General features: G+C 43.9%; 50 protein-coding genes and 1 tRNA gene (2 of these 51 only partly in view). 12 read left to right on the top strand and 39 right to left on the bottom strand.

All coding sequences use genetic code 11. From position 1 onward, the window contains the following. The 10 genes from infB to rlmE form a co-directional block, all read right to left on the bottom strand. Nucleotides 1-2,356: the 5' portion of a translation initiation factor IF-2 gene (infB, locus tag ACYVGZ_RS06160; RefSeq protein ID WP_460752699.1), read on the bottom strand. It extends 197 nt beyond the left edge of the window; the window shows 2,356 of its 2,553 coding nt (coding positions 1-2,356); it begins with the start codon at nt 2,354-2,356; its stop codon lies beyond the left edge, outside the window. Between the two features lie 25 nt (nt 2,357-2,381). Beyond that, on the bottom strand, nt 2,382-3,872 hold the full coding sequence (nusA, locus tag ACYVGZ_RS06155) for a transcription termination factor NusA (RefSeq protein ID WP_460752697.1): 1,491 nt from the start codon (nt 3,870-3,872) through the stop codon (nt 2,382-2,384). Between the two features lie 28 nt (nt 3,873-3,900). Then, complete coding sequence (rimP, locus tag ACYVGZ_RS06150; RefSeq protein WP_460752694.1) at nt 3,901-4,362, bottom strand: ribosome maturation factor RimP; 462 nt, start codon at nt 4,360-4,362, stop codon at nt 3,901-3,903. Nucleotides 4,363-4,574: 212 nt separating this feature from the next. Then, nucleotides 4,575-4,660, bottom strand: a tRNA-Leu gene (locus ACYVGZ_RS06145). A 29-nt stretch (nt 4,661-4,689) separates the two neighbouring features. After that, entirely contained in the window at nt 4,690-5,034 is a 345-nt protein-coding gene (gene secG / locus ACYVGZ_RS06140; protein ID WP_460752691.1) for a preprotein translocase subunit SecG, read from the bottom strand. Nucleotides 5,035-5,037: 3 nt separating this feature from the next. Next, nucleotides 5,038-5,787 carry a triose-phosphate isomerase gene (gene tpiA, locus ACYVGZ_RS06135; RefSeq protein ID WP_460752688.1) on the bottom strand — a complete coding sequence of 250 codons (750 nt, stop codon included), beginning with the start codon at nt 5,785-5,787 and terminating at the stop codon, nt 5,038-5,040. Nucleotides 5,788-5,874: 87 nt separating this feature from the next. Then, nucleotides 5,875-7,209, bottom strand: coding sequence for a phosphoglucosamine mutase (gene glmM / locus ACYVGZ_RS06130; RefSeq protein ID WP_460752686.1), 1,335 nt, complete (start codon nt 7,207-7,209; stop codon nt 5,875-5,877). Further along, nucleotides 7,209-8,042: a dihydropteroate synthase gene (gene folP / locus ACYVGZ_RS06125; protein ID WP_460752683.1), complete on the bottom strand. Its 834-nt coding sequence runs from the start codon at nt 8,040-8,042 to the stop codon at nt 7,209-7,211. Before folP ends, glmM begins: the two co-directional genes overlap by 1 nt. Before the next feature lie 23 nt (nt 8,043-8,065). After that, complete coding sequence (ftsH, locus tag ACYVGZ_RS06120; protein ID WP_460753735.1) at nt 8,066-10,012, bottom strand: ATP-dependent zinc metalloprotease FtsH; 1,947 nt, start codon at nt 10,010-10,012, stop codon at nt 8,066-8,068. A gap of 68 nt (nt 10,013-10,080) precedes the next feature. Continuing rightward, entirely contained in the window at nt 10,081-10,701 is a 621-nt protein-coding gene (gene rlmE / locus ACYVGZ_RS06115) for a 23S rRNA (uridine(2552)-2'-O)-methyltransferase RlmE (protein WP_460752680.1), read from the bottom strand. 99 nt (nt 10,702-10,800) lie between these two features. On the opposite strand from rlmE, the gene ACYVGZ_RS06110 reads away from it, so the two are divergent. Beyond that, on the top strand, nt 10,801-11,103 hold the full coding sequence (locus ACYVGZ_RS06110; RefSeq protein ID WP_460752677.1) for a YhbY family RNA-binding protein: 303 nt from the start codon (nt 10,801-10,803) through the stop codon (nt 11,101-11,103). 101 nt (nt 11,104-11,204) lie between these two features. After that, nucleotides 11,205-12,044: a hypothetical protein gene (locus ACYVGZ_RS06105; protein ID WP_460752674.1), complete on the top strand. Its 840-nt coding sequence runs from the start codon at nt 11,205-11,207 to the stop codon at nt 12,042-12,044. 55 nt (nt 12,045-12,099) lie between these two features. On the opposite strand, the gene erpA is transcribed toward ACYVGZ_RS06105, so the two are convergent. The 7 genes from erpA to ACYVGZ_RS06070 all read right to left on the bottom strand — a co-directional run bounded on the left by erpA (nt 12,100) and on the right by ACYVGZ_RS06070 (nt 18,368). Then, nucleotides 12,100-12,441 carry an iron-sulfur cluster insertion protein ErpA gene (gene erpA / locus ACYVGZ_RS06100; RefSeq protein WP_460752671.1) on the bottom strand — a complete coding sequence of 114 codons (342 nt, stop codon included), beginning with the start codon at nt 12,439-12,441 and terminating at the stop codon, nt 12,100-12,102. 70 nt (nt 12,442-12,511) lie between these two features. Then, on the bottom strand, nt 12,512-14,101 hold the full coding sequence (gene prfC / locus ACYVGZ_RS06095; RefSeq protein WP_460753732.1) for a peptide chain release factor 3: 1,590 nt from the start codon (nt 14,099-14,101) through the stop codon (nt 12,512-12,514). 242 nt (nt 14,102-14,343) lie between these two features. After that, nucleotides 14,344-15,915, bottom strand: coding sequence for an ATP-binding cassette domain-containing protein (locus ACYVGZ_RS06090; protein ID WP_460752668.1), 1,572 nt, complete (start codon nt 15,913-15,915; stop codon nt 14,344-14,346). Nucleotides 15,916-16,249: 334 nt separating this feature from the next. Further along, nucleotides 16,250-17,449 carry a serine/threonine transporter SstT gene (gene sstT / locus ACYVGZ_RS06085; protein ID WP_460752665.1) on the bottom strand — a complete coding sequence of 400 codons (1,200 nt, stop codon included), beginning with the start codon at nt 17,447-17,449 and terminating at the stop codon, nt 16,250-16,252. A 182-nt stretch (nt 17,450-17,631) separates the two neighbouring features. After that, complete coding sequence (locus ACYVGZ_RS06080) at nt 17,632-17,883, bottom strand: LysR substrate-binding domain-containing protein (RefSeq protein WP_460752661.1); 252 nt, start codon at nt 17,881-17,883, stop codon at nt 17,632-17,634. Further along, nucleotides 17,792-18,271: a LysR substrate-binding domain-containing protein gene (locus ACYVGZ_RS06075; protein ID WP_460752659.1), complete on the bottom strand. Its 480-nt coding sequence runs from the start codon at nt 18,269-18,271 to the stop codon at nt 17,792-17,794. The genes ACYVGZ_RS06080 and ACYVGZ_RS06075 overlap by 92 nt, the downstream gene beginning before the upstream one ends. Continuing rightward, the gene (locus ACYVGZ_RS06070; RefSeq protein WP_460752656.1) at nt 18,213-18,368 is read right to left on the bottom strand and encodes a hypothetical protein; all 156 of its coding nucleotides are present in this window, start codon (nt 18,366-18,368) and stop codon (nt 18,213-18,215) included. Before ACYVGZ_RS06070 ends, ACYVGZ_RS06075 begins: the two co-directional genes overlap by 59 nt. A 25-nt stretch (nt 18,369-18,393) precedes the next feature. Here ACYVGZ_RS06070 and ACYVGZ_RS06065 point away from each other — a divergent pair, with 25 nt between their 5' ends. The 5 genes from ACYVGZ_RS06065 to aldA all read left to right on the top strand — a co-directional run bounded on the left by ACYVGZ_RS06065 (nt 18,394) and on the right by aldA (nt 24,096). Next, the gene (locus ACYVGZ_RS06065; RefSeq protein ID WP_460753730.1) at nt 18,394-18,951 is read left to right on the top strand and encodes an MFS transporter; all 558 of its coding nucleotides are present in this window, start codon (nt 18,394-18,396) and stop codon (nt 18,949-18,951) included. Nucleotides 18,952-19,118: 167 nt separating this feature from the next. After that, nucleotides 19,119-20,594, top strand: a complete 1,476-nt coding sequence (locus tag ACYVGZ_RS06060) for a mannitol dehydrogenase family protein (RefSeq protein ID WP_460752653.1) — start codon at nt 19,119-19,121, stop codon at nt 20,592-20,594. Continuing rightward, nucleotides 20,591-21,610 (top strand): zinc-binding alcohol dehydrogenase family protein, encoded by a 1,020-nt coding sequence (locus ACYVGZ_RS06055; protein ID WP_460752651.1) that lies wholly within the window; start codon nt 20,591-20,593, stop codon nt 21,608-21,610. Before ACYVGZ_RS06060 ends, ACYVGZ_RS06055 begins: the two co-directional genes overlap by 4 nt. A gap of 20 nt (nt 21,611-21,630) precedes the next feature. After that, nucleotides 21,631-22,638: an Ldh family oxidoreductase gene (locus ACYVGZ_RS06050; RefSeq protein ID WP_460752648.1), complete on the top strand. Its 1,008-nt coding sequence runs from the start codon at nt 21,631-21,633 to the stop codon at nt 22,636-22,638. 12 nt (nt 22,639-22,650) lie between these two features. After that, the gene (gene aldA / locus ACYVGZ_RS06045) at nt 22,651-24,096 is read left to right on the top strand and encodes an aldehyde dehydrogenase (protein WP_460752646.1); all 1,446 of its coding nucleotides are present in this window, start codon (nt 22,651-22,653) and stop codon (nt 24,094-24,096) included. Nucleotides 24,097-24,173: 77 nt separating this feature from the next. On the opposite strand, the gene ACYVGZ_RS06040 is transcribed toward aldA, so the two are convergent. The 8 genes from ACYVGZ_RS06040 to ACYVGZ_RS06005 all read right to left on the bottom strand — a co-directional run bounded on the left by ACYVGZ_RS06040 (nt 24,174) and on the right by ACYVGZ_RS06005 (nt 33,609). Then, nucleotides 24,174-25,802, bottom strand: coding sequence for a GMC family oxidoreductase (locus tag ACYVGZ_RS06040; protein ID WP_460752643.1), 1,629 nt, complete (start codon nt 25,800-25,802; stop codon nt 24,174-24,176). Between the two features lie 36 nt (nt 25,803-25,838). Further along, nucleotides 25,839-26,837 (bottom strand): ABC transporter permease, encoded by a 999-nt coding sequence (locus ACYVGZ_RS06035; protein ID WP_460752640.1) that lies wholly within the window; start codon nt 26,835-26,837, stop codon nt 25,839-25,841. Beyond that, nucleotides 26,834-27,841 (bottom strand): ABC transporter permease, encoded by a 1,008-nt coding sequence (locus ACYVGZ_RS06030; RefSeq protein WP_460752637.1) that lies wholly within the window; start codon nt 27,839-27,841, stop codon nt 26,834-26,836. Before ACYVGZ_RS06030 ends, ACYVGZ_RS06035 begins: the two co-directional genes overlap by 4 nt. 35 nt (nt 27,842-27,876) lie before the next feature. After that, entirely contained in the window at nt 27,877-29,415 is a 1,539-nt protein-coding gene (locus ACYVGZ_RS06025) for a sugar ABC transporter ATP-binding protein (RefSeq protein WP_460752633.1), read from the bottom strand. 69 nt (nt 29,416-29,484) lie between these two features. After that, a complete protein-coding gene (locus ACYVGZ_RS06020) occupies nt 29,485-30,447 on the bottom strand; it encodes an ABC transporter substrate-binding protein (RefSeq protein WP_460752630.1) in 963 nt (320 codons plus the stop codon). 90 nt (nt 30,448-30,537) lie between these two features. Continuing rightward, nucleotides 30,538-31,620, bottom strand: coding sequence for a mandelate racemase/muconate lactonizing enzyme family protein (locus tag ACYVGZ_RS06015; protein ID WP_460752627.1), 1,083 nt, complete (start codon nt 31,618-31,620; stop codon nt 30,538-30,540). Between the two features lie 138 nt (nt 31,621-31,758). Beyond that, entirely contained in the window at nt 31,759-32,784 is a 1,026-nt protein-coding gene (locus ACYVGZ_RS06010) for a LacI family DNA-binding transcriptional regulator (RefSeq protein WP_460752624.1), read from the bottom strand. A 60-nt stretch (nt 32,785-32,844) separates the two neighbouring features. Beyond that, nucleotides 32,845-33,609 carry an FCD domain-containing protein gene (locus tag ACYVGZ_RS06005; protein ID WP_460752621.1) on the bottom strand — a complete coding sequence of 255 codons (765 nt, stop codon included), beginning with the start codon at nt 33,607-33,609 and terminating at the stop codon, nt 32,845-32,847. 157 nt (nt 33,610-33,766) lie between these two features. Between ACYVGZ_RS06005 and ACYVGZ_RS06000 the strand changes: the two genes are divergently transcribed. Further along, entirely contained in the window at nt 33,767-35,638 is a 1,872-nt protein-coding gene (locus tag ACYVGZ_RS06000) for a methyl-accepting chemotaxis protein (RefSeq protein WP_460752618.1), read from the top strand. Between the two features lie 186 nt (nt 35,639-35,824). Here ACYVGZ_RS06000 and ACYVGZ_RS05995 read toward each other — a convergent pair whose 3' ends face one another. Further along, a complete protein-coding gene (locus tag ACYVGZ_RS05995) occupies nt 35,825-36,340 on the bottom strand; it encodes a hypothetical protein (protein WP_460752615.1) in 516 nt (171 codons plus the stop codon). A gap of 270 nt (nt 36,341-36,610) precedes the next feature. Here ACYVGZ_RS05995 and ACYVGZ_RS05990 point away from each other — a divergent pair, with 270 nt between their 5' ends. After that, entirely contained in the window at nt 36,611-37,162 is a 552-nt protein-coding gene (locus ACYVGZ_RS05990; protein WP_460752612.1) for a ricin-type beta-trefoil lectin domain protein, read from the top strand. Nucleotides 37,163-37,221: 59 nt separating this feature from the next. Here ACYVGZ_RS05990 and arsC read toward each other — a convergent pair whose 3' ends face one another. The 4 genes from arsC to ACYVGZ_RS05970 all read right to left on the bottom strand — a co-directional run bounded on the left by arsC (nt 37,222) and on the right by ACYVGZ_RS05970 (nt 40,676). Continuing rightward, a complete protein-coding gene (gene arsC / locus ACYVGZ_RS05985) occupies nt 37,222-37,641 on the bottom strand; it encodes an arsenate reductase (glutaredoxin) (protein WP_460752610.1) in 420 nt (139 codons plus the stop codon). 27 nt (nt 37,642-37,668) lie between these two features. Continuing rightward, complete coding sequence (arsB, locus tag ACYVGZ_RS05980) at nt 37,669-38,682, bottom strand: ACR3 family arsenite efflux transporter (RefSeq protein WP_460752607.1); 1,014 nt, start codon at nt 38,680-38,682, stop codon at nt 37,669-37,671. Between the two features lie 8 nt (nt 38,683-38,690). Beyond that, complete coding sequence (arsH, locus tag ACYVGZ_RS05975; RefSeq protein WP_460752604.1) at nt 38,691-39,419, bottom strand: arsenical resistance protein ArsH; 729 nt, start codon at nt 39,417-39,419, stop codon at nt 38,691-38,693. A gap of 84 nt (nt 39,420-39,503) precedes the next feature. Continuing rightward, on the bottom strand, nt 39,504-40,676 hold the full coding sequence (locus ACYVGZ_RS05970) for an MFS transporter (protein WP_460752601.1): 1,173 nt from the start codon (nt 40,674-40,676) through the stop codon (nt 39,504-39,506). A 199-nt stretch (nt 40,677-40,875) separates the two neighbouring features. Between ACYVGZ_RS05970 and ACYVGZ_RS05965 the strand changes: the two genes are divergently transcribed. Continuing rightward, the gene (locus ACYVGZ_RS05965; RefSeq protein WP_460752598.1) at nt 40,876-41,877 is read left to right on the top strand and encodes a substrate-binding domain-containing protein; all 1,002 of its coding nucleotides are present in this window, start codon (nt 40,876-40,878) and stop codon (nt 41,875-41,877) included. A 197-nt stretch (nt 41,878-42,074) separates the two neighbouring features. On the opposite strand, the gene galK is transcribed toward ACYVGZ_RS05965, so the two are convergent. From galK to ACYVGZ_RS05945, 4 genes are all read right to left on the bottom strand, one after another. Further along, nucleotides 42,075-43,241, bottom strand: coding sequence for a galactokinase (galK, locus tag ACYVGZ_RS05960; RefSeq protein ID WP_460752595.1), 1,167 nt, complete (start codon nt 43,239-43,241; stop codon nt 42,075-42,077). A gap of 54 nt (nt 43,242-43,295) precedes the next feature. Beyond that, nucleotides 43,296-44,366: a UDP-glucose--hexose-1-phosphate uridylyltransferase gene (locus ACYVGZ_RS05955; protein WP_460752591.1), complete on the bottom strand. Its 1,071-nt coding sequence runs from the start codon at nt 44,364-44,366 to the stop codon at nt 43,296-43,298. A gap of 22 nt (nt 44,367-44,388) precedes the next feature. After that, a complete protein-coding gene (galE, locus tag ACYVGZ_RS05950; protein WP_460752588.1) occupies nt 44,389-45,399 on the bottom strand; it encodes a UDP-glucose 4-epimerase GalE in 1,011 nt (336 codons plus the stop codon). A 174-nt stretch (nt 45,400-45,573) separates the two neighbouring features. Beyond that, on the bottom strand, nt 45,574-46,773 hold the full coding sequence (locus tag ACYVGZ_RS05945; RefSeq protein WP_460752585.1) for an MFS transporter: 1,200 nt from the start codon (nt 46,771-46,773) through the stop codon (nt 45,574-45,576). A 99-nt stretch (nt 46,774-46,872) separates the two neighbouring features. Here ACYVGZ_RS05945 and ACYVGZ_RS05940 point away from each other — a divergent pair, with 99 nt between their 5' ends. Further along, on the top strand, nt 46,873-47,817 hold the full coding sequence (locus ACYVGZ_RS05940; RefSeq protein ID WP_460752582.1) for an AraC family transcriptional regulator: 945 nt from the start codon (nt 46,873-46,875) through the stop codon (nt 47,815-47,817). On the opposite strand, the gene ACYVGZ_RS05935 is transcribed toward ACYVGZ_RS05940, so the two are convergent. Next, on the bottom strand, nt 47,780-48,115 hold the full coding sequence (locus tag ACYVGZ_RS05935; protein ID WP_460752579.1) for a metalloregulator ArsR/SmtB family transcription factor: 336 nt from the start codon (nt 48,113-48,115) through the stop codon (nt 47,780-47,782). The genes ACYVGZ_RS05940 and ACYVGZ_RS05935 overlap by 38 nt on opposite strands. A gap of 192 nt (nt 48,116-48,307) precedes the next feature. On the opposite strand from ACYVGZ_RS05935, the gene ACYVGZ_RS05930 reads away from it, so the two are divergent. Next, on the top strand, nt 48,308-50,242 hold the full coding sequence (locus tag ACYVGZ_RS05930) for an alkaline phosphatase D family protein (protein WP_460752576.1): 1,935 nt from the start codon (nt 48,308-48,310) through the stop codon (nt 50,240-50,242). A gap of 31 nt (nt 50,243-50,273) precedes the next feature. On the opposite strand, the gene ACYVGZ_RS05925 is transcribed toward ACYVGZ_RS05930, so the two are convergent. The 4 genes from ACYVGZ_RS05925 to ACYVGZ_RS05910 all read right to left on the bottom strand — a co-directional run. Then, entirely contained in the window at nt 50,274-52,178 is a 1,905-nt protein-coding gene (locus tag ACYVGZ_RS05925; protein WP_460753727.1) for a putative bifunctional diguanylate cyclase/phosphodiesterase, read from the bottom strand. 319 nt (nt 52,179-52,497) lie between these two features. Next, nucleotides 52,498-55,608: an efflux RND transporter permease subunit gene (locus tag ACYVGZ_RS05920; RefSeq protein WP_460752573.1), complete on the bottom strand. Its 3,111-nt coding sequence runs from the start codon at nt 55,606-55,608 to the stop codon at nt 52,498-52,500. A 12-nt stretch (nt 55,609-55,620) separates the two neighbouring features. Next, nucleotides 55,621-56,808, bottom strand: coding sequence for an efflux RND transporter periplasmic adaptor subunit (locus ACYVGZ_RS05915; RefSeq protein ID WP_460752570.1), 1,188 nt, complete (start codon nt 56,806-56,808; stop codon nt 55,621-55,623). Between the two features lie 196 nt (nt 56,809-57,004). Next, nucleotides 57,005-57,671: the 3' portion of a DMT family transporter gene (locus ACYVGZ_RS05910; RefSeq protein ID WP_460752567.1), read on the bottom strand. It continues 242 nt past the right edge of the window; the window shows 667 of its 909 coding nt (coding positions 243-909); the start codon falls outside the window, past its right edge; the stop codon is at nt 57,005-57,007.

The raw sequence follows: 57,671 nt of genomic DNA, 5'->3' as shown, positions 1-57,671 counted from the left end.
TACGGTATACCGTACCCTCGATCACCATACAGCCAGCAATCAAGCCAAACTTAGGTGAACGGAAGATATCACGTACTTCTGCTGTACCTTGAATTTCTTCACGTAAATCAGGTGTCAACATACCAGACAAGGCAGATTTCACATCATCAATGATGTTGTAGATAACGCTGTAGTAACGCAGATCAACACTTTCACGTTCAATGAACTGCTTAGCAGAGCTATCAGCACGTACGTTAAAGCCGAAAATAACAGCTTCTGAAGCTAACGCAAGCGTTGCGTCAGTCTCTGTAATACCACCTACGCCACTCGATACGATGTTAACTTGAACTTCATCTGTATTCAGGTCAGTTAGAGACTTGATCAAGGCTTCCAAAGAACCACGCACGTCTGCCTTTAATACGACATTAAGAGTGCGAACTTCATCTTTACCCATTTCTGAGAATAGGTTTTCAAGCTTAGCTGAGTGTTGGCGAGCAAAACGTACTTCACGGTATTTACCTTGACGGAAGTTCGCTACCTCACGAGCTTTACGTTCGTCGGCTACTACGATGAATTCTTCACCTGCTTCAGGTGTACCATCTAAGCCAAGAATTTCTGCGGGAATAGAAGGTCCAGCGCTCTTAATAGATTTTCCGTTCTCGTCCAGCAAGGCACGTACACGACCCATTTGTAGACCCGCCAAAACGATGTCGCCTTTTTTCAGGGTACCGTTTTGAACCAATAAGGTAGCCACTGAACCACGACCTCGGTCAAGACGTGCTTCAACAACAACACCTTTAGCAGGTGCGCTAGGAACCGCATTCAACTCCAGTACTTCAGCTTGCAATAGAATTGCTTCTAGTAGCTCGTCGATACCTTCACCAGATTTCGCTGAAACACCCACAAACTGAACGTCACCGCCCCATTCTTCAGGCACAACTTCCTGCGCTACCAATTCGTTTTTAACACGATCTAGGTCAGCGGCTTCTTTATCTACCTTAGTAATAGCAACAACCATAGGCACTTCTGCTGCGCGAGCATGCTGAATCGCTTCAATAGTTTGTGGCATAACCCCATCATCAGCAGCACAAACAAGAATAACGATATCCGTTGCTTTAGCACCACGAGCACGCATAGAAGTAAAGGCAGCGTGTCCAGGTGTATCTAAGAAGCTAACCATACCGTGAGGCGTTTCTACGTGATAGGCACCAATGTGCTGGGTAATACCACCTGATTCGCCTGCTGCAACACGAGTCGTACGAATGTAGTCAAGCAATGAGGTTTTACCATGGTCAACGTGGCCCATTACAGTAACCACTGGCGCACGTTTAATCTCGTCACCTTCGTAGTCAATCGCTTCAATGATGTCGTTTTCAACAGCATTTTCGTCAATGTACTTAACTTTGTGCCCCATTTCCTCAACAACCAAGGTCGCTGTATCACGGTCAATCGTCTGATTGATGGTCGCCATTGCGCCCATACCAAACATAACCTTAACAACTTCAGCCCCTTTTACGGTCATTTTTTCAGCTAAGTCAGCTACTGTGATACTTTCTGGCAAAGCGACTTCGTGAACAATTTTAGCCGTTGGTTTTTGGAAACCATGCTCTTGTTTAGGTGCGGCTTTCTTCGCCTTACGACCTAATTTACCACCGCGGCGAGAGAACTCTTCATCGCCACTGACATTGATACGGCCACGTTTGTTATCAGAATTACGACCACGTGGTTTTGCATCACCATCTTGCTGACGAGAGCCTTTTTTACCTTTCGGGCTATGCGGCTTATTGTCAGCAGGTGCTGAAAAGTTCTTCTTCGTAGGTTTTGCTTGCTTTGGTGATTCCACGGGATTAGTAACTCCTGTATCAGCCACTTTTTGCTCTGGTTCTTTTTTCACTTCAGCGGAGGCTGCTTTTTGTTCAGCTTCTTGACGTGCTTTCTCTTCAGCTTCTGCTTTCGCTTTCGCTGCTTCTTCTTCACGTTTACGCTCAGCGTCTATTCGAGCTTGCTCTTCAGCAGCCAAACGCGCTTGTTCTTCTGCTTGACGTTTCGCCGCTAGCAGCTCTTCTTGCTTAGCATCGTCTGAATCGTCACGCTTAACGTAGGTACGCTTCTTTTTAACAGCAACATTTACCGATTTGCCACCATCTCCGCGAGATAATGTACTGGTTTTCTTACGCTGTAAAGTGATTCGTTTACCATCTTGCTCATCTTCACCGTGTTGACGCTTAAGATGATTCAACAAAACTTGTTTTTCTGTATCAGAGACCTCTTGGTCTTCACTCTTATGAGGAAGGCCAGCTTCTTTCATCTGAGTCAGTAGCTTCTCTACTGGTGTATTTACTAATTCGGATAGTATCTTTACGGTTTGAACTGTCATTAAGTTCCCCCTCTTTACTCAGATTTTATTCAGATTCAGCAAACCAAGGCGCACGAGCAGTCAAAATCAGGCTAGCTGCACGTTCCTCAGTCATTCCTTCAACTTCTAGCAATTCATCAACTGATTGCTCCGCCAAATCTTCCATTGTAATAACGCCTTTTGAAGCAAGAACCAATGCAAGGTGGTTATCCATACCTTCCATTTCAAGCAAATCAGCAGCTGGTTTTGCATCATCTAACTGTTCTTCAGCTTGTAGAGCCTTATTCAACAGAGCATCTTTAGCGCGCAGGCGTAATTCGTTGACTAAATCTTCATCAAAATCATCAATTTCTAGCATTTCTTCCATTGGCACATAAGCAACTTCCTCTAAAGAAGTAAAACCTTCTTCTGCCAACTGAATTGCTAAGTCATCATCGACCCCAAGGCTTTCAACAAACAGATCAATGATCTTTTGTGATTCCTCTTGTTGTTTGGCTTCAGCGTCTTCACTGGTCATTACATTCAGCGTCCAACCAGTTAGCGCAGAGGCTAAACGGACATTCTGGCCATTACGGCCGATCGCTTGGGCTAAGTTGTCGCTTTTCACAGCCACATCCATTGAGTGAGCATCTTCATCAATTACGATAGAATCTACTTCAGCTGGCGCCATAGCGTTTATCACTAGCTGAGCTGGGTTATCGTCCCAAAGTACGATATCCACACGCTCACCATTCATTTCATTAGAAACTGCCTGTACTCGAGCACCGCGCATTCCTACACAAGCACCGATTGGGTCAATACGGCGATCATTGGTTTTAACAGCAATCTTAGCTCGCAAACCAGGATCACGAGATGCACCGCGAATTTCGATTACTTCTTCAGAAATTTCTGGCACTTCTAAGCGGAACAATTCCACCATGAAAGCAGGATCGTTACGAGAAAGTACCAGTTGTGCACCGCGGTTATCATCACGAATTTCAGCCAATAGAGCGCGAACTCGATCATTCATACGGAAAGATTCACGAGCGATAAGCTGATCTTTTGGTAAGCTCGCTTCTGCATTTTCACCTAGGTCAATAATTAGGCTATCACGAGTTACTTTCTTAACCTGTCCGTGAACAAGCTTGCCGACTTTCTCTGCATAGCGTGCTACCACTTTTGCTTTTTCAGCTTCACGTACTTTTTGTACGATCACTTGCTTCGCTGTTTGAGCAGCAATACGTCCAAACTCTTCAGATTCAACTTCTTCTTCGTACACTTCACCAATTTCTAAGCCTAGGTTTTGCTCTACTGAATCATCAATAGTCAGCTCAGATGCTGGTTGTGAATAATCTTCGTCCGCCACTATGTTCCATTGGCGGTAAGTAACATAACTACCTGTACGCTGATCAATCGATACGCGAATTAATGCATCGTCTTCAAAACGGCGTTTAGCTGCGCTAGCTAAAGCAATTTCTACGGCTTCGAAAATCACCTGTTTCGGCACATCTTTTTCGTTAGAAACAGCTTCGACTACCAAAAGAATCTCTTTACTCATCCCTTTAGCCTCTCTTCAAGGTTAATTTTTAAAATTGTGGAACCACATTTGCCTTCTCGATTAGGTCGATAGGCAACAAATATTCTTCTTGGTCAACGCGAACCACGACATCTTCGTTTTCCACGCCAACAAGTTGACCTTTAAACTTGCGTCGGCCATCAAATGGCACTCTTAAACGCAGCGACACAATAGCGCCAACATACGCCTGGAACTGTGCCAGCTCAAACAAGGGGCGATCTAACCCTGGAGAAGATACCTCCAAGTTATATTCGCCTGTAATAGGGTCTTCTACATCTAGAATCGAGCTAACCTGGCGGCTAACTTGCGCACAATCTTCAACGTCGATGCCTTTTTCAGCATCTGTTTCAATAAAAATACGCAATACAGAATCTTTACCATGCGAGAGGTATTCCATACCCCAAAACTGAAACCCTAAGCCTTCAACGACAGGTCTTATCAACCCCTCTAACACTGAGTGCTGTGCAGACAACTTTTCTCTCCGAAAAAACTAAAACCCAGAAACAAAAAACGGGCACAAGGCCCATTTTACGCAATACAGATAACAAAAAACCCCATAAAGGGGTTTAGAGAACGCGTTTTGGGCTCTTCTCAACCTAGTCGGGAGAAACAACCCAAGAGCAATTGACCTTGCCCCAAACAATTGAGGCACATTATACACAGAGCATAATGTAAAAACAAGATTGGTGCCGATGGCCGGACTCGAACCGGCACAGCCGTAGGCCACCACCCCCTCAAGATGGCGTGTCTACCAATTCCACCACATCGGCAAAACCTTATTTGATCCTTATTCTGTCACTTACTCAGCAACCGGAATATCGGATCCATTCTCATCACCAACACTTGGCAATGTTACAGAATCTTCTACAGTTGGTACGGCAGGAACATAATCCAATGCACCCGAAACACTTTTTGCCTGTTCGCTGGCAAAATAAGCCAAACCAAAACTTGTTAGGAAAAAAGCCAATGCAAAGAATGCTGTTAGCTTACCAAAAAAGCTACCACCACCCTGACTACCAAATACTGTCTGAGAAGCACCACCAAATGCTGCTCCAGCATCCGCACCCTTGCCTTGTTGAAGCAACACCAGCGCGATGATCGCAATGGCTGCTAAAACATGAACAATTAAAATTAAGGCTTCCATCAATTAACCTGCTGCTTTTACTATCGCATTAAATTCATTTGCATCTAACGATGCACCACCAACTAAAGCACCATCGACATCAGGCATAGCAAATAATGCTGGGCTGCTTGCTGCTTTAACACTGCCGCCATACAAAATCTGTACTTTTTCGGCAACAGTTTGAGAGTATTGACTTAAAAACTCTCGGATACCTTGGTGTACTTCTTGGGCCTGCTCAGCGCTAGCTGATAAACCAGTTCCAATTGCCCATACAGGCTCATATGCCACCACGATATTTTCAAAACTTTCAATACCCACTACGTCGATAACAGCTTTCAGCTGACGCTCACATACAGCCAATGTTTGCCCTGCTTCACGCTCTTCCAATGTTTCGCCAATACATAGCATTGGAAACAAGCCATCAGCTAACAAACGCTTTGCTTTATTTGCAACAAACTCATCCGTTTCTGCATATAGAGAGCGGCGCTCTGAGTGCCCTATTAGCACATATTTTGTACCAAAGGTCTTCAACATAGAGGTTGATACTTCCCCGGTAAAGGCACCTTTTTCTTGGTCACTAACATTCTGCGCAGCCAAGCAAATGTGGCTATCATTAATTAGACCAGACACTTGCGCAAGAAAAGGATACGAAGGGGAAACAACCACTTCAGAGTTCACATCACCCATCGTCAACAAGCCTTTCACAAGATCATCAATAGACTCAACAGAGCCATTCATTTTCCAGTTACCAGCTACGATTTTTTGACGAATCATATTACAACTCCTAATTTTGAGGCGCTTATTCTAGGGAAAGCGCCTCTTGGTTTCAAGTATTTATTTTAAAATCAAGCAATAAGAGACTTATTTAGGAATAGCAGCCTTAACTTCCTCAACAAGGTAATCCACCAGTTCATCAACGGTATCGTCATCACGACCTTCCACCATCACACGAATCAGAGGCTCAGTACCTGACGCCCTTAACAAAACACGCCCCAAACCATTTAAACGCTCATTCGCAACAGCAATGGCTTTCTGCAAGGCAGGCACTTCATTTGGGACAAAACGCTCTGCCACTCGAATGTTTTTGAGCTTTTGTGGGAACTTAACCAAACCTTCCAAAAGCTCATCTAGACTCTTGTTTTCTTCTACCATGGCACTCAGCACTTGCAGAGCTGCCACAATACCGTCACCTGTAGTGGTAATAGAACGACACACAATATGACCAGAGGGCTCACCACCCAATACCCAACCATGCTGCATGAGCTTTTCATTCACGTAGCGGTCACCTACTGCAGCTCGACTAAAGCCGATACCATTTTCAGAAAATGCTAACTCCAGACCGAAATTACTCATCAGAGTGCCAACTACGCCGCCACTAAAACGACCTGTTTTCATTAGGTGGTTGGCGATAATATAGAGCACATCATCCCCATCACGAACAACGCCATTACGGTCCACCAAAATAAGGCGGTCACCGTCACCATCCAAAGCAATACCGATGTCAGCGTTCTCCGCCAAAACATTCTTTCTTAACAATTCCGGTTTGGTCGCCCCACTGGTTTCATTGATATTCAAACCATCAGGGTTAACACCAATAGCAATTACCTCCGCTCCCAGCTCACTGAAAACTCGTGGCGCCACATGATAAGTTGCCCCATCAGCACAATCGACAATAACTTTCAGGCCACTTAACTGCTGACCTATTGGGAAAGTACCTTTACAATATTCGATATAACGCCCTGCGGCATCATCCACTCGTTTAGCACGACCAATTAGATCCGAAGACACAACCTCCATGGGCTGTTCTAAATAATATTCAATGCGTTCTTCTAACTCATCGGAAATTTTTCCACCTTCCGCCGAAAAAAACTTAATACCATTATCCGTATAGGGATTATGAGACGCACTGATAACAATACCCGCACTGGCGCGAAAAGTTCTTGTTAAATAAGCAATAGCAGGGGTTGGCATTGGACCGACCAAACGTACATCCGCCCCAGCGGCCACAATGCCAGATTCAAGAGCTGACTCAAACATATAGCCAGAAATGCGCGTATCTTTACCTATTAGGATTTTCTTATCTTTTTCCTTAAATACCTGGCCCGCAGCCCAGCCTAACTTCAGCATAAACTCTGGCGTAATTGGCGCTGTACCAACCGTGCCACGAATCCCATCCGTACCAAAATATTTACGCATTAGCTTTCTCTCTCAATCCTATACATTAATTCCAGCATTTCTACATGAGGTTTAACGTCATGCACTCTAAATATTCTTGCGCCTTTCTCATAACCTGAGGCATTAGCGCCCATTGTACCGAACAAGCGACCCTCTACCTCTTTATTTAGCACATCACCTATCATGGTTTTACGAGACACACCCAATAAAACTTCAAACCCCATCTGGCAAAAATGATCAAGGTGCTTAATGAGGCTTAGATTATGAGCGAGACTCTTACCAAAGCCGATACCGGGATCCAAAAGAATATGACTGCGAGCAATACCTATGGCTTCACACTTTGCCACCCGCTCGGCAAGGTACTCTGACACTTCCGCAACTACTTGCTGATACACAGGTTTATCTTGCATAGTGCTGGGAGCACCTTTCATATGCATTAAACAAACAGGAAGCTGACTTTTAGCCGCTGCTTCTAAAGCCCCTTCTCGCTCCAAAGCTCGCACATCATTAATTAATCCAGCACCCAACAATGCCGACTGACTGATCACCTCAGCAGAGCTGGTATCGACTGAGACGATGACATCAAGGCGCTGTTTTATCGCCTCAACAACAGGCAGAACTCGGTCCATTTCTTCTTGCAGGCTAACAGGAGCAGCCCCAGGTCGAGTTGATTCGCCGCCCACATCGATAATACTCGCGCCGTCATCAAGCATCTTTTGAGCTTGTGTTAAAGCATTATCTAAAGATGAGAAAGAGCCACCATCAGAGAAGGAATCAGGAGTAACATTGAGAATCCCCATAACTTGGGGGCGGGATAAATCGAGTGACTTATCCCCGAAGGTCATGATTGACATAAAATAGTCGTTCCCAAAACCTGTTATTCACTAACAGGTTTTGGTTCCGCTTCCGACGTGTCAGCTTCATCGGAAGCGGTTACTTCTTCGGCTGGCTCAGCAGTTGGCGCATCATCAGACTTAGGAGCATTTCCTTTAGGGTCTGTCCAACCTTCTGGAGCAGACGGCTTTTTGCCATCCATAATCTCTTTGATTTGCTTAGCGTCAATGGTTTCATATTGCATCAAGGCTTCTGCCATAACATCCAGCTTGGAGCGATTGTCTTCCAGAATGCGGGTCGCGGTATCGTAGCAACGAGTAATAATGTCTTGAACCTCTGTATCAATAACTTTACCCGTTTCAGGTGAGAAGTAATTTGACTTACTACCCGTTGGACCTGAAATAAAGCTACCAGAGTTATCGTCTTCTTCGTAGGCAAAAGGACCTAGTTTTTCAGATAACCCCCATTTAGTTACCATGTTGCGTGCAATACTTGTGGCGCGCTCAATATCGTTCGATGCCCCCGTAGAAACACCATCAAAGCCGTGGATCATTTCCTCAGCAATACGACCACCGTAAAGACTACAAACCTGACTTTCAAGACCACGCTTACTCACGCTGTATTTATCTTCTTCAGGCAAGTACATGGTGACTCCCAAGGCACGGCCACGAGGAATAATGGACACCTTGTAAACCGGATCATGCTCAGGCATCAAATAACCAATAATGGTATGACCCGCTTCATGATAGGCGGTATTAAGCTTTTCTTCTTCACTCATTACCATGGTCTTACGCTCAGCTCCCATAAGGATTTTATCCTTAGCAAGCTCAAGCATTTCCATATTCACTAAACGACGGTTAGAGCGTGCTGCAAACAACGCCGCCTCGTTGACTAGGTTTGCCAACTCAGCACCAGAAAAACCGGGTGTACCACGAGCAATGTTTTTTGGTTCAACGTCATCATCACAAGGCACTTTACGCAAATGCACCTTAAGAATTTGCTCACGACCACGAATGTCTGGCAAACCAACTTGTACTTGACGGTCAAAACGGCCAGGACGTAACAACGCTGGGTCTAGCACGTCTGGACGGTTAGTCGCAGCAATAACGATAATACCCTCATTACCTTCAAAACCATCCATTTCAACCAATAGTTGGTTCAAGGTTTGCTCACGTTCGTCGTTTCCGCCACCCATACCTGAGCCACGGTTACGACCTACCGCGTCAATCTCATCAATAAAAATGATGCAAGGTGCGTGTTTCTTAGCTTGTTCAAACATGTCGCGGACACGAGAGGCCCCCACACCCACAAACATTTCAACGAAATCAGAACCTGAGATAGTAAAGAAAGGCACTTTTGCTTCGCCGGCAATGGCCTTAGCCAAAAGGGTTTTACCTGTACCTGGAGGCCCACACATTAAAATACCGCGTGGAATCTTACCGCCTAGACGTTGGAACTTACTTGGCTCACGTAGGAAATCAACCAGTTCTTCGGTGTCTTCTTTGGCTTCATCACAGCCAGCCACATCAGCAAAAGTTGTTTTAATCTGGTCTTCAGGTAACAAACGAGCCTTGGATTTACCAAAAGACATGGGGCCGCCTTTACCACCGCCACCACCTTGCATTTGGCGCATGAAGAACATAAAAATTGCTAGAATCAATAAAATAGGGAAACTAGCCACTAACAACTGAGTCCAGATACTTTGCTGTTCTGGCATACGACCTTCAACAACTACGTTGTTATTTAATAGATCGTCCATAATTTTTGGGTCAGCCGCAGCAGGACGAACCGTGTCAAATGTGTCTCCATTTGTACGACTTCCGCTGATGGTATACCCATCTACCACGACTTTGGCGATACGGCCGTCTTGTACTTCTTTAACAAAATCAGAATAGGTAATTCTGTTTGTGTCCGGAGTTGTATTGAAGTTGTTAAAAACAGTCAGCAGCACAGCGGCAATAACTAACCACAACAGTATATTTTTTAGCATGTCGTTCAAGAGCGCACCTCTTAACGGTTGTATTTAATGTTACTGGCATTGTACCAGAACACCGACCATTAACCTTTAAATTGTCTTCCTAATAAATACACTTCACGACTTCTTGCTCGTGAAGCATCTGGTTTACGTGTTACCACAGAGCCAAACTGGGCTCGCATGGCTTTAAGATACTCGTCAAAGCCTTCCCCTTGAAACACCTTAACCAGAAAGTTGCCTCCTGGACGCAACACTTGGGCTGCCATATCCAAAGCCAACTCCACCAGATACATAGCTTGCGGCTGATCCACAGAACTATTACCACTCATATTGGGGGCCATATCTGAAATTACAAGATCCGCCTTTTCATTACCTATTTCAGCAAGAATATTCTCGTATACGTCTTGCTCAGTAAAATCACCTTTCACAAAGCGCACACCTGGCAGCGGGGCCATTTCCAAAATATCTGAAGCGACTATCGTACCATGATCTCCCACCAGCTTGGCAGCTACTTGAGACCATCCACCTGGCGCCGCACCCAAATCAACCACACGCATTTTAGGACGAAAGAGCTTGTCCTTTTCATTCATTTCTAAAAGCTTGTAGCTGGCCCTAGAGCGATAACCATCTTGCTGGGACTTTTTGACATATTGATCGTCAAAATGTTCCTTCATCCAATTATTACTACTTTTTGATCTTGCCACGTTTTCATCATACCTAAATCAATCAATATTCCGCTATAATATCGCTTAACCTCTTCAGCCTCCAATAAAGAGGACCAACTAATATGAGAAATTTATACTATGAGCATAACAAACGCCCAAAAAAAGCAATATCGCCTAATTGGACACTCACTTAACCCTGTTGTGATGGTAGCAGGCAATGGCCTAACGGAATCCGTACTGACAGAAATCGACCGTGCACTGGAAGATCACGAGTTGATTAAAGTTCGCATTAGCATTGCAGATCGTGATACACGCAGCGCCTTGATCGCTGAAATTAGCAAGATCATGAAATGCGACGTTGTTCAAACCATTGGTAAAGTAGCGCTTTTTTATCGCGCGGCATTAGAAGCCAACCCTAAACTATCGAACCTGCTTCGTTAACTCCTTCCAATTGATTGCTTGCTATACTGTATAGCAAGCAATCAATTAAACCTTTTTGCTTAACTGCCGATATATCTTGCACAAGTTATAGGAGTGGTTAGATGCTTTTTATTGATGCCCTGAATCGCCTTGGGCCACAAACAACAGAGAAAAAACCGACTGAAAGCGGAAGGAAGCGTGCCGTCATTAGTAATCGTGACTCGGTTGATTTGAGCATGGAAGGACATCAGGTTAAAGAAGTACACCTTGATAGCAAAGAAAAGACCCCTTTAAACGCCCAAGAAAGCGTATTTGCCAATCTTATTGAGCATATTCTTAACCACGTTCTCACCAGCGATCTCTCTATATTGTCACCAGACGAACTGGGCCTAAACGACAAAAACTGGCAAGTGTATTTACAAGTACCACCTAGGCAAGCATCTACAAACAGACGGAATCAATATCAGGCCCCTAAGCCTGTCAAAGTCCAGCCAAGCAAACAGATTATTTTTCATATTCCTGTTAAACCGAGCTACGGCACGCCTGTCAACATGACAGTATTGGTGTCAGCCCCTATTGGCTCACCCGACACCCCCGATTTATTCAAACGCTTTCCTAAAGAAAACACTCTTACAATACTCACTACTCCCTACCCACCTGAATTTCTTCAGCAGCAAAACACGCACCATCATATTGTGCTAGATCAAGACGGTGAAAGCGATCAGCTGTCCCCTGTCTATGCTTTTGCCAACCAACAAAGACTACTGGAAAATCACAACCTAAATAGTGCCACCTTTGGCATGCGCGTATGGCGCAACAAAGACAATCAACTCACTCCTGTTGTGCTTGGGGACAGCAAAATTGGCTTGCTTTATACAGGAAACTACCACCTTTTAGACAGTAAAGCGGTGAGTGAAGAAGATAGGGCAGGTAAAACGCACAACCTTTATGAGAAGGCCTAAACAAAAAAACCTTGAGTACAAGGTACTCAAGGTTTTATTAAAGATCTAGCAGAGTTTATATGCTAAAGCTTGCTCCGCAACCGCAAGTTGAAGTGGCATTGGGGTTTTTGACCGTAAAACGCGACCCTTCTAAATTCTCCACGTAATCGACCTCTGAACCTACCAAATACTGAAAACTCAATGGGTCAACAACCAGCTTCACCCCATCTCGCATTACTTCAGTATCGTCTTCTTGATGCTCTTCATCAAAAGCAAAACCATATTGAAAGCCAGAACAACCGCCGCCTGTGACGTAAACACGCAACATTAAACGCTCGTTCTCTTCTTCGGCAATCAAGGTTTTTAACTTTTCGGCGGCAGACTCCGTAAAATCAATGGGATCAACTGCTTCCACCATGTTATTTCCTATCTTCAATTAACTATTTACCGAATTATCCTCTTAACCTAGTAATTTAGTCAAGTATTGATCAATGTTCTCTTGTCGCTCTAAAGCTAACATCCGGAAAACGCTCTTGAGCCAGGCTCAAATTGACCATAGTTGGCGCAATATAAGATAAGTTATCGCCACCATCTAACGCTAAGTTAGCTTGGTTTTTGCGTTTGAACTCTTCAAGCTTTTTACCATCATCACATTCAACCCAACGGGCAGTTGCAACATTAACCGCCTCGTAAATAGCCTCAACGTTGTATTCTGCTTTCAAACGCGCCACAACCACATCGAACTGTAGAACACCTACCGCCCCAACAATTAAGTCGTTGTTTTGCACAGGACGAAACACCTGCACCGCCCCTTCTTCAGAAAGCTGCACCAAACCTTTTAATAACTGCTTCTGCTTAAGAGGGTCTTTCAAACGGATACGACGGAATAATTCAGGCGCAAAATTAGGAATGCCAGAGAACTTTAAGCTCTCCCCTTGAGTAAAGGTATCTCCTATTTGAATGGTACCGTGATTGTGTAAGCCGATAATGTCGCCAGCGAAGGCTTCATCTGCACGAGCACGATCCCCTGCCATAAAGGTAACCGCATCGGAAATACTGATATTTTTCCCCAAACGCACATGATTCATTTTCATGCCTTGTTTATAAGAACCGGACACAATACGCATAAAGGCAATACGGTCACGGTGCTTAGGGTCCATATTGGCTTGGATTTTAAACACAAAACCGGAGAATTTTTCTTCGCGGGAGGCTACTTCGCGATCTGTCGTTTGACGTGCTAACGGCGCTGGCGCCCACTCTGTTAGACCGTCAAGCATATGGTCCACCCCAAAGTTACCCAAGGCAGTACCAAAGAATACTGGCGTCAGTTCACCTTCTAGGAATAATTCCTGATCAAACTCATTAGAAGCCCCCATCACAAGCTCAAGCTCATCACGCAAGATACTCGCCAACTCCTCACCCACCGCTTCATCAAGTTCAGGGTTATCCAGTCCTTTAACAACACGCAATTCTTGGATGGTATGACCTTGCCCAGTAGAGTACAAAATCGTTTCGTCACGATGAATATGGTACACCCCTTTAAACTCTTTACCACAGCCAATCGGCCAGGTAATAGGTGCACACATGATGTTCAACTCATTTTCAACTTCATCAAGCAATTCCATTGGGTCACGAATATCACGGTCTAGCTTATTCATGAAGGTTACAATTGGCGTGTCACGCAGACGAGTCACTTCCATCAGCTTGCGCGTTCTATCCTCAACCCCTTTTGCGGCATCAATAACCATCAAACAAGAGTCTACCGCTGTCAGCGTACGATAAGTATCTTCAGAGAAATCCTCATGCCCTGGAGTATCCAACAGGTTTACTAAGCAATCATTAAATGGAAACTGCATCACAGAGGTGGTAATGGAAATACCACGCTCTTTCTCCATATCCATCCAGTCTGACTTTGCATGCTGTTTAGAGCCACGCCCTTTAACCGTCCCCGCTTGTTGTATAGCACGTCCGAACAGCAAAACCTTTTCGGTGATGGTCGTTTTACCAGCATCAGGGTGAGAGATAATAGCAAAGGTCCTTCGCTTATTGATTTCATTGAGAAATTCTTGGTTCATTATTTCGATTTCCAATTTTATGTACTCAAGTATGTACACAATTTTAATTCATACAAAGCTGGCATAGCTTTGTTTTTAATCATTCGGGGGATTCTATCAAAACAGCACTATTTTCGCTCATGTTAATGACGTATGTTTTCTACCTTATTTTTCCAAACTAAAAACAGACTAAAACCCTAACTGATCAACGACCAACCGTGCTCTTAACTGTAATTATGCCTCTAGAGTAGAGTTTCATTATGCAACTAAAGAAGCTCAACTTCCCTCATTACCCCAGACTCTCGAACAAAGTCGTCATCATGACTCACCAATACAAAGCCCCTTTTATACTCTGACAAAGCTTCTGCAAGAAGCTCTTTAGACTCTAAGTCCAAGTGATTATCCGGTTCATCTAATAGCAAAAATGGGAGGTTTTCTTGATTGCTGACAATCAGCATAGAAAGCTTCATTTTTTCACCACCACTGAGACTATTTCCAAACTCAAAAACCTTATCCCCTACAAAGCCAATACTCGCTAACAAGGTTCGAGCCGTTTGCTCTTGCATTCCTGAGCAAGCAAACATTATGTTTTCTAATACGCTCACACCTCTATCAATATGGCTAGCAAACTGATCTAAATAAAACACTTCTGTATTTATATAGAGTTCTCCCGTTTCAAGCGGGTATTTGCCTGCCAGCAATTTTAATAAAGTACTTTTACCACTTGCATTAGGGCCTTTTAGATGAACTTTATCACGAGCAAAAACTTGCATATTAACTGGCACAGTCGACCCATAAGGTAAGACACCGTGTTGCAACGAAACAACCCTATTGGCTCTTACCTTTTCACTTTTTAAGGTCACTTTTTGGCTTACCAGCATTTCTTTTTGTTGGCTAAGGGTGTTCATTTTGGCTTGCAGTTGACTTATCTGACGCTGCTCACTCTTCGCCATACTGGATAAACTCGCTGTCGCCTTGTCTTTTTTCTTATCTAGTAACACCTTAGGTTGGCTACCTGTTTTACGCTGTTTTTTACCTTGAGCCGTTCTCTGCTGAGCTTTTTCTTTATTGCGCTGGTTTTGTAATTTCAATTTGCGTTGCTCTTTGTACAAAGCTCCTATCTTTCTATCAATTGCGGCAAACCTCTCATGCTGAGCATTAACATAACAATCGTAAGTACCCTGAAACACTTCCAACCCTAACTGACTCAAAGTCCAGAATTGCTCACACTCTCGTAGCAATAATCGATCATGGGTAATTAATAGCACTCCGCCTTTAAACCCTGTTATACGCTCTATTAACCAACGCTTTGCATCAAGGTCAAGATGATTTGAGGGTTCATCAAGCACCAACAAACCCGCGCCGCTATTAAACACATTCCACAATCTAAGCTTTGCTTTTTGACCACCACTCAACAAAGCACAGGGAAAATCAAGCTGTGAAGGCAAACCTATTTCAGCCAATTGCATACTCAGCTGATAAGGCAAATCCCATTCATCCCCAATAAGATCAAACCACTTGGAATCACAGTCCCCTGAAGCTATTTTTTCAATTGCCTTCAACACGTCAGCTTTACCTAAATATTGAGCGATGGTTGTCCCCTCCCCCCAGTCAGCAAACGGCTCTTGACGAAAAATTGCAACCGAAGATGGCAAAATAACCTTGCCTTCTAGGGGGAGACTTTCACCACTCAAATAAGACGCAAAAATCGACTTACCTGAGCCATTGCGCCCCATAAGCGCAGTGCACCGATGAGTCATCACGCAGGATAAATCTTGGAAAAGTAACTCACCATTAGAAAACTGATGAGTGAGCTTATTAACTTGAAAAAAGGGCATGAAACACCTCCTGTTTTACAGGAGAAGAGTCGCTATCGTAAGCCCATTAAAGGCCATAATTGAAGTAGATAGAAAAACAAACGACGCACCTCTCCTGATAGTCCAAAAAAAGAAATATGGATACAGGATTAATGATTCACGGCTGCAAACTACCTTTATGAAGAGGTTATTGAAGTTTCGTTAGTATAGCGAACAGAAAGAAAGAGAGCTAGCCGCCATTAAGCGTGTTATTGATAAACACATTTTTATTAATAAGAAGATTGAAACTGAATATACGGTATTTGGGAAAATATTAAGGCCAAGCAATCAGTTCCTGACCTTAATTAACCTATAGTTAAGAGCGTCGACACGCCGCTGCAGTAAACAACACATCTGTAGAGCTATTGAGCGCCGTTTCAGCCGAGTCTTGTAATACACCGATAATAAAGCCGACTGCAACCACTTGCATGGCAACTTCATTTGGAATGTTAAAGAGGCTACATGCAAGAGGGATCAATAGCAAAGAGCCGCCCGCAACACCAGAGCTTCCACAAGCTGAAACAGCAGCAAGAAGACTTAATAAAATGGCAGTACCAAAGTCCACGGAAATCCCCAAGGTGTGAACCGCCGCTAGTGTTAACACGGTAATGGTAATCGCTGCACCTGCCATATTAACTGTAGCGCCTAGCGGTATAGAAACCGAATACGTATCTTCATCCAGCTCTAGTCTCTCACAAAGCGCCATGTTGACAGGAATGTTTGCAGCTGAACTACGGGTGAAAAAGGCGGTAATACCACTTTCTCGCAAGCATTTAAACACCAATGGATAAGGGTTCTGGCGAGTTGCAATTAATACCAGTACTGGATTAGTTACTAAAGCAATAAACAACATAGCACCAATAAGCACCATCAATAAACGAGAATAGCCTAACAATGCATCAAAACCAGTGGTTGCAATTGTGTTGGCCACCAAGCCAAAGATACCAAATGGCGCGAGTCGGATCACAAAACCCACTACTCGAGTAACTGCGTCGGCGATATTTTGTAGAGTAGCTTTGGTACTATCCGAAGCATAACGAAGGCCAATACCGAAACCTACAGCCCAGGTAAGAATGCCAATGTAATTACCATTTACTAATGCATTAACTGGATTATCCACCATATTAAACAATAGGGTGCGCAACACTTCTCCTACTCCTTTGGGAGCCGCCTGGCTGATGTCTGTGGTGACTAAATTTAAGCTTGTAGGAAAAGCAAAACTAAAAACAACCGCAGTCAAAGCCGCGATGAGAGTGCCCACAAAATACAATACCAATACAGGCTTCATGTGAGCTTGTTGGCCTTGCCTATGATTGGCAATAGCCGCCATAACAAGCACAAATACTAAGATGGGCGCGATGGCTTTCAACGCTTTTACAAAAAAGTCCCCAAGCAAACTAGCCGATTGAGCAGAGGAAGGAGAAATCATAGCAAGCGCGATACCACACAAAATACCAATCACTATTTGCAGCACTAAGCTGCCCTTTAAAAAACGCTGAAATAGCGAAGAAGTCATACTTGAATTCATGAATAAAGTCCGTTGTTATTTTTTGAAGCGGGCACCATATAGCATTCGCTCTCACAAATGAACCATTTCCTTCAAGATAGGACAAAATTACAAAGATAAATAGCGCTTTTATATAAAAAAAAGAAAATATCTATCATTAAATAGCCATATTTTCATTTTTTATTGCAATACTACAAATCAAATTTTGGGCTAAAAAAATCTAAAAATACCGCGATTCTAGAAGAGACTGCGGAGTGACGATAATACACCGCGTTAACGGGCTCTCTAACATTAGGGCTTTTCACCTGACCAGTCAGCACTTCCACCAATGCTCCTTTTTTCAAGTCTCGCTTAATCATGAAGTGAGACAGTAAAGCAATGCCATTGCCCTGCAAAGCCAATTGACGAATCGATTCCCCATCGCTCGCACATAAAGTAGGCACTATTGGTACATGACTGATAAGCGGGCCAGTTATTTAACTTTGCGGAATCTGCAAAACCGATTATTTGATGTTTCGCAAGGTCTGTAACGTTCAATGGTTTACCAAACCTATCAAAGTAACTAGGGCTACCAACAATATGTAATTTACTGAATCCAATACGACGAGCATGTAGATTAGAGTCGGCTAACTGACCAATTCTTATTGCTACATCTGTTTTCTTTTCAATAAGGTCAATAATATTTTCACTAGAAATGAGCTCTAGCTGAATATCTGGATAAGCCGCTTGAAAAGCCGCAATATGGGGAATAATTTGATGATATAAAAAAGGGCTAACAGCATCGACTCTCAGCTTCCCACGAGGTGTCCCTTTTAGATTGTTTAAGAGCACGCAGCAAGGTATCTAAGCCTTGCCGGGTAAATCGAAGAAAAACATGCCCTTCCTCTGTTAACTCCACGCGTCGTGTATTACGATTAAACAAGGTCACGTCTAACTCTTTTTCTAAACGAGCAATCGACCGATTCGTTGCTTTTACTTACTTGGCTCCAATTTTACAAGAGGTTTCTGGCTTCACTTCCAACGCAATTAGCTTGGTAATGTTGGTTTATGGCGTATCAGTCGCAACTGGCAACATCTGGGGTGGGAAATTAGCGAATAAGCTTGGTCCCATAAAGGCTCTCAACATCATTTTTTCTGTACTCGCTTTAATACTTGTCTTGTTCACTTTTACCGCGAGCAACCCCTATACCGCTGTCATTACTGTTCTTATTTGGGGGGCGTTTGCGTTTGGGAACGTACCGGGGTTTCAGGTATATGTCGTACAGTTAGCTAAGAAATACACTCCCAATGCAGTAGACGTTGCTTCAGGATTAAATATTGCGGCTTTCAATATAGGAATTGCCTGTGGTTCGCTACTTGGTGGTACCGTAGTTGAAAAAATGTCACTGACAGATACTCCTTGGGTCGGTGCTGTCATTATTCTCTTGGCAATTATGCTAACCAAACTCTCTGGCACTCTAGACAACCGCGCTCGACATATTGCTAACCAACAAGGCAGTCAAACCTTTTAATCTACTAAGCATTCCGGCTCAGTCTGCGAAGGATAGCTGGCTGAGCTCCCTCCCTTCTAATTCACTCCCGACTTATTAAACCAGTAGTGAAAAATTGACTTACCATTTACATATTGGCCTGACCTATTATATATTAAAACAAAAATGGTTAACCAATAGGTCTATAAATGCGTCTTAAAAATGCTAAAAAAGAACAAGAAATAGTAGAAACACAGTACCCCAGAGAAAGTCTCCAGACCAAAATAGTTCACTTAGGATTTGGGGCTTTCCATAGAGCACACCAGGGTGTGTATACTGATTTGGCCAACCAAGAAAGTCAGTCAGATTGGGGAATCTACGGCATTAATTTATTCCGTAAAGGCCCACTAAGTGAAGAGTTTGCCGCACAAAATAATCTCATGTCATTGATAGAGAGAAGCCAACAAGGTAGCACTAATAGAGTAATACGCTGCTTTACTGGAGCCATGAATATCAGTGATCAGGGAATCAAAGCGGCATTAGCAAAGCTTTGTGAACCACAAGTGGCTATTGTTTCCTTAACCATTACTGAAAAAGGCTATTGTTTATCACCTAACGGCCAACTAAATCTTGAAAATGATCTTATCAAGGCAGATCTAAAGCACCCTCGAGAGCCTATCTCGGCAATTGGTATTATATGTGAAGCCTTACGGATACGAAAAGTTCAAGGGTTATCTCCTTTTAGTGTTTTGTCTTGTGACAATATCCCAGAAAACGGAGTCAAAACTAAATCGGCGCTCATTCAGTTTGCAAATCAGCTCGATGCTGAGCTTGCGCACTGGGTTGAAAGCCAAGTTAGCTTCCCTAGCACTATGGTCGACCGCATCGTCCCCGCTATGGACGAGCAAAGTTTCCAGTCCATCGCGGACACTTTTGGCAAGAAAGACCCATTTGGCCTAATAAGTGAATCATTTAAACAATGGGTCATTGAAGACCAATTCTGTGCTGGACGACCGGCTTGGGAATTGGCAGGAGCCAGTTTAGTCAAAGACGTGGTCCCTTATGAAGAAATGAAATTACGCATGCTAAATGGCTCTCACTCCTTTTTAGCCTACGTAGGCTCTTTATGTGGACATGAGTACATTTATCAGTGCATGCAAGACTCCGAGCTTAAAGCAATCACATTCCAGCTAATGACTCAAGAACAAGCTTCGTCTCTAGACCCACAGCTGGATGTGGACTTACAAATTTATGCAAAGTCTTTAATAGAGCGCTTTAGCAACCCTCACATCTTGCATAAAACATCGCAAATCGCGATGGACGGCTCACAAAAGCTACCACCAAGAGTCATCGACACCATTTTGTCATTAGAAAGCTCTCCAAATAACACCTTTGTACCTCGCAAACTGCTCTTTTTGCTCGCCGCTTGGATGCATTTTATTCAGGGTAAAAACTCTGAGAGCTTTGTCTTGGAAGATCCAGAGGACGTAACGCTTAACACTTTAATAGCGCAAAACGAAGCAGATATATGCTCGTCATTGTTGTCTTTTTCGGCTGTTTTTCGCGACCAATTTTTAATCAAGAGCGACCTAATCAGTCTGCTTAAAGATTATTACCAAACTATTGAACAACAAGGCATTCGCTACGCCTTAACCCGCCTGAATCACGAAGAGGAGGCAAAATGAAATCTTTAATTTGTAACAAACCCTATGAAATTCAGTACATAGAGACCCCTAAGCCAAGCATTGAAGCAGACGAAGTACTGCTAAAAATTAAGGCCGTGGGAATCTGTGGTACCGATATTCATGCCTATACAGGCAACCAACCCTTCTTTTCTTACCCTAGAATCCTAGGTCATGAAATCTGCGGACAAGTTGAAGAAGTGGGGAGTGCCTGCCCTAGCTCTCTGGCAGGTGAATTTGTCGTGGTCATTCCGGCACTTGCTTGTGGAGAATGTGCAGCATGTAAAGAAGGTAAAACAAACTGCTGCGACACTATTTCTCTGTATGGGGTTCATCAAGATGGTGGTTTTCAAGACTATTTAGCAGTTAAAGCCAGCAACGTGATACCTGTACCAGCTTCCATCGATCCCGCTGCGGCTTCTTTAGTGGAGTGCTTTGCTATTGGTGCCCATGCGAACCGACGTGCTCAATCTAAGGCATTAGAGAACATTCTCGTGGTAGGAGCAGGTCCCATTGGGTTAGGTACTGCCGCGGTGGCTTTGTCTAACCAAGCAAATGTTGTTCTCGCTGATGTGAGTGCTGAAAGACGCGCTCACGCGGAATCGGCACTGGGTATCCGCACTCTTAATCCATTAGACGAGGATTACATAGAACAACTTAGCCAAGCTTTCAATGGCAACCTTGCCTGTACTGTGATGGATGCTACTGGCAACAAGGCTTCTATGAGCAACAGTGTGAATCTAATTCGTCATGGGGGCAAAATCGTCTTCATTGGCTTATACATTGGCGATTTACAACTAGACGACCCCACTTTCCATAAGAAAGAAACCACCTTAATTGCAAGTCGCAATGCCACAAAAGAAGACTTCAACACTGTCATTAATTTATTTGAAAACCAATCCATTAGCGAAAAAATTATGGTCAACCAGGAGTTTCAATTTGACCAAATAGGCTTAGATTACGAAAGCAATGTGGTACTGAATAAAGACTTAGTAAAAGGCGTTATTCGCTTCGATTAATGAATATAAGGTAGTAAAAAATGACAGTTAGAATAGCCATAACAGAGCTGCATCAGCTGGCTTATAACAAATTATTGCAAGCGGGTTACCCTGCTGACGTTGCAGATCAGGTTGCAGATGTACTGATTCATGCCGACTCACGAGGCGTCCACTCTCATGGTGTCATTCGTGTTGAGCATTATTGCCAAAGATTGGCTCAAGGGGGCATGAAAGCCGATGCCGTTTTCTCTTTTGAACGTATTGCACCTTCTGTCGCCATACTCGATAGTGATGACGGTATGGGACATAGCGCAATGATTGCTGCGACAAAAGAGGCTATAAACTTAGCACAAGAAAATGCCATAGGTTTTGTGAGCGTAAAAAACACGTCCCATTGCGGAGCGTTATCTTACTTTGCCCAGATGGCAGCAGAACAGGGGCTAATTTCCATTTCGATGACGCAAACGGATACCTGTGTTGCGCCCTATGGCGGGGCCGAAAAATTTTGGGGGACAAACCCCATTGCTTTTGGCTTTCCTGTTCAAGATGGGGCCCCTATTATTATTGATATGGCCACCAGCGCCACCGCTTTTGGCAAGCTTTTACACGCCAAAGAAACCGGTAACTCAATTGACCTGGGGCTTGCTATCGACGAAGACGGACATGAAACCACAGATCCATTTAAAGCATCTACCCTATTGCCATTTGGCAAACATAAAGGGTCTGGTATTGCCCTTGCAATCGATGCGTTAACCGGCATGCTAGTGGGAGCGAACTTTAGCAATCACATTGTACGTATGTACGACGATTACGACAAAATGCGCAAGTTGGCGAGCCTTATGATTGTCATTGACCCAAGTAAATTTGGTGGGCACAGCTTCGCAGGCATGATGGCACAAATGGTCACTGAATTACATCAGGTCAAACCCGCCCCCGGTTTTGATAAGGTCCAAGCACCGAATGAACCACAGCTGGCTTATCTTGCTGACTGCCAGTCTAATGGAGTTCCTGTCACTGAATCAATCTATCAATACCTTACTAGTAACTAAGTGGTGAATACGATGAAACACTACGAAATGTATGTTAACGGCCAGTGGATTAAATCGGCTTGTGGACAAACAGACACAGTTATCAATCCTACCACAGAGCAAGTAATCGCCAGCATTCAACGCGGTGACCAACAAGATGTGGAACATATTATGTCTTGCGCTAAAGCTGCACAAGTAGCATGGAGAAGGCGCCCTAGCAGAGAAAGAGCTGACATTATGAGGCGCTTCGCAAGCTTGATTAGAGAGCGTAAAGAAAACCTCGCGAAACTGCTCGTGGCCGAACAGGGCAAGTTACTCAAAGTCGCCATGGGCGAAGTCGAAGCCACATCGAGCTTTATTGAATATGCTTGTGATTGGGCACGACAAATGGACGGCGATATTGTTAAATCTGATAATCCAAACGAACACATATGGATTCATAAAGTCCCCAAAGGCGTGATTGTGGCAATTACCGCTTGGAACTTCCCATTAGCTTTAGCAGCACGAAAAATTGGTCCGGCCCTAATTGCCGGCAACACCATTGTTGTTAAACCGACGAGTGAGACGCCTCTGGCCACATTAGAACTAGGTTACTTAGCAGAAGAAGCAGGTATTCCTCCTGGCGTGTTAAATATCGTCACCGGTGGTGGAAGAACACTAGGCGATGCCTTAACGCGTCACCCGGACACTAAGATGATCACCATGACAGGAAGCACCCCCGCAGGTCAAGCCATAGTAAAAGCGTCTGCTGATAACTTGGCTCATGTTCAATTAGAACTGGGTGGTAAAGCGCCTTTTATCGTGCTTCCTGATGCGGATTTAGATAACGCGGTTGAAGCAGCTCTACATTCTCGTTTTGATAATTGTGGTCAAGTGTGTACTTGTAATGAACGCATGTATTTGCACGAATCCATTTATGATGAGTTTATGGTTCGCTTTATTGATAAGGTCAAACAGCTGAAAGTTGGTGATCCAATGCTTGCAGACACTGACCTAGGTCCCAAAATTAATCAAAAAGAAGTGGCTGCAATGGAGCACTTGGTTGCTCAAAGCCTAGAAGAAGGAGCGACCCTCGCTTATGGCGGCTCGCGACTTACTCAAGGCGAGTTTGCAAAGGGCTTTTGGTTTCAGCCCACAGTCCTAACCGATGTGAAACAAAACATGACCATAGTTCATGAAGAGTCATTTGGACCAATATTACCTGTCATTAAGTTTGGTTCTCTTGAAGAGGTCATCGCATATGCTAATGACAGTGAATATGGCCTTGCAGCAATGGTTTGCACTAAAGACATGGCAACTATTTTACGCCTGGTAGACGAGCTGGAAGCTGGTGAGGTTTATATAAACCGAGGGCATGGTGAGCAGCATCAAGGGTTCCACAACGGCTATAAACTGAGTGGTACAGGAGGTGAAGACGGCAAATACGGCTTCGAGCAGTACTTGGAGAAGAAAACCTTCTATGTAAACTTTGACCAATAGTCTTTTTATCAATCAACAAAAATCCCCTGCTGTGAAACAGCAGGGGATTTTTACGTTAAACCATTGCTTTGATCTTGCTACCCAAGGGTATCCGCTAAAATAAAATCGGCACAACGAGCTCCTAACATCATAGCAACGGCATTAGTGTTACCCGCGTTAATATCTGGCACAGCTGACATATCACAGACTCGCAGGCCCTTTATTCCTTTTACCCGCAAATATTTATCTAACACAGCCATTGGGTCATTATCAGCCCCCATACGACAAGTGCCTGCAGGGTGATAGTTGGTTTTTACGGTTTTCTGGCAATGCTCTCGCAAAGCGTGATCGGACAAATCGTTAACATTGGGCAACATGACCTGTTTTATCGCATTTGCTAGGGGCGGTGTCTTGAAGGTTTCTATAAAGAAACGCTGTCCTGCCATCATGCTTTGCATATCATGTTCGTCTTTTAACAGATTAGGGCAAACTAAAGGTGCTTGGTAGGGGTCTTTAGATGCCAACCTTACATATCCCCTTGATTTTGGCTTGACCACCACTGTTGTTATCGTCATGCCATACTCATTTCCTACTAGATCAAGAACGTCTCTATCTAGATACACCATGGGAACACAAAACGCTTGGATCGTCGGATTATCACTTTTTGATTCTGGATTCACAAAAGCACCAGCTTCAACCCCTGCTGAGGTTACAGGACCTGTACCAAAGAGCTTAAATTGCAGACCATTCCTTAACATACGCCAACCCTCACCTTGCTTATAATAGCCAAAGCCGGTCTTCGCTGTCGCTATGATAGGCACTTCAGGGTGATCAATAAGGTTCTCCCCTACGCCCGGTAAATCCTGATGACAGTGGATATCGTGTTGGGCAAGTTGCTTAGCATCACCTATTCCAGACAACATAAGAAGTTTAGGGGTAATGAGGGCGCCAGCCGCTAAGATTACTTCGCCTTTAAGCTGATCTATGAGCTTGGCTTCTACTTCTGCACCAGAATCATTTTGATAGCGAACACCAATGGCTCTACCCCCTTCTAGTAAAACTTTAAGCACTTTATGCTCTAGCTTTATATCAAGGTTATCAGGCACTACACTAGGGTCTAAATAAGCGTACGCAGTACTACTACGACGCCCATTTCGATTGGTAAACTGATAAAAGCCAACACCTACTTGCTTGGCACCATTAAAATCATCATTGAAAGGAACGCCCTGGGCCTGCACGCTACGCACAAAGTCCCGTGAAGAATCATCAATATGTTTCGGGTCTGAAACCGCAACAGGTCCTTCTACCCCGTGCCACTCGTTATTTAACCTATGATTGGATTCAGCTCCTTTAAAATAAGGCAGTACATCTTGCCATCGCCAACCAGAATGACCTCCTAAGGCCTCATCCCAAGCGTTATAGTCATCGGGTCTTCCTCGCATATACACCTGAGCGTTAACTGATGACCCTCCCCCAAGGACATTGCCCTGAGGAATATCATGAACTCGGCCTCCTAGGTGCGTTTGAGGTACGGTATGATGATAGTGCATGTATTTACTACCATTAATCATTTTAAAGATACCGGCTGGCATATCCAACAATGGATGTTTATGGCTATGCCCACCTTCGAGTAGCAAAACCTTGTGCTGACTGTGCCTTGCTAAAGTGGCCGCTGCGACCGCTCCAGCTGAGCCACCTCCTACCACAATATACTGATATTTAGTCACATGAGCCTCCTGAAGAGCTATCTACTGATGAATGGATTAGCCCTGCTTGCGGTTAATAATTCTGGCTTGAATAACCACCACGAGCAGCAAGAAACCACCACGAATAACCGACTGCCAATAGGCACTAAAACTGATAGTTCCTAAGCCATTCTCGAAATTCAAAATATTGAAAATAAGCCCTAACAAAATAGCCCCTAGGAGGGTCGATGTTATAGACCCAAGCCCCCCTGTTAATAAGGTTCCGCCAACGACTACTGCAGCAATCGCAGACAGTTCCCAACCAAGCCCTTCCAATGGTTGCCCAGCTCCAAATCCTGACGCCAGCATAACGCCAGCCAAACCAGCCAAGGCACCACTTAAGATGTACACGCCAAACAAGGTACGATCGACTTCTAACCCCATCAGCTTTGAAGCCTCTTCATTTCCACCGATAGCTAAAACATGACGGCCAAATGCAAACTTTTCTAGCAGAAACCAGCAAATGGCAAAAGCAATGAGCATGGTAACAACAGGCCAAGGTAAGAAATCGAACATCTTCCCTAAACCAAATTGAGTGAAATTACTGTCCCAAGAAACTTGTACCGATTGGTTCTCCGAGATCACTAGCGCCATACCACGAGCACCTAGCATCATGGCGAGCGTTGCTATGAAAGGCACAATCTTCAGTTTAGTGATCACAAAAGCATTAATCCCACCGGTTATCACGCCTACTAGGATTCCGGCGGGTAACGCCACCTCTATCCCTAGATGGCTCACCTTAGCAACCATGACACTAGATAAAGCAACCACCGATCCAACAGAAAGGTCGATTCCCCCTGTCATAATGACAAAACACATGCCCAAACCGATCAAGATGAACATGGAGTTATAGGATAAGAATGTCATGATGTTGTATTCGCTTAAAAACGCGTCATAACGCATACTCGCGAAGAAAATAATCACAACAAGAGCAACTAGCACCCCTTCGGCTTGACGGGAGTCCTGAGCTTTTTTCTTCATTCCTGGCAATGAGGACATCATAGTTAGTATGTTCATGCTTTCGCCCCCCTAACCTGTTGCAGATAAACAGCGACAATAATGATCACCGCTTTTGCCACCATAGCAACGGCATCATGCACGCCATTTGCAAGCAAGGTATAGCCAACTAGTTGAACGATTGCAGCTCCTAGTACTGCTCCTAATATCGGTGCTTTGCCGCCAGTTAATAATACTCCGCCAACAATGGCAGCTGAAATCGCATCCAGCTCCATTAGTTGCCCAGTTTGGTTTGCGTCAGACGCTGAGTTAATCGCCGTTGTGATTAAACCTGCTATGCCTGCTAACAAACCACACATCATGTAGGTAACCAGTTTAACTTTTTTTGCTGGGACGCCTGCTAATTCAGCCGCTTTCTCATTGCCACCTACTGCCAATAAGTAACGCCCATAAATTGAGTGCTTCAACACCCAAGCGATCGATAAAGCCAACACCAGTGTAATAATGGCTTGCACTGGTATACCTAATATACGCCCTGTTCCAATAAACTCGAAACTTGGGTTATCGAAGGTTTGCAGCTCGCCATTCGTTAAGACCTGGGCAATTCCTCGCCCGGAGATGAAGAGAATGAGGGTAGCAATAATGGGCTGAATTTTATAAAAACTGATTAAAAGTCCGTTAAATAAGCCAGCTAATCCAGCCACCAATATAGCCACAAGAATAGCTAAGGTGAGCCCTAACGTGGGGGATTGAGCAGCAAAGTCAGACAAGAAAATTAACGGGGCAATGGTTCCCGACAGTGCCATGAGTGCGCCTACCGATAAGTCAATGCCTCCAGATGCAATCACCAACGTCATTCCAATGGCAACAATCGCCACGGTAGCCACCTGAGTTAGGTTTACATACAGAGTTTGAATTTGTAGAAAGTTCGGGGTAATGACAATATTGACCAATAACAATAAAAAGAACGCCCACAATGCGCCATTATTTTGTATTTGCTTTACCAACCGCTTGGAAGGAGAAGCCGCCCCATTAATTTTGTCTTCTAAAACAGAAGTGTTCATCTGGAAGTCTCCATGTTGTGTTCATGAAGCCATTATTATTGTGCAATGGCTTTCATTATGGCGTTTTCAGTTAGTTGTTCATGTGCGAGTTCAGCCACACTACGACCATCTTGCAGTACCACTACCCGATCAGCACCTTCAACAAGCTCTTCAAATTCTGAAGAGATCATGAGTACGGTCAAACCGTCGTCTGCTAGCGTACGAATCAAGGATTGGATTTCGCCCTTTGCTCCCACATCAATTCCGCGGGTCGGCTCGTCTAAAATGAGGATATCTGGGTTGGTCACTAACCAACGAGCCAGCAACACCTTCTGCTGATTACCACCCGATAATTGCGAGATAGGCTGTTCCATAGAGGCCGTTTTAATACCAAGCCTGAGGATAAAATCTTCCACCAGCTGTTTTTCGCGAGCTTTGTCTACGAGACCAAATTTTGAAATTCTTGGCAGTAACACCAGAGTGAGGTTTTCGCGAACAGAGAGCTGAGGGATGATGCCATCTTCTTTACGATCTTCTGAGCAGAACCCTAGCCCTGCGGATATGGCTTTACTAGGATGATTGAAGTCTACAGATTGACCAGATAAGGAAATCTGACCGCTTTTTAAATCATGGTCCAGACCAAATATGGCCCGAGCAACCTCTGATCGACCAGAACCAAGCAGCCCTGCTAAGCCTAGAATCTCCGATTTATGCAAATCAAAGGAAGCACTCTTTAAGCCATTCGCGCCTTTTAAGTTTTCGATTGATAACAACACTTCTTCAGTTGCCGAAGCGGAAGAAGCAAACCCTGTAGTACCACCTTTTGCTATTTCCTCTGGGTCTTTACCCAGCATGGCAGCCACCATGTCGAGTTTTGTCATTTGGTCTATCGTCTTACGGTCGACGGTTTGTCCATCTCGCATTACGGTAATTTGATCGCAAATTTGAAACAGTTCTTCTAAATGATGGCTAACATACAGAATGGCCACACCCGCACTCTGTAGCTCCTTAATCACTTTAAACAGAACGTCTTTTTCTTTGTCATCTAAAGAAGATGTCGGCTCATCCATAATGACGACCTTGGCGTCCAAGGAGACCGCCCTTGCAATAGCGACCAACTGTTGGATGGCAATATTGAATGTACTTAATGGCTGGGTAACTTCAATGTCGAGCCCAAAACGCGCCAAAGTGGCTCGGGCATGAGCATGGGCTTTATTCCAATCAACCATGCCTAAGCGCTTAGGCTCGTGCCCTAAGCAAATATTCTCTGTGACAGAGCGATAAGAAACTAGGTTAACTTCTTGAAAAATGGTACTGATACCAGCCATTTGAGCATGATGAGGAGACTGGTATGACACCTTTTCTCCCATAAAAAAGATTTCTCCTTCATCCAGCTTATGGGCACCGTTTAACACTTTTATTAGGGTAGATTTACCTGCTCCATTCTGCCCTATAATGGCGTGCACTTGCCCAGCTTTAATGTCTAAATTGGCGTTTTTTAATGCGGGCACACCAGCAAAACTTTTACAGATACCTGCCATTCGCAACACGACATCACCGGTTTCATTCGCCCCTGTTGGCTCTATACTACTCATCCTAACCTCACTTATTTAAATCAACATGAAGAGAGGCTTGCGCCTCCCTTCTTCCTTGCTAAAGCTAGGTTAGTAGGCTTCGTGAATGAATTTAGCCGCATTGTCTATGGTGAAAACACGGTCTTTCACTCGTACCCAATGCTCGATAGTTTCACCGTTGGCATAACGTTTCATGGTTTCGCAAGCTAAAGGCCCAAAGAAAGGACTAGACTCAACGGTTACTCCCATTTTGCCATCGATAATAGCTTGTAGTGCATCTCGCGTTCCGTCCACAGATACGATCAGTACATCTTTACCTGGCACTTTTCCTGCCGCTTCCAAAGCTTGAATTGCACCAATGGCCATTTCGTCATTATGGGCATAAATTACATCTGCATTAGGGTAAGTCTGTAACAAAGTCTCCGTCACTTTACGGCCTTTATCACGTGCAAAGTCGCCAGACTGAGAAGCTAGAATTTTCATATTAGGATGCTTTGCAATTTCGTCGTCAAAACCTTTACGACGATCGTTAGCTGGCGATGACCCTGTCGTACCCTCTAACTCCAAGATCATGCCTTTACCGCCCGTTTTTTCAATGAGCCACTTAGCAGCAATTTGCCCTTGCTCAATGAAGTTTGACCCTAAAAAAGTGACATAATCGCGTCCTGGTTTTGCAACCTTAGCGTCAACACTACGGTCCACTAGGAAAACAGGAATCCCTTGTGCTTTTGCCCTTAACACGGCAGGTAATAAAGGGCGCTCTTCTCGTGGTGGCAGGAAGATCACATCGACACCTTGCGCGATCATTGAATCAACATCTGAAACTTGCTTAGCAGCAGAACCGGCAGCATCTGTATACACAAGATCCCAATTACAAGTTTTTGCCGTATCTTTAAAACTTTTTGTTTCTGCAATTCGCCAAGGGTTGTTACTTTCCGTTTGAGCAAACCCGACTTTATAACGGTCTTTTTTCTCTAGTGGTGGTAAATCTGCTAACGCCGCAGTTGAAGCAATACCTATTAGAGCCGATACCAATGTTTTCTTTAAGTTCATTTTTAACATCTCCAGATTTATTTTTATTGTGTATTCAATGTTTCTTCATCGCGCTATGATTGAGAGTGTGACACCTCCATTTAAACCGATTTAAATTTTAAACGCAGCTAATTTAGCCCAATCAAATTCAACCCCTATACCGATAGCGTCGGGGGCTACAGCCATTCCGTCTTCAATCACTAATGGGTGCATTGTATATTGGTCAATAGGGAAGCTATGAACTTCGACCCAACCCGCATTTGGCTGAGCAGACACCAAACTCACATGCAGCTCTTGCATGCCATGAGAACAAGCTGGTATTGCATATTGATCTGCTAACTGTGCCGCGGCAAGCCAACCGGTTACGCCCCCACAATTTGACGCGTCAGGTTGAATATAAGAAAGCTTAGCTTGCTCAAACGCATAGCCAAATTCATGAATAGTATGTAGATTTTCTCCCATCGCTAAAGGCAAGCTACAAGCGTCTGCTATCTTTGCAAAGCCTTTATAGTTGTCTGGAAGGGTTGGCTCTTCGAACCAAAAAATATTATAAGGCGAAAATGCATTAGCGGCAGCAATGGCTTCATCAACTGTCATTGAGTAATTCGCATCCACCATGAAAGTGACATTTGGGCCAATTAGCTCCCTAACGGCTTTTACCCTAGCCACATCTTCAGCAAGCGTTGGGCTACCAACCTTAATCTTCACGGCTTGAAAGCCTTCATCTAGGTAGCTCTGGATATTCTCCAGCAGCTTAGGTAAAGGAAAGTTCAGATCAATACCACCTCGATAAGCTTTGGCTTTAGGAGTGGTACCACCAAGCACTTGGTATAACGGCTTATCCAAAAAGCGACATCGAATATCCCACAGTGCAATATCAATAGCAGACATAGCAAAAGAGACAATTCCTCCGCGGCCTACATAGTGCACCTGATATTCCATTGCAGTATATATGGCATCAATATCCTCGCCATCGGCACCAATCAGCATGGGTGTTAGATCATGTTCAATGAGAGCTCGAATGGCTCGCCCGCCCTTTCCACCCGTATAGGTATAACCCGTGCCTTGCAGGCCATTAGCAAGGGTAATTGTGACTGTGAGTAATTCAAAGTGAGTATGCTCTCCGTGCATTGCATCGGATAACACTTCCGCTAAGGGCACAGCAAATAACTGTACGTCCACGGATTTAATCATAGAGTCCTTCACCACTACTCTCCAAAATGAATATTATTGTTTTTTTAAATCGGTTTAAATTTATAGCTCAAGGATAATATAGGTGCAAGAACTTTTTTAAATCGATTTAAATTTTATAAAAAATATTCAACCAATAAGTTAGCGATGCAAATAGGCGCCACAGGAACGACGAACGAGCAACTCAGAAGTAAATACTTTACGTTGTGGAGGCATGGTAGGGTCTGCCAGTCTTCTGAACAAGAAGTCTGCTGCCGTTTCCCCAATAAGAGATTTTTGAACATTAATGGTCGTCAGCTGTGAGTAATGGCGACTGCTTTCTGAAATACCATCACACCCTACAACGGCAATATCCTTGCCAGGCTCAAGACCTCTCTGAATGAGGCCAGACATCACTCCTAAAGCAATGAGATCAGAAAAACCCACTATTGCTGTAATCGGAACAGGCGAAGATAACACCGAATCAAGCATATCCTCAGCAGCTTCTGAGCTGTTTTCGCAGTCAAACAATCTCGCCTGATCCACTTCTAGCCCATTGTCTATTAATGCTTTTGTATAGCCATATCGACGGTCATAGGCAGGCTTTGCATCAAGCCCACCGCCAATAAATGCTATTTGTTTATGGCCTAAATCAATTAAATGCTGAGTTGCCATCATCATAGATTGAACTTCGTCATTGCCCACGAAATCCATGTTCGCACCAGCGATGTCTCTCGTCACTAACACCGTTGGTAAGCCACGAGTAATAATAGGTTCAAGATCTTCAATCTTAGTACCGACAACTGGGCACAATAGTAGTCCATCTGAGTTGTGCTCTACCAAGGCGCTCATAAACCGTTCCTGTAATGCTAAAGATTCATGGCTATTGCACAGCAAAGACATTTTGCCCTGTTCGGCAATGGTTTTTTCTACACTAGCACACACTTGTGTAAAGTAGGGGTTGGTAAAGTCATGCACGGCTAGCCCTACCATACCGCTTTTACCTGTAATTAAACTGGCTGCTCGACGATTGTAAACATAACCTACTTCTTTAATTTTAGCTTGCACTTGTAAACGGGTTTTTTCGGCGACGAGCGGACTGTTATTGATAGACAAGGAGACCGTTGCAGTAGATACACCTAGTTCTTTTGCGATGTCTTTTAAAGTTAGGTTTTTTTTGGACGCCATTGGTTCTTCCATTAGTCGACTATTGGAGCCTCTCTAAACTAGAGAAATATTGAGTTATCATTACCCTTCGTCGTTCATGGTAGGAACGGCGTTAGCTGCAAACAAAAAGCCTTCAAAATCAGGCTCCTCTACATTTGCCAATTTAAATAATTCTTTCTTGGCGTTCTCAATGTGCTGCCAAACCGCTTGCTTGGTTTCTTGAGGAGAACGTTTTTGCAGGGCTATGAGAATATTCCTATGATCCGATAACCACAAGGATTGTAGGCGTTTTTCGTGAAAATACTGCTTATTAAGCGCGTCCCATAAGGGGTTTTCTGTGCGCACACTTTCCCACATTGATTGAGCCATCTGGATCATCATGTTGTTTTGAGTGGCGTCTGCTATCACCATATGAAAATTCTGATCTAGCTCATTAAAGCGCTTACTATCGCCATTAATTTCTTCTTCTTGCGCTTTTAGCAAAGCCCGCATTTCACGTACATGAGCCGCGCTTATTTGAGTCGCGGCAAAAGAAGCAATATTTGTTTCGAGTAATTGCCTTGCTTGCAATAGTTCAAATGGTCCAATACTACTTTCTGCTTCACCAACTAATGAATCTCTATCTGGAGAATCGGTGAAAAAAATACCCGCCCCTTGTTTGACTTTAACCAACCCTTGTAATTCGAGCATTACGATGGCTTCACGAATGGTTGCTCGGCTCGCGCCATAGCGCTCGCTAAGTTCTCGTTCTGAGGGCAATCGACCACCAACAGGTAATTCTCCTGATAATAAGGTATTACGGATTTGTCTTCCTACTTGCTGGTAACGTCGGTCATTGGTGGGCATAAAATAATACTTAACAAAAATAAAAAGTAATTTTATACAAACCTGAGAGCAATGTCATAAGTTATACCTTTAATGGGCTAGGAAATTAGGCCTATTAATTGAATAAATACAGCCTTACAGATATCCTTAAAAAAATTGGCATATAAGGCATCCTCCAATGAAATTCTCTTTCAAAATTGTTTTTGCTTCCTCTGCGTTATTACTCTTGAGCATTAGCTTACTTAGCTTCCAACAGTTCAATACTATACGCACAAACATGTCGGCGAATATTAGCCAAAGTATCAACGACATTGTCAGTGGTGTTCAAAACACCATTGCAGGTGAGCTTGCTAATAAAAAGGATTTGGCAGAGTACGTGACGTCATTGGCAAACAAAGCTCCTACTCCCGAAGGTGTCACAGAGGTAGTGAACAACGCCCAGTTGCGCAATAGTTTCTTGTTGGTAGGCGGAGGCTTTGAGGATGGCAGCCGTTTTTCTGGCGACCCGAATTGGAACCCGGGCCCAGAATGGGACCCTAGAGTTCGCCCTTGGTATAAGGATGCCAAAGCACAAAACAAGCTTATTATCACCGCACCTTATGCAGATTCAGTCACTAAAGAGATACTCATCTCCATTGCAACACCAATCAAAGAAAATGGTCAGTTTGCTGGTTCAATCTTCTTTGACATGAGCTTATCTGGCTTGTCTGACTTGGTTAACAGTGTCGCTTTGTTCGATGCAGGCTACATATTCATTGTAGACCAAGATCAAACAGTAATAGCCCATCCGAACAGCGAATATAATGGACAAAGCATGTCTGTTTTTCTTCCAGATACGAACATAGAGGAAGGAGTCAATAAAGCAGTAACCTTACCAGATGGCCACAAGTACTTACTTAACTTTGCAAGCATTGCAGGACACAACTGGTATATCGGTGTCGTTTTAGATGAAACAATTGCATACCAAGCCGTTACTCGCACCCGTAACACTTCTATTGTTTATAGCCTTATCGCGGTGGTTTTAAGTGTTGGCGTTCTGCTCATTCTCATTCGCAAGTTAATGACGCCGTTAACTACGCTTAACACGGCGATAGAAAGTATCGCAGATGGCCATGGTGACTTAACTAAGCGATTGAGCACTGATACCGACCCAGAGTTTTCTCAACTCTCAACTAACTTCAATAACTTCACTGAAAACCTACAACAGCAAATTCGTTCCTCAAAAGATATCGCTAACAGCATTTTTGAAGGCACCCAAACCACGACAGAGGCAGCTAAAAATTCAAGTTTAGCGGTTAAAAACCAGCTACAAGAACTCGAATTATTGGCTACCGCCATTCAAGAAATGGCAGCAACGTCTAATGACGTCGCGAAAAATGCCCAACAGGCAGCCAGCGCCACACAAGACGCTAACGAAGCCGTCTCGGAAGGTTCAAGTACTGTTGTGGAAACATCAAGCGCCATTAACTCGTTGGCTGAGCAAATCAATAAAGCGGTAACAGAAGTAAAAGAACTTGAAGCTGCTAGCGATAAAATTGAGTCCATTCTACAAGTAATTAATGACATCGCTGATCAGACTAACTTGCTTGCTTTAAACGCTGCGATAGAAGCGGCCCGTGCGGGTGAACAAGGGCGTGGATTTGCGGTTGTGGCAGACGAAGTACGCACCTTAGCGCAACGCACTCAAGAATCTACCACTGAAATACGCCAAACCATCGAGCAACTTCAAGCAGGTACGAGTAAAGTATCAGTCACTATGTCTCAAAGCATTGATGTGGCAGCCAATACAGTTACCCACTCACAACAGGCCGATCAAGCTTTGGCTAAAATACTGACAGCGATTCAAGAAATAACGGATATGAACATGCAGATTGCTTCAGCCGCAGAAGAACAAAGCTCTGTTGCTGATGAAGTCAGCCAAAATGCCATTAAAATTAAAGGGTTGTCTGAGCAAGTCGCCAGTGATGCCCAGCAAGCAAACCAAATCACTCAGAATCAGGCTGAATTAGTGAAGAAACAAAACACAATTTTAAATTCGTTTACTGTGTAAGAGACCAAGCAATTAAAGCGATGTTCGATAAAGGCACGGATAACCAAACACCGTCTACCCTTAGAGTTAGAATAAAAGATGCATAACCTCATCAACCAGCACGTCAGCTAAAAAAGCCAAATGTGGTCTCTCGATCACATTTGGCTTTTAGTTTTTGAATTTATGAATGAGTCATGAACGGCGTGACTATTCGGGTATAGCTGCATCGGCATTAGAACAATCTGCAATAAATTTCGCTTTAGGGTGCGCATCCATAATGGCATCCACTTTCTCTACCTGCTCTTTTGACACATCTAACACCAGCACCGCTTCGCCTTGGTCAAGATGGTGGTTTAACAGCTCCATCAAATAGCCATCAAACGAGCTACTCGCTACCTTAATTGCGACAGTTGCCAATAGTGAGAGTGCGAGTAAAAACAATAAAAAAGGCAATGGTGGAGCGACAGCTAACGCTTCTCCAACCAAAGTTAAAGCGAGTATCCCTACAATTGACCATCCGCCAATACGATACGCTCTATTTTGAGAGCGAATAATTCCTGTGTCTTCGAGTTTGTCTGTTCCATGAAGGTGATGTGTTTGTATTCCTTTACTATCACGACTAATCACATAGAAATGATGGTCGTCGACCCCATTGCGATGCACCTCATTAGAAATTGCTTCGGCATCATCAAGGTCTCGGGTGATATAGTACAGTCGTTTCATGAGTTCCCCCCCTTCATCACCCTACTTGCCCAACAGTTAAGTCTGATGATGCTTATTGATCAGTTACAACGTACCCTTTAATAAAAGTAGATAAGCTTGAAAGTTGCAAGTTTGAAAGACTGTTTCAATGACAAACCTAGGCCATTGAGCCAAGACGATGCATTTAGGTAAATATAGGTAAAGCTAGGTAAAAAAACTTATGTTTTATTGCACATTTTTCGAACAAGGTTAAAGTTTATTTACGACATTAACTCTCCGGAAATTTAGGCCATGAATAAGCTCTGCATAACCTCGTTTACTGCTACTTTAGTCTCCTTAGCCAGTTTGGGAGCGAATGCCCAACAGGTAGAAATAACCTTGTTAGACCCCCTTGATGGGATTCTGAATGGTTACTGTATTGATGTAGCAGGGGGGAATCGAAATATTGATATTAGCAAGGGGCTGCAAACTCACACTTGTTATAGCTATAGGGGGAGTTTAGGGGAAGATCAAGCTTTTGAGACCAAGAAATTTACTGATCATGCTTTATACATGCCTAACTATGAAGTGTGCGCGACGTTATCAGGCTTAGAAGCGGGAGCTAAAGTCAACTTAGCCACTTGTAACGATAGCCCTGAGCAAAGCATTGTTCTAACCCAAACCGGAAAACTGAGCCCTTCTAGCGCACTGAACCTCTGTTTAACTGCGGGTGAAGAGACCCGTTTTGGTCGCGGAGGAACATCTCAACACCAAATAAAAACACTGACATTAGAGCAGTGTAGCGAACAGAGAGCGGCGTATCAAACTTGGCGCACCCGCACTTACGATGACGATCCGAGCTAATATCAACGAGAAAAGTAAATCGGGGAGCTAAGTGCTCCCCGATTCCTATTTTTAGCAGTTTAATCCACTCTATTACCTTGTTCATCGACTATGAGCTGACCGTCTTCTTTAGCCCAGGGCCCTTTAGGCCATTGTTCTAACAAATCTAGCACTGACTCACTAGGTCGGCAGAGCTTCACTCCTAATGGCGAGCACACTATAGGGCGGTTCACCAAAACAGGATGTACTAACATCGCCTCTAGCAGCTCGTCATCAGAAACGGATTCATCTAATAAACCAAGTTCTTGAGCTGGAGATTTTGTTGTCCTGAGGGCTTGTCTTGGTGTTAAGTTAGCCGCTGCAAACAACGCCAACAATTGTGGCTTAGTCCAGCCTTCACTTAAATACTCGATCACAATTGGCTCGTAACCTGCCGCCTTAATGGTTGCCAGCACATTACGAGACGTTCCGCAGTCAGGGTTATGATGTATAACAATCATGGAACTTCTTCTCCACTGTTTAAAACTCTAAAACCAATGCCTTGTTCTATTAGCAAACCACACCAATGACAACATGACAGGAACTTCCACAAGAACACCAACCACGGTTGCTAGCGCCGCTCCTGAATGTAGTCCAAAAAGAGAAATTGCAACGGCCACTGCTAGCTCAAAAAAGTTTGAAGAACCTATCATACTGGCAGGTGCGGCAATGTTATGAGGTAGCGCCATTTTCTTAGCAAACAAGTAAGTAATTGCAAAAATGCCATAGGTCTGAATTAAAAGAGGAATAGCAATAAGAACAATGGCTTCAGGTTGCCCTAAAATAGTTTGCGACTGAAAGCCAAACAGTAATACCACTGTGCTTAATAACCCAATAATAGACCAGGGCTTCATGGTCGCAAGGAAAGTATCTAGCCTAATATGATCTTCTGTACTATCTAGCTTCTTGCGTGTTAAAGCCCCTGCAATGAGAGGAATTAGCACATAAAGCACAACCGATAAAATTAGCGTGTTCCAAGGAACGGTAATATCTGTTACCCCAAGCAACAATCCAGCAATGGGCGCAAAAGCAAAAATCATTACCAGATCATTAATAGAGACTTGAACCAAAGTATAATTTGCGTCGCCTTTGGTTAACTGACTCCACACAAACACCATCGCGGTACAGGGCGCTACCCCTAATAAAATCATCCCAGCTATGTACTCAGTTGCGGTCTCTGGGTCGACCCAATCCGCAAAAATCCCTTTAAAAAATAGCCAACCTAAAAGCGCCATCGTAAAGGGCTTAATCAACCAATTAATAACCATGGTTAAAGCAAGGCCCTTGGGCTTACTGCCAACATCTTTAATAGATGAGAAGTCGATCTGCACCATCATTGGGTAAATCATAAGCCATATCAGTACTGCGATCACCAGATTTACATGGGCATATTCCACTTTAGCAACCACTGAGAAGAAGGCAGGAAATACACTGCCAGCTAAAATACCTACCAGTATGGCTGCGCCAACCCAGACCGATAAAAAACGTTCAAATAAACCCACTTTTTCTCCTAAATGGAACGTTGGTTAACACGATTACTCAATTGCTCTGCTGTTTCAACTCGTTCAGAATACCTATCGACTAAGTAGTTTTTATTACCGCGAAACATTAAAGTGAATTTCACCAGTTCTTCCATCACATCAACAATCCGGTTGTAATAAGGTGAAGGTTTCATTCTGTTGTTATCATCAAACTCTAAATAAGCTTTTGCCACTGAAGACTGATTTGGGATGGTCACCATACGCATCCAACGCCCCAAAATACGCAGTTGATTCACCACGTTAAATGATTGTGAGCCACCGCATACTTGCATTACGGCTAAGGTTTTACCTTGTGTTGGGCGAACACTACCAATACTCAACGGCACCCAGTCTATTTGGCTTTTAAAAATACTGGTCATAGAGCCATGTCGTTCCGGTGAGCACCACACCTGCCCTTCGGACCACATCATTAATTCGCGCAATTCTTTTACTTTGGGGTAGTTTTCATCCTCGGTATCGGTTTGAGGCAAACCTTCGGGATTAAAAATCTTCACTTCAGCGCCAAAATGCATGAGTAATCGGGCAGACTCTTCCACTACAAGACGACTGAAAGAGCGCTCACGTAAAGAGCCGTATAAAAGTAAGATTCTCGGTGGGTGCTCAAGCTCTAAAGGTAAGACTTTCTCGTAGCTCGGCACATCCATTAGAGACGTTTCTAAATTTGGTACGCTTACATCATCCAGTTTTAACTCGCTCATGGGCCCCTCTCAAAGTTATCGAATGATCAAAAACACATGATATACGAAAAATCATATATATGAAATTGCAAATATATCAATATTTTATCTCATGCAGCCTACGCGATTCACTAACAAGCTTAAGAGCAGAAATATCAAACTTATCCCAACCACACCCAGCCAAGCGAATTGCTCAAACGCTAGCACGCCAGCAAAAGACCCCGTCGCGCCACCTAGGTAATAACCCAGCATATAAACACCGTTTATGCGGCTTTGCGCTTTCGGGTCAATAGAAAAAACTCTAACCTGATTAGATACTTGCGCGCCAAACACGCCAAGATCGATCAATACAATCCCTAGCAAAATGGCCCATAGCAGCTGGCTAAAAAAGCCTGTAATAGCAAAACCTGCCGCAATCACCAATAAGCTTATGTTGATCATGGAGCTCACCCCCACTTGATTCACATAACGCCCTGCTAACTTGGCTCCGGCGACTCCGGCTAAGGCAACGACACCTAATAAGCCAGTTTGATGGGCACTAAAATGAAAGGGAGCTTGCGCAAGATGTAAGGCCAGTGTCGCCCATAGGGCATTAAATGAAGCAAACCAAAATGCCCCTGCTAAAGCAGACTGGCGCAATACTTTATAGCGTTTTAGCAGCCCCAACATACTTAGTACTAACGCCTTATAAGGCATGCTGCCAACTGCCTGCTGACTTGGCAAATATCGGTACAGTAATAGGCCAAACACAGACGAAATAAATGCAGACATAATGAACACAGAGCGCCAGCCATAAAGCTCACTCACAAAACCACTCACCACCCGAGACAGTAAAATCCCCACGGTCAGGCCAGTCATTAAGGTCGCAATAATACTCCCTTTGCTTTCTGGGGAGCTCAATGAAGCCGCAAAAGGAATCAGTTGCTGAGTAATATTGGCACCTAAACCTATCATGAAGCACGCTAAGATAAGCATGGTTAAACCATTCGCCCATGACGCCAATAAACACGCCATCACCAAGACCAAGGACAACAATGAAATTAAACGTTTTCTTGGCTGGCTGTCTCCGAGTGGAGAAATGAATAACAAGGCACTTGCATAGCCAATTTGACTTGCGGCGGGAATCCAACCCAATTGATCCTGTGAGATACCAAGGTCTTTTCCAATGCTAGGCAATATGGGTTGATTATAATAAAGGTTGGCTGCCGTGGCTGAAACGGCACTTGCCATTAAAAACAACGGCCCTTTGCTCAGTGAAGGTGCGTCATTATGCTTCATAAAAGCTCTCCAAATTAGATTTAGCGGCATTTTATAAAAGCATCATCCACATAAAAAATAATCTTTGATTCTAGAATCTATAACAAAATCACATAGATAAGATAACTGATTTTGTTCGCCATTTTTCGTTTACTATAGGGTAAAATAGCGAACATATTTTGTGGAAAAACGATCAACCAAAGCAACCACTTAGGGACTTATGGCCACTATTAAAGACGTTGCGAAAGCTGCCAATGTATCCATTGCAACTGTTTCGCGAGTGATAAATAAATCACCAAAGGCTAGCAAGGCTTCAATCGCTTCAGTAACCCAAGCCATGCAAGCATTAGGGTATCGGCCTAATGCTGCTGCGCGGGCACTCGTTAGCCAGTCCAGCCAAACCATAGGTGTGCTCGTCAGTGACGTCTCTGACCCCTTCTTTGGAGCCATGATCAAAGCCATAGATACGGTGGCCAACAAGCAAGGTAAGCACTTACTTATTGGTAATGGCTACCACAGCAAAAAGAAAGAAAAAGAAGCCATAGAGCTTTTAATTAATCATCGCTGCGATGCTTTAGTCGTCCATTCAAAAGGCTTGAGTAACGAGGAGCTCATACAGTTTGCTCAAGAAGTACCAGGGTTGGTCGTCATTAATCGCTTTATTCCTGAGATGGCAGAGCGCTGTATTTACTTAGACAACGAAAAAGGTGCTTTTCTTGCCACCGAATATCTTATCAAGCAAGGACATTCACATATTGCCTACTTATGCTCTGATCAAGATATTGAAGATTCTTCTTCACGAAAATCAGGTTACCTTCGAGCGTTGAGCCAATACGGCTTAAGCCACCATCCTGATTACATTCAATACGGTAGCCCCAATGAAGAAGGCGGCCAGCAAGCCACAGAACAGCTTCTCGAGAACCAAAAAAACATTACCGCCATAGCTGCATTCAACGACTATATGGCTGCGGGCGCTTTAAACGCAATTGAAGAAAAAGGACTCAGTGTTCCAAGAGATCTCTCTTTGGTCGGATTTGACGATGGTTTAATTGCAAAGTTTTTACGCCCAAAACTGACAACCGTTCATTACCCAATTGATGCTATGGCCGAGCAAGCGGCTCACTTAGCCAATTTATTAGCAAACAAGCAAGCGAATACCTTACGCCAAATATCTTATCGCCCTAACTTAGTTAAACGTGCCTCTGTAAGAACATTGGATTAAACGAAACGCCAGCTTTCAAGCATTGACAAGCCCTTTTTCACTAGTTCCTAGTAACTGCTGTAAAGTTAGGCGATGTTATTGGCGGCGATATAACCAAAAGGTTATCTATCTATAAAAAGAAATGAGGGTAAACCGATTAAACTGATCGGTTCGGTATGACCATGCCGAGCCTGCTAGGCAAACTCGGCATGAACACTTTACGCAATCACCCCTGCGCCATCCTTCGCTTTACATACATACGCGGTAGCCTGTAGGCCTGTTTTGCTCTGATATTGTGCTTCGACCTCTGCTAACACGGGTTCTACCAGCTCAGGCGGTAAGAGCGCCACAATACAGCCACCAAATCCGCCTCCGGTCATGCGCACACCACCTTTGTCCGCAATCACTTGTTTAACGATATCAACTAATACATCAACTTCGTCACAAGTGATTTCAAAATCGTCTTTCATTGACTGATGAGAGGCTTCCATCAATTGCGCTAAACGTTGAATATCAGCCGTTTTCAATGCTTTTGCTGCTTCAAGGGTACGAGCATTTTCGGTAATAACATGGCGAGCTCGTTTGGCAACAATCGGGTCTAATTGTGTTTGTTTGGCTTCAAAACTTTCCAAGCTAACGTCACGCAGGGCTCGCACCCCAAAAAACTCAGCCGCCGCTTCACATTGTTGACGACGAGAATTGTACTCGCTATCCAGCAAACCACGTTTTTTGTTGGAGTTGATTATTAGTACAGACAAGCTTTCCGGCATAGAAACGGATTCGGTTTCCAGTGTTCGGCAATCAATCAATAGCGAATGACTTTCTTCACCCTTGGCGGAAATAAGTTGATCCATGATGCCGCAATTGCAACCAACAAACTCGTTTTCTGCTTGCTGACCAATAAGGGCAATATCTTGTTGAGAAATGTCTAGGTTATACAAGGCTTTGAAGGTCTGACCAATAACGACTTCTAAGGCGGCAGAGGAACTTAAACCTGCCCCTTGTGGCACATTACCGCTGACCACCAGATCGGCGCCCTGCAACTTAAAGCCGCGCTTCAATAAACACTCTAATACGCCTCTAATGTAGTTGATCCACAAGGTATCTTGATCAAACTCAAGCGGCTTGGACAAATCAAATTCATTTAGCTCGTTATTGAAATCAACGGCAACCACACGCACTAAACTATCAGCGCGAGGAGAAGCAGCCACAATCGTCTGATAATCGATGGCACAAGGTAAAACGAAGCCATCGTTATAGTCTGTGTGTTCACCAATTAGATTCACACGCCCAGGGGCTTGGATCATTTGCTGAGGTTGAGTTCCATAAGAGTCTTTAAAAATACTGGCGACGGAGTTAGCCAGCTGTTCTGATCGATTTGCCATAATATTACCTTTCGTTGCACAAGCCGCCTTAGCAGATTGATGCCTACTTTCTCGTTATTTTGTGTCTTTATAATATTCTTCGCTCAAATCACGCAATCTTTTAGCGGCTTGCTCCGGTGTTAAGTCACGTTGACTTTCTGCCAACATTTCATAACCCACCATAAATTTCTTCACCGTAGCAGAGCGCAACAAAGGCGGATAAAACAATGCATGAAGCTGCCAGTGGTCCGTGCCTTTCTCTGCAAAAGTATCGTCGCTCTCAAAGAAAGGTGCGTAATGCCACCCCATTGAATAAGGGAATGAACATTGGAATAAATTATCGTAACGGGTAGTCAGTGCTTTAATTGCCTTAGCCAGATCTTCTCGCATAGGGTCTGTTAATTCACTCATACGGCGCACATGGGTTTTCGGCAGAAGCATAGTTTCAAAAGGCCAAGCTGCCCAGTAAGGAACAACCGCTAGCCAATGTTCCGTTTCCACAACGGTACGGCTACCATCTTGCAATTCTGCTTGTACATAGTCCACCAGCAGATTGCGCCCATTTTCTTGATAGTAATCGCGTAAGTTTTTGTCTTTACGTTCTATTTCATTAGGAAGAAAACTATTAGCCCAAATCTGGCCATGGGGATGTGGTTGTGAACACCCCATTATTTCTCCTTTGTTTTCAAACGCTTGAACCCAAACGTAATCCTGCCCTAATTCTTCAATTTGCTCATTCCAGGTATCAACTAATTGACGAATTTTTGTCAAACCGAGTTCTGGCAAGGTTTTACTATGGTCTGGGGAGAAGCAAATGACTCGGCTTAACCCTCTCACACCTTGGGTTTTAAACAATGGATTGTCTGACTTAGGGGCCGCAGGAGAATCCGGCATAAGTGCACCAAAATCATTCTGGAAGACATAGGTAGACTGGTAATCTGGATTTACATCGCCAGAAATACGCGTATTCGTCGGGCACAAGAAACAGTTTTCGTCATAAGATTTACTGCTCACTTGAGCAGGAGCTTCGTCTTGGCCACTCCAAGGGCGCTTTGCACGATGAGGAGAAACCAATACCCACTGCCCAGTTAATGGGTTAAATCGACGGTGCGGGTGATCAACAGGGTTGAAAATGTCATCAGTCATCTTGTTATCTACTCTCTAATTTTTAATAGCCTTGCGGGTTAGCGGACTGCCAGCGCCAAGTATCCGCCGCCATTGCAGTAACATCCAAGGTCGCTTTCCAACCTAACTCTTGCTCGGCTTTATCCGTACTTGCCCAAGACTGGGCGACATCACCCGGTCTTCTTGGCACAATTTCATACGCCACTTCATGACCACAAGCATTAGAGAAGGCCTTAACCATGTCTAACACACTACTGCCTTTACCCGTGCCAAGGTTATAAATATGTAAACCTGCTTTATCCGCCAGTTTATTCACAGCTGCCAAATGACCAGCCGCTAAATCCACTACATGAATATAATCTCGGACACCTGTGCCATCTGGCGTTGGGTAATCATCACCAAATACGGCTAGCTTTTCACGTCGGCCAACTGCCACTTGAGCGATAAAAGGCATTAGGTTATTTGGAATACCTTGTGGGTCTTCACCCATCGTACCTGAAGGGTGTGCCCCTACTGGGTTAAAATAGCGCAACAGGGTAATACTCCAATCGCCATCGGCAACAAACAAATCCTTATAGCATTCTTCGACCATATATTTACTGCTTCCATAAGGATTGGTGGTATCACCAGTCGGCGAAGCTTCTGTTAACGGCATTTGCTCAGGGTTACCGTAAACTGTGGCAGAAGAACTAAAAATAATATTTTTGACACCGGCTTTGCTCATTGCACGAGCTAGGACTAATGAGCCGTTTACATTATTGTCATAGTACTCAAGAGGCTTAGCGACAGATTCACCGACAGCTTTTAAACCAGCAAAGTGAATCACGGCATTGATACTGTGTTGCTGGAAGATATCATCAAGAAACGCTTCATCTCTGATATCGCCTTGGCAAAATAGTGGACGCTGTCCAGTTAGCTTTTCAATGCGATTAAGCACCTCTTCTTTACTGTTTGATAGGTTATCCACTACAACCAATTGGTGGCCAGCATCCAGCAGCTGCACGCAAGTGTGACTTCCAATATAACCAAGACCGCCAGTAACTAAGACTTTCATACTCACCTCAACACAGTGACAATTAATTTATCCAGACACCCTACCATAACAGGTAATACACCCTAAAACGAAATTAGTGTAAACGATTACACATCAAAAAACAAAACTAAGTTTCATTTTTTAAACTCGAACTCGTTTTAGGACACTCTAACAGGCCACCTAAAGCCCTTAAGGTTAAAGAAGTTCTTTCGTCGTTGAAGAAAGCCTATTGGAATGAGAATCATCGTATTGGCACAGTTTTTCTGTCGCCACAAAAAGCACCAAAACAAAGCCCATTAACGCCCCAGGGAAGAGGGCAAAAGATGCCGTATCTAACACAACCCCTAAAGCGGGTGGTACCAAGGTGTTGCCTAAGTAAGCAACCGCCATAGATAAACCAATCACGGTTTGTGATAAGCCCCGCCCAAAACGGTTGGGGGTTAAGTGGATGGTATTTGGAAAAATAGGGGCGCAACCTACACCAATAAACAACATTGCCGCCTGAACGGTAAAACCCGTGTAGGGCAATCCTAACAGTATGGTTCCCACGCCCATAAGTAGGACTCCCATTCTTATTAAGGATCGCTCCCCAAGCTTGTCAGACACTGTGCCACATGCAAAGCGTCCCAGAGTGATTCCTAAGTAGTAAATTGCTACCCAGAAAGCGGCCGCAGGGGCGGTAAAAGACTTTTCAATAATCAAAAAACTCGCCGCCCAAAGCCCCGTGCCAACTTCAATTGCGCAATAACAAAAAAACACCACCAGCTGGATCTTCACACCCGAAACTTTCAAGGCTGCCATGTTACTCACTACCGTATTTTCGTCATCATGAGTCGTGTTCTTAGACAATAAAGCCTTTTTCCAAAGTGGTAAGGATAAAGTAAGCACTATCACCAGGGCCAATTGGATCATAGCAATAATGAAATAGCCTTCTCGCCACCCCTGCTCCAGCATCAGGTAATTCGCCATAATTAATGGACCGGTGGTAGCCCCGACGCCCCAAAAAGAGTGTAGATAGTTCATATGTTTAGACTGGTAATGTTCAGCAACAAAGGCGTTCAAAGCCGAATCAACAGCACCGGCTCCTAACCCTAAAGGAATCGCCAAAAAAATCAGCATCCAAACTATTTGGCTAAATGAAAAAGCCAATAACGCCAAAGCCGTTAGCAACACACTAATACTCATTACTAAGCCAATACCATAGCGCTTAACTAATCTAACGGTGAGTAAGCTCGACAAGACAGTACCAATACTAACAACCATGGAGATAGCACCGGCAAAATCTAACGACGCACCAAGGTCCATACTCATAGAAGGCCAAGAAGAGCCTAATAGGGCATCGGGCAAACCAAGGCTAATAAAGGCGAGATAAATAATGACTAAAAGAATTAACATGGTTAAGCTCAGCAGTGAAAAAGAAAAACAATACTGCCAAAAGACGTTTTATTTTAGTCGTTTTCTCTCTATTTTTATAACTATTCTATCAAGAGTACTATGCAGGTTTATAAAATTGAAACTGATGAGTTAGGTAAAGAGCAGGTTACTCACGGAACAAAAGAGTTTCCATGCGCTTTTTACGATGAATACTTTTCTTTGTTTTTTAACCAAGAAGTCTCTTGGCATTGGCATGAAGAAATTGAATTAGTGTTAGTTGTGGAAGGCTGCTGTAAAGTCCAGTGTTTAAACGAAGAGATTCAGTTAAAGCAAGGGGAGATGATTTTCATAAATGCTAACACCTTGCATTATATGAAAAATGAAGCTCATGCGGAATGCCGCATTCAGAATGCCGTGTTTAGCCCGCACATGCTCGCGGGTATTCCGTTTGGGAGTGTGTATCAAAAACACATATTACCCATTATTCAGAACAAAGCGCTACCCATGTTTCACTTCACTGCCAACATTCCTTGGCAAGCCGAACTCATTCATAAATTCTCAAAGGCTGTCTTAGCATGGTGTTCAGAACAAGCAGATCGGGAGTTCATTGCCACTCTTACCCTGATGGAAATTTGGCATGCCTTGAGTACCCATGCTAACAGTCAAAGTGTGATGTTGTCGCCAGGAACAAGAACTCAACAAAAGCGCTTAGAACATGCCATAGAGTTTATCAGCCAACACTATTATGAAAACCTTTCTACTAAGGTTATCAGTGGAGCAGCAAACATGAGCGAAAGTGAGTGCTATCGTTTATTCCGAACGCATTTGCAATGCACGCCTAACCACTACTTAACGCAATATCGCTTGCGTATTGCCGCACAGCTGCTCGCACAACAAAACCTTGCCATCAATGATGTTGCTTTTGAAGCAGGGTTTAACTCAGTGGCCTACTTTGGAAAAATGTTTAAACGCATGTTTGGTGATACGCCAAAGCAGTTTCAGCGTAAAGCGGGTGTGGATCAGCGCATTAACAACATGACGAGTTTGCAGACTGGCAGGCCCTAAGCTTGGCAAGGGCATCGGCATAATACTCAATGTTCTGTTCAGCTGTTTCTTGAATAACCTTGCTTGCCCATTTGGGTAACTGATCATGCAAACGGTAATAGACCCACTTGCCTCTTCTTTCATCCGACACTATGCCACATTTACGTAACTCGGCTAGGTGTCTTGAGATTTTAGGTTGCTCAAGCTCTAAGGCCGACATAAGGTCGCAGACACAGGCCTCACCAACTTGAGACATCAGCAAAAGCGACTTTAAACGTGTATCATCACTAAGGCATTTATAAAACTGACAAGGGTTCATGGTTTATCTATCTGAAAATTCATATATTAAGATCATTTATCATCCTCGGCAGTAAGTCAATACTTTCACTATGACTTACTTATTCGTTTAACATTGTCAGCCAGATTAATCAAAGTGCTGCTGAATTACCAAAAAACTCTCTTTTCTGATAAAAATAGTGCTAGTCTGCCCCTAATATATACTGAGGTACCCATGACCCAGCTAGACCAGAAAGCATTACAAGTGAACCAGCAAACAGGTATTGTGGCAGGCCCGATTCTTCGTAAAACCTGTGTTGATCAAATAGCAATCTGGTTGGTTACCCAACGCGCTACTCAAGTTGAAGCCCAGCTGTTTAATCAACAAAAATTACTCCCAAGCCACACTCACCAAACCAGCCTTGCCATTGGCCCGCAGCTCACCATGCACTTTTTGCAAATTGAGCCATCAGAGGCTTTGCCGACAGATAGCTGGATTGGGTACGACCTAGTATTACAACAACAAGATGGCACTAGTGTCAGCCTAGCCCATGAAGAGCCTGAGTTAAGATATGCCGATAATGCTACCTTAGGTTTTATCATCCATAAAAAGGCCACAAAAATTCTGCATGGTTCCTGTCGAAAACCGCATTTTAACAATGGGGACAATACGGATGGGTTGGCCTTAACGGACCACCTTCTTAGTCATACTAAACCACAACAATGGCCAAGTTTGCTGGCTTTAACGGGCGATCAAATTTATGCGGATGATGTGGCAGGGCCGATGTTACACGCGATTCACCAATTTATAGAGTGCTATCAGTTTCCCACTGAACAATTACAAAACACAAAGCTGGACGATACCCAGAACCTACATACCAATGCGCCATTTTATTACCAGCGAGACAAGCTGTTACCCCAAACAGAAGCAACAGAGAAGCTTCAAAAACAATTTTTTGGTGGTGTTGAGAAGCCCATATTCACCTCATCTACGCCACAAAATCATTTAATGACCTTGAGCGAAATGCTGGCCATGTACTTGTTAGTTTGGTCACCAAAAGCTTGGCAACACATTCATTTCACACCACCAAACAGCCTAGATAGCGAGGAGTTAACCTCTCTGTATCAGAATGAGGCTAAATTGCTGAATCACTTTATTGAAAAGTTACCCAATGTGCGTCGAGCACTCGCTCACCTCCCAAGTGCCATGATGTTTGATGATCACGATGTAACCGATGATTGGAATCTTACGGCAAACTGGGAGCTAAGCGCTTATGAACACCCTATGTCGCGCCGTATTATAGGTAATGCGCTTATTGCATACAGTCTCTGCCAAGGTTGGGGAAACCAACCTCAAGAAAGTCAGCAAGACTTATTTGGCAACATCGAAAAAGCGCTCAATAACGTTGGTGGAGATGAACATAACCAGTGTATCGACACCTTACTGAGTTACAACCAATGGCATTACGAATGGCCAACTGAACCGCCCTTGATCGTCCTAGATACGCGAACTCAAAGGTGGCGCTCAGAGAAGAACGTAAATCGTCCATCTGGCTTAATGGACTGGGAAGCCCTTATGGACCTTCAAAACAGGCTGCTCGATCACCAAAGCGTTATTTTAGTGTCTCCAGCACCTATTTTTGGGGTTAAGCTCATAGAAGCCATTCAGAAAATTTTTACGCTTTTTGGTAAGCCCTTAGTGGTTGATGCAGAGAACTGGATGGCACACCCAGGGTCAGCTCATACCCTAATGAATCTCTTTAAGCACCCTAAAACACCGCAAAACTTTGTCATTCTATCTGGAGATGTTCACTACTCATTTGTGTACGACATAACAGTAAAAGGTCGAAAAAACAGCCCTGATATCTGGCAAATCACCAGCAGTGGTCAACGCAATGAGTTCCCGCCAAAATTGTTAGATTGGTTTGATCGATTAAATCGTTGGCTATATGCGCCATGGTCTCCATTAAACTTATTTACCAAGCGTCGTGGTATGTGGGTTTCACCTCGCAAACCGAGCAATGCAGATAAAGGTGAAAGACTGTTAAACCATTCTGGAATTGGCTTGGTTACCCTAGATGATCAGGGCCGCCCTATTTCAATCGAGCAAATTATTGCTGCTGATAGCGCCATACAGTTTGAGAAAACCAAGCAAAAACAGTTTGAATAACAAATCGATACCTGAAGCAAAAAACAATTATCTAATAGATAGATCCAACCGTTTTAGCCTCTTGTCCCGCTATTTTTGTGACACTGAACGCTTCTAACCATGCAGGCAGGGCTTCCACAGGCATAGGCTGGCTAAAGTAGAAGCCTTGAATACATTCAATACCCAAGGCTTTTAAAGAGTCCACTTGCTGTTGGCTTTCTACTCCTTCAATCACTAGCCGGTAGCCAAGTTCATCAGCAATGTATTGAGTTGCCTGTATGATCGCCATTCCCCCTTCATGCCAGGATTGAATGAAACGCCGATCAATTTTAACAATATCCGCAGATAAGGATTGCAATAAAGCCAGTGAGGAAAAACCTGTACCAAAATCATCAATCGAGACTTTCACACCGATTGCTTGTAAGGCTCTCACCTGGTCGATAACAAAATTGATGTCTTCAGCAAAAATAGACTCGGTAATTTCAAGGTGCAAATTTGTACTCGGAAAACCCGACTGCTGCAAAGCTTGCTGAACCTGTGACACTAAGTCTCCCTTCATGACCTGAGCAACAGAAATATTTACAGACAAATGAACGCTTCGATCAAAACACCAATTGGCTGCCATGTTACAAGACTCTTGTAACACCCACTCACCAATACTATGAATCAGTCCATGTTTCTCAGCCGCAGGAATAAACTCCATCGGAGACACTAATTGCCCCTGATAACGCCAGCGCAACAACGCCTCACAAAAGCTCACAGTATTACTTTGCACGTCAATAACGGGTTGAAAAACAACAAAGATTTCATTGTTTTTAATGGCTTGTGCTAAGCCTTCCCGTAGCTGAGCTTGTCTTTGTATAGCTTGCTTCATATGTTCGTTGAACACACAAACTTCAGACTTTGCACTTTGTTTTTTTACATACATTGCGGTATCTGAAAGAGCAATTAACTCTGTCGCGCTGACACTGTGATCTGGGTACATGGCAATGCCAATCGTCGCTCCCACTGTCAACTCGTTGTGCTCAATTAGGACCGGTTTAGACAAAAAGCAAATAAGCTGTTGGGCAAACTCTATCGCTGCATTCTCATCGGTATTTTCTAAAGCGAGCAGAAATTCATCTCCGCCCCAACGGCACACATGTTGAGGCTCAACTTGTAAACTTAAACGGTTGGCCATAACAACCAATAAATCGTCACCCACACTGTGTCCATGAGCATCATTAATGCCTTTAAAGCCGTCAAGGTCGACAAATAATAGAGCCAATTGAGTGTTAGAAGCCTGACAGCGGTCAATGAAATGGTTTAAATGTTGTGTGAAGGCATGGCGGTTCGATAATTTGGTTAAAGCATCTAAATTAGAAAGCTCTAGAATTTTTTCAGTTCGTTTCTTAACTTGGCTTTCTAAGCTCGCATTCGCTTCAACAATTTCTTGGTTCTTTAGCGCCATTTGCTCTAAAAGGTCAGAGTTCTGATGCTTCATCTTGATCGATTTTATGGTGAACTGATGAGCTGACTTAGCGGAAGAAAATATTACGAGGGTAAAAATTACCCCTAGCACTCCTAAGGTATTCATATAGCCTTCGGGAGCTAATAAGCATTGAGCTGAGACTGGCAGTAATAAAATTGGCGCGTAGCTATAAGTTAGGCCTTTATGAGCAGCTAGAACGGTAATAGCTCCTCCTGCCATAGCCGACATGATAACCAGCGTACAAACCAGTTCAATGAGTTCCATCGAAGGCATAAATAAAATCGAGTAAGCGCCTAGCGAAAAAGCACTCACGTACCGAATAGCAACAAAACGGTTTAGTGGCGTCTTTACGTCATAGTCATGATCTTTTAACTGTGTTTTCCATATCCGCATGTCCCAATAGCGCACTAAGAAAACCAGGCACATAAAGATAAACCAATATATTTTTAGCTGTTTTTCTGGGTGATAGGGAAATGCAAACACCATTGCCACACAAATACTCAGTGTGACGATCAAACTACCCGAGTTATTACTGTAGAGTAAGTTGAGCGCATCACGTTGAAAGCGCTCTGATAAAACCTTTGAAGTTAAGATAGCTTCACCCCCTAATTAGACATGAAACTGAGCCATTAGTGCTTTCCTTAGCCCTTGATTATGTAAAGCTTTATGCTTCATTAAAGCACTGTTTTACTTTTATTTACAAATAAACCACCTGTTTTTTTGCAGACAAGCTTATTTAGAGTGGAGCAAACAAAAAAAGAGCCTTTAGAAGGCTCTTTTGTAAACACATTGGTTTTACGCTTAATTACACAGCATCAGTGGGTCGTTTTGAGAAGAGTCGTCTGACAATTACAAAAAACAAAGGCACGAAAAATATGGCTAAAATTGTGGCTGTTAAGGTACCACCCACAATGCCTGAACCAATAGAAATACGACTATTCGCCCCTGCGCCTGACGAGGTTGCCAAAGGCAATGTACCAACAATAAAGGCCATAGAGGTCATAATGATTGGTCTTAAACGCAACTTCGCTGCTTCAATGGCTGCATCCCAAGCGTTTGCACCACGACGATATGCCGCTTCTGCAAACTCTACAATCAAGATCGCATTTTTCGACGACAAACCAATGGTGGTCAGTAAGGCGACTTGGAAATAAATGTCGTTATTTAAGCCCCTTAGGTGAGCTGCCGCCGCCGCGCCAATGACCCCTAGAGGTATCACCAACATTACAGAGAAGGGCACTGTCCAGCTTTCGTATAAGGCCGCCAAGCACAAGAAGACGACTAGAATGGAAATCGCATACAGCAATTGCGTCTGCCCACCAGACAAACGCTCTTGATACGACAAGCCACTCCATGCGCTAGACGTACCGGCAGGCAATTCATCCGCTAGGCGCTGTAACTCATCCATGGCTACACCAGAGCTCACCCCTGCGGCCCCAGCGCCATCGATTTGATACGATGCGCGACCATTAAAGCGCGACAAGCTCTTAGGCCCATAAGTCCAAGAAGAGGTCGCGAAGGCAGAGAATGGTGTCATGGTGTTATCTTCTGAACGAATGTACCAGTGCTGTAGGTCTTCTGGAGAAGAACGGTATTGGGCATCCCCCTGCATATAGACGGTTTTCACTCGACCTCGATCAATGAAGTCATTTACATAGCGCCCAGCCCAAGCACTGGTCAAGGTAGAACTGATATCAGACAAAGACAAACCTAATGCTGAGGCTTTTTCTTGGTCAATATCAATGTGTAATTGAGGTGCTTCTGATTCACTCCCTAAGCGCACACCTGACAACAGACTGCTAGTAGCACTGTTTGCTAACAATTGGTCACGCATTTCCACTAAAGTATCACGACTAGTATTGCCCGATGCTAACAGTTGAAAGGTGAAACCGTTCGTCTGGCCAAGGCCACGTATAGAAGGAGGAATAAGCGAGAAAATACGTGCGTCACGAATCCCTGCAAATGCCCCATAAGAGCGAGCAACAATGGCACCCGCGCTGTCTTGAGGGTCAGTACGTATTGACCAATCTTCTAGTGCAGCAAAGGCCAACCCAGCGTTCTGCCCACTTCCCATGAAGTTAAAACCAGATACAGTAAATAACGCCTTCACATTATCTTTTTCTGTCACTAAAAAGTGATCTTCTACTTGGCGCATTACGTCATCAGTACGGGACATTGACGCGCCTTCAGGTAACGACACCATAACAATAATTCGCCCCTGATCCTCGGTCGGTAAAAAGCCCGTTGGCAGGTTCGTCATAAGGTGCGCCAAACCACCAATAATCAGGCCATAACCGATCAACCAGCGAATAGGTTGCTTAACCAAGCGCGCAACGCGCCCTGTGTAAGCCCCTGTTGCACGATCAAAATTACGGTTAAACCATCCCGCTAAGCCTTTTTTCGACTGGCCATGATTTGGTTTCAACAAGGTAGCGCACAAGGCAGGCGTTAAAGTCAAAGCCACAATCACGGACAAGGTCATAGCGGCCACAATCGTAATAGAAAATTGGCGGTAAATAACACCAGCAGAGCCACTAAAGAAGGCCATAGGTAAGAACACAGCGGAAAGCACAACGGCAATACCAATCAAAGCGCTGGTGATTTCTTTCATGGACTTTAACGTCGCTTCTTTCGGAGGCAGCTTTTCTTCCTCCATGACGCGTTCCACGTTTTCCACCACCACAATGGCGTCATCTACTAACAAACCAATAGAAAGCACAATACCGAACATGGTTAAGGTATTAATCGAGAAGCCAAATACTTCTAGTACCCCGAACACACCTAGCAAAACCACTGGTACAGCAATGGCAGGAATGAGCGTCGCACGCCAGTTCTGTAGGAAAACAAACATGACGATGATAACTAAAGCGATGGCTTCAAAAAGGGTTTTCACTACTTCTTCAATAGAAATGCGAATAAAGTCTGTGTTGTCTACAGGGAAAGCCATCTTATACCCGTCGGGTAAGTCTCTTTCCATGTCCCCCAACACCGTTTTAACCCCTTCAGAGGTCGTTAAGGCATTCGCACCAGGAGACAACATAACAGCCAAACCAGCTGCAGGGTGACCGTTGAGTCGACCAATGGTCGAATAAGACTTACTACCGACTTCGACTCGAGCAACATCACTCAAGCGCACCGTGGCACCATTGTCATTGTAAGCCAGAATAATATTATTAAACTCATCTACGGTTTGTAGTTTAGACTGCGCGGTAACGGTAACGTTCAGTTCTTGACCATCTATCACAGGGTAAGCCCCTAAGCTACCTGCTGCTACCTGAGTATTTTGGGCGTTGATGGCACTGTAAATGTCGGAAGGCATTAGGTTATAAGAAGCCAATTTGAGCGGATCTAACCACACCCGCATTGCGTATTCTGCACCAAATACGCGAATACTACCTACCCCGTCTACACGGGCTACTGAATCTTCAACACTAGACACCAAGAAGTCTGATATATCAAAAGCGCTGTCGGTGTCGGTTTCATCATAAATAGCGGCCACCAATAAGAAATCGGAATTAGATTTCGTTACTGTTACGCCATTGTCTTGTACTGCCTCGGGCAAGCTTGAAGTAACTTGTTGCACCTTATTTTGTACTTGCACTTGGGCTATGTCTGGGTCCGTACCTTGCTCAAAAGTCACCGTGATACTGGAGCTGCCGCTAGAAGTACTAGAAGAAGAAAAATACAGCAAGCCATCAAGGCCGGTAAGTTGTTGCTCCAGTACCTGAGTCACACTGTTTTCCACGGTTTCCGCAGACGCCCCAGTGTAAGTAGCAGAAATACTAATGGACGGTGGAGCCACGTCTGGATATTGAGCTATTGGCAAGGTGTTGATTGCGCCAACACCCGCCAACATAATGGCAATCGAAATCACCCAAGCGAAAACTGGGCGATTAATAAAAAATCGAGCAAACATAGTAAGCTTTCCTTAATTAGCAGCAGTCTGTGTGCTTTCAGTCATTTTGCCCGTAGTGGGATCAAACGTCAGTGCCACTGGCGCCACAGAGCTACCTGAACGCACTTTTGAAGAGCCTTCCACCACCACGCGATCACCAATACTGATACCCGAAATCACTAGCCATTGATTACCAATAGCGCGGTCAACCTCAAGTAATCTGCGCTCAATCTTATTGTCTTGGCGTACCACCAAGGCCACTGGATGGCCTTTCACATCACGAGATACTCCCTGCTGAGGCACAAGCAGAGCAGCATTATGGGTCGCTTCATGAATTTCACCTCTGACAAACATACCGGGTAACAGCAAGTTATCTGGGTTAGGAAATTCAGCACGTAAGGTCACACTCCCCGTAGACTGATCAACACTGACTTCTCGTGCTTTGAGCTGACCTTGGTATTGGTATACATTGCCGTCTTCTAACGTTAGGGACACTTTATCGCTACCCAAGGTTACCGACTCTTGAGACAGCAAGGTACGTTGTTCCAACTGATCTAAACTGGTTTGTGATAAATCCACATAAATTGGGTCTAACGCTCGCACAGTTGTCATCGCCGTCGTTTGACTGGCTGTGACCAAGGCACCAACAGTCACAGCAGATATTCCGATACGCCCATCAATGGGAGAGGTAATTTTGGTGTACTCTAAATTAATTTTTGCACTCTCAACTGCCGCTTCGGCTTTCTTCTGATTCGCCACTGCCTCTAGGTAAGCAACATGAGCGTCGTCTGTATCAGATTGAGAAACATTATTCTGTTTACGGAGGTCACTGAACCTTTGATCAGTTTTACGAGCTGATTCAAGGGTCGCATTGGCTGACTCTAAATCCGCTAAAGCCTGCTTATAAGATGACACAAAGGTTGAGTCGTCTAGTGTGTAGAGTAAATCACCTGCTTTAACCACTTGACCTTCTTCAAACAAACGAGCCTTTACCAAACCTCCTACTTGAGGCCGAATCTCAGCCTCCAAACTTGCTGTCGTACGACCTGGTAATTCTGTTTTGATTTGCGCAATTTGAGGTTCAATAGTGACAACACCGACCTGAACTGCGGGCTTAGCCGCGGGAGCAGCAGCTTGAGCTTGCTTTTGAGTATCTTCTTGACACCCTGCTAGCAGTGCAATCAACAAAGCACCAGATGCAAGTTTAGTTTTTGAGAACATGAAGCCGTTTTCCTTTTCCTAGAAGTGAGAGTCTTTACAAATAAAACTATAACCGAAAGTAATTATTCATTTACACGACGAAACGTGTAAACAATGCAAAACACATGCAAACCTTCATATAAATTTACTATACAAATTTTTTTAACAATTAATATGACGGTTAGCGGTTTGAAAAAGGATACAAATAGAATTTACTTTAATTTACATTAATATTGGTGGTGCTTTTGTTAGATTTAAATGCGGACTTAATTTGCGGCCAACGGCTAACCAACATAGCAATAAAAATAAGCAAGCAACCAAAAACTTGCCCTAATGACATCACTTCTGAAAACCAGAATACGGCTAAAATAGCGGTCCATACAGGCTCTAGATTCATAATGACAGCGGCATGACTAACCGGTGTCATGCTCATACCATAAGTTTGTAATTGAAAGCGCAGACTGGTTGCAATCAATGTACTGGCCAAAAACCAACCAACAACGTCTAGAGACACCTGATGCGGCAGGTCTTCCATTAATAAAGAAACACCCAATAAAAACAAACCCGCAGCGAGTAATTGCAAGGTAGTTAATACTAAAGTGTGCATTTGCATTGAAAAACGCGACAGTAAATTTAATTGAAAGGCAGCGCCTATCGCAGCGCCTAAAAAATATAGCTGAGCAAACTCAAAGTTAAGCCCATTATTTAATGCCAAAAAACCTAACCCCACCATTGCAATGGGTAACGCTACCCAAATATTAAGCGACGGTTTCTGACCGAACATGAAGCGTGCTACCAAGGGCACGAGTATTACGCCTAAGCTAGTAATGAAGGCACCGACGCCTAAGTTACTTGCTTTATCCAGCCCCAAAACCCAACACGTC

This window comes from Marinomonas epiphytica, from assembly GCF_054780655.1.
This window is presented reverse-complemented; position numbering and strand designations above follow the sequence as displayed.

What these genes read in the sequence shown, in the direction of transcription:
- ACYVGZ_RS06050 (WP_460752648.1), top strand. Translation starts at nt 21,631, where the DNA reads ATGACAGTTAGAATAGCCATAACAGAGCTGCATCAGCTGGCTTATAAC.
- ACYVGZ_RS06015 (WP_460752627.1), bottom strand. Translation starts at nt 31,620, where the DNA reads ATGATTAAATCCGTGGACGTACAGTTATTTGCTGTGCCCTTAGCGGAA.
- erpA (WP_460752671.1), bottom strand. Translation starts at nt 12,441, where the DNA reads ATGGTGGAAGCAGTTGATCCCATTGATTTTACGGAGTCTGCCGCCGAA.
- ACYVGZ_RS05990 (WP_460752612.1), top strand. Translation starts at nt 36,611, where the DNA reads ATGAATAAGCTCTGCATAACCTCGTTTACTGCTACTTTAGTCTCCTTA.
- nusA (WP_460752697.1), bottom strand. Translation starts at nt 3,872, where the DNA reads ATGAGTAAAGAGATTCTTTTGGTAGTCGAAGCTGTTTCTAACGAAAAA.
- ACYVGZ_RS05925 (WP_460753727.1), bottom strand. Translation starts at nt 52,178, where the DNA reads ATGGTGTTTGCATTTCCCTATCACCCAGAAAAACAGCTAAAAATATAT.
- ACYVGZ_RS05920 (WP_460752573.1), bottom strand. Translation starts at nt 55,608, where the DNA reads ATGTTTGCTCGATTTTTTATTAATCGCCCAGTTTTCGCTTGGGTGATT.
- ACYVGZ_RS06110 (WP_460752677.1), top strand. Translation starts at nt 10,801, where the DNA reads ATGAGCATAACAAACGCCCAAAAAAAGCAATATCGCCTAATTGGACAC.
- ACYVGZ_RS06025 (WP_460752633.1), bottom strand. Translation starts at nt 29,415, where the DNA reads ATGAGTAGTATAGAGCCAACAGGGGCGAATGAAACCGGTGATGTCGTG.
- ACYVGZ_RS06060 (WP_460752653.1), top strand. Translation starts at nt 19,119, where the DNA reads ATGCGTCTTAAAAATGCTAAAAAAGAACAAGAAATAGTAGAAACACAG.
- ACYVGZ_RS06105 (WP_460752674.1), top strand. Translation starts at nt 11,205, where the DNA reads ATGCTTTTTATTGATGCCCTGAATCGCCTTGGGCCACAAACAACAGAG.
- ACYVGZ_RS05935 (WP_460752579.1), bottom strand. Translation starts at nt 48,115, where the DNA reads ATGAACCCTTGTCAGTTTTATAAATGCCTTAGTGATGATACACGTTTA.
- galE (WP_460752588.1), bottom strand. Translation starts at nt 45,399, where the DNA reads ATGAAAGTCTTAGTTACTGGCGGTCTTGGTTATATTGGAAGTCACACT.
- ACYVGZ_RS06090 (WP_460752668.1), bottom strand. Translation starts at nt 15,915, where the DNA reads ATGCCCTTTTTTCAAGTTAATAAGCTCACTCATCAGTTTTCTAATGGT.
- ACYVGZ_RS05955 (WP_460752591.1), bottom strand. Translation starts at nt 44,366, where the DNA reads ATGACTGATGACATTTTCAACCCTGTTGATCACCCGCACCGTCGATTT.
- glmM (WP_460752686.1), bottom strand. Translation starts at nt 7,209, where the DNA reads ATGCGTAAATATTTTGGTACGGATGGGATTCGTGGCACGGTTGGTACA.
- tpiA (WP_460752688.1), bottom strand. Translation starts at nt 5,787, where the DNA reads ATGATTCGTCAAAAAATCGTAGCTGGTAACTGGAAAATGAATGGCTCT.
- ACYVGZ_RS05965 (WP_460752598.1), top strand. Translation starts at nt 40,876, where the DNA reads ATGGCCACTATTAAAGACGTTGCGAAAGCTGCCAATGTATCCATTGCA.
- ACYVGZ_RS06055 (WP_460752651.1), top strand. Translation starts at nt 20,591, where the DNA reads ATGAAATCTTTAATTTGTAACAAACCCTATGAAATTCAGTACATAGAG.
- secG (WP_460752691.1), bottom strand. Translation starts at nt 5,034, where the DNA reads ATGGAAGCCTTAATTTTAATTGTTCATGTTTTAGCAGCCATTGCGATC.
- arsH (WP_460752604.1), bottom strand. Translation starts at nt 39,419, where the DNA reads ATGAGCGAGTTAAAACTGGATGATGTAAGCGTACCAAATTTAGAAACG.
- sstT (WP_460752665.1), bottom strand. Translation starts at nt 17,449, where the DNA reads ATGACTTCTTCGCTATTTCAGCGTTTTTTAAAGGGCAGCTTAGTGCTG.
- ACYVGZ_RS06020 (WP_460752630.1), bottom strand. Translation starts at nt 30,447, where the DNA reads ATGAACTTAAAGAAAACATTGGTATCGGCTCTAATAGGTATTGCTTCA.
- aldA (WP_460752646.1), top strand. Translation starts at nt 22,651, where the DNA reads ATGAAACACTACGAAATGTATGTTAACGGCCAGTGGATTAAATCGGCT.
- ACYVGZ_RS05945 (WP_460752585.1), bottom strand. Translation starts at nt 46,773, where the DNA reads ATGTTAATTCTTTTAGTCATTATTTATCTCGCCTTTATTAGCCTTGGT.
- galK (WP_460752595.1), bottom strand. Translation starts at nt 43,241, where the DNA reads ATGGCAAATCGATCAGAACAGCTGGCTAACTCCGTCGCCAGTATTTTT.
- ftsH (WP_460753735.1), bottom strand. Translation starts at nt 10,012, where the DNA reads ATGCTAAAAAATATACTGTTGTGGTTAGTTATTGCCGCTGTGCTGCTG.
- ACYVGZ_RS05940 (WP_460752582.1), top strand. Translation starts at nt 46,873, where the DNA reads ATGCAGGTTTATAAAATTGAAACTGATGAGTTAGGTAAAGAGCAGGTT.
- ACYVGZ_RS06005 (WP_460752621.1), bottom strand. Translation starts at nt 33,609, where the DNA reads ATGCCCACCAATGACCGACGTTACCAGCAAGTAGGAAGACAAATCCGT.
- ACYVGZ_RS05930 (WP_460752576.1), top strand. Translation starts at nt 48,308, where the DNA reads ATGACCCAGCTAGACCAGAAAGCATTACAAGTGAACCAGCAAACAGGT.
- ACYVGZ_RS06030 (WP_460752637.1), bottom strand. Translation starts at nt 27,841, where the DNA reads ATGAACACTTCTGTTTTAGAAGACAAAATTAATGGGGCGGCTTCTCCT.
- ACYVGZ_RS05970 (WP_460752601.1), bottom strand. Translation starts at nt 40,676, where the DNA reads ATGAAGCATAATGACGCACCTTCACTGAGCAAAGGGCCGTTGTTTTTA.
- ACYVGZ_RS06010 (WP_460752624.1), bottom strand. Translation starts at nt 32,784, where the DNA reads ATGGCGTCCAAAAAAAACCTAACTTTAAAAGACATCGCAAAAGAACTA.
- ACYVGZ_RS05915 (WP_460752570.1), bottom strand. Translation starts at nt 56,808, where the DNA reads ATGTTCTCAAAAACTAAACTTGCATCTGGTGCTTTGTTGATTGCACTG.
- ACYVGZ_RS05995 (WP_460752615.1), bottom strand. Translation starts at nt 36,340, where the DNA reads ATGAAACGACTGTACTATATCACCCGAGACCTTGATGATGCCGAAGCA.
- ACYVGZ_RS06000 (WP_460752618.1), top strand. Translation starts at nt 33,767, where the DNA reads ATGAAATTCTCTTTCAAAATTGTTTTTGCTTCCTCTGCGTTATTACTC.
- folP (WP_460752683.1), bottom strand. Translation starts at nt 8,042, where the DNA reads ATGTCAATCATGACCTTCGGGGATAAGTCACTCGATTTATCCCGCCCC.
- arsC (WP_460752610.1), bottom strand. Translation starts at nt 37,641, where the DNA reads ATGATTGTTATACATCATAACCCTGACTGCGGAACGTCTCGTAATGTG.
- ACYVGZ_RS06035 (WP_460752640.1), bottom strand. Translation starts at nt 26,837, where the DNA reads ATGAACATACTAACTATGATGTCCTCATTGCCAGGAATGAAGAAAAAA.